This window comes from Mycobacterium sp. UM_CSW, assembly GCF_000455205.1.
Lineage (GTDB): Bacteria > Actinomycetota > Actinomycetes > Mycobacteriales > Mycobacteriaceae > Mycobacterium.
This window is the reverse complement of record NZ_AUWQ01000059.1, coordinates 1-54929: the sequence shown is the minus strand read 5'-3', so window position 1 is coordinate 54929 and position 54929 is coordinate 1. Positions and strand designations below refer to the sequence as shown.

Genomic DNA, 54929 nt, shown 5'->3' with positions numbered 1-54929 from the left:
CGAGAGGATCAGTTCTGATGGCACTGGGCATTTCGCCGGGCGAACTGCGCGAGCTCACCGACGAAGAGCTCACCGATCGCCTGCGCGAATCCAAGGAGGAGCTGTTCAACCTGCGCTTCCAGATGGCGACCGGACAGCTCAACAACAACCGCCGGCTCCGCACGGTGCGTCAGGAAATCGCGCGCGTCTACACCGTGCTGCGCGAACGGGAACTGGGCCTGGCCAGCGGACCCGACGGCACCGACGGAACTAAGGATTCGTGATGGCAGAAGCTAAGAAGGCGCCCGCAAAGGCTGCCCCCAAGAAGGCCGCTCCCACCGACGCCGCGGCGAAGGACAAGGGCCCCAAGCACACTCCGGCCAACCCGAAGGCGCGCGGCCGGCGCAAGGTGCGCATCGGCTACGTGGTCAGCGACAAGATGCAGAAGACCATCGTGGTCGAGCTGGAAGACCGCATGCGTCACCCGTTGTACGGCAAGATCATCCGGACCACCAAGAAGGTCAAGGCGCACGACGAGAACAGCACCGCCGGCATCGGCGACCGCGTCTCGCTGATGGAGACGCGCCCGATGTCCGCCACTAAGCGCTGGCGGCTCGTCGAGATCCTCGAGAAGGCCAAGTAGCCGGTCTTAACTCGCGGCCCTGACCGCGATGCCGTCGAGCAGCTGTCCTAACCCGGACCGGAACTCGGCGCGGTAGTCAGCGTCCGCGTCGTCGAAGGCCCCGGCGTCCAGCGCGGCCGACAGCGCGGGGAATCGGTCGGCGTCGATCACCCGGCGTAGCAGGGCTGGGTAGGCGGGGCCGTCGACGGGCGCGGCCTCGATCGCCAGCGCCGCGGCGCCGCGAACGAAATGCAGCACGGCCATGACCGCGGCCAGCTTGTCGCGCTCGGCCAACTTCGTGGCATCGAGCGTCGCGAGCCCGGCGTCCAGCCATGCCAACTGCCCCGGATCGGCGGGCGGCCCGGCCGCGGCCGCCTGCAACACCCACGGGTGGCGGTGGTACACGTCCCACAGCCCCGTGGCCCAATCGCCAAGAGCGCCACGCCAATCCGCCGGATCCGACGGCGCGGGGGGCGGTCCCGGCGCCGTCGACAGCATGAACGTCAGAAGTTCGTCCTTGTTGGCGACGTGGCGGTACAGCGACATCGTCCCGCAGCCCAGCCGCTCGGCCAGCCGGGCCATCGACAGGGCGGCCAACCCGTCGGCGTCGGCCAGCTCGACCGCCGCGGCGACGATGCGCTCCCGGTTCAGGCCCCCCGTCCGCCGGTCGCGGGCGGGCTCCCGCCAGAGCAGCTTCAGGGCGCGGGGCAGATCCTCGTCAGACATCACCGCCATCGTATAGAGATGCGTGCCTGATGCGTATAGCGTACGCTCCGGCGTATGTCATACGCAAAGTCCGCGACGGGCCTGGCCGTGGTCGTCGTCGCCTTCCTCGCCTACTCCCTGCCGCCCTACTTCACCGGTGCGACGCGCGTCCCGGCCACGTTCGCGCTGCACTACCCGCTGCTCGTTGGCCACGTGATGTTCGCCGCCGCCGCGATGGTGGCCGCCGTTGTGCAGATCTGGCCGGGGCTGCGGGCACGCCGGCCCGCGCTGCACCGGCGCATGGGGCGGATTTATGTCGCGGCCGCGATCCCGGCCGCCGTATGCGCGATGGCCATCGGGGCGGCGACGCCGTTCGGCCCTTTCCTGGCGGCCAGCAACATCTTCCTGGCGTCGCTGTGGCTTTGGTACACGATGAACGGCTACCAGGCGGCGCGGCAACGCAGGTTCGCCGACCACCGTCGCCACATGGTCAGCAGCGCGACGCTCGCGCTGTCGGTCATCACCAACCGGATCTGGACGCCGATACTGTTCATCACCCTGCTGCCGTTGCGCGACAGCGTCTTTGGTGGCAACGCGCAGCACTACCTGTGGTTCGTTGCGGGCCTCGGCGCGTGGCTGGGTTGGACGATACCGTTCTTGTGCGTGCGACGGTGGCTGCGTCGCACTCCGCTCACGCCGTCGACGATTCCTCAGCCAACTCATACATCGCGGGTGTAATCTCCGGGCGACCTTCAATCGAGCGCTATCCGGGGCGAGGCTGGAATGACAACGGAATCGATGGATTTCAAAGGCAAGATCGAGCTGGATATCCGCGACTCGGAGCCGGATTGGGGGCCGTACGCGGCACCGACGGCGCCGGAGAACTCGCCGAACATCCTCTACCTCGTCTGGGATGACACCGGGATCGCCACCTGGGACTGCTTCGGCGGCCTGGTCGAGATGCCCGCAATGACGCGGATCGCCGAGCGCGGCGTGCGGTTGTCGCAGTTCCACACCACCGCGCTGTGCTCGCCGACGCGAGCGTCCCTGCTGACCGGGCGCAACGCGACCACCGTCGGCATGGCCACCATCGAGGAGTTCACCGACGGGTTTCCCAACTGCAACGGACGGATCCCCGCCGACACCGCGCTGATCTCCGAGGTGCTCGCCGAGCGCGGCTACAACACCTACTGCGTCGGGAAGTGGCACCTCACGCCGCTGGAAGAGTCGAACCTGGCTTCGACGAAACGGCATTGGCCCACCTCGCGCGGATTCGAGCGGTTCTACGGGTTCATGGGCGGCGAGACCGATCAGTGGTATCCGGACCTGGTGTACGACAACCACCCGGTCAACCCGCCGGCCACCCCGGAAGACGGCTATCACCTGTCGAAGGACATCGCGGACAAGACCATCGAGTTCATCCGCGACGCCAAGGTGATCGCCCCCGACAAGCCGTGGTTCAGCTATGTGTGCCCCGGCGCGGGCCACGCCCCGCACCACGTCTTCAAGGAGTGGGCGGATCGCTACGCGAGCCGGTTCGACATGGGCTACGAGCGCTACCGCGAGATCGTGCTGGAAAACCAGAAGTCGATGGGCATCGTGCCGCAGGACACCGAACTGTCGCCGGTGAACCCGTACGCCGACGTGAAGGGGCCCAACGGCGAGCCGTGGCCGCTGCAGGACACCGTGCGGCCCTGGGATTCGCTGGGCGAAGAAGAAAAGAAGCTGTTCTGCCGCATGGCCGAGGTGTTCGCCGGCTTCCTCAGCTACACCGACGCCCAGATCGGCCGCATCCTGGACTACCTCGAGGAGTCCGGCCAGCTGGACGACACCATCATCGTGGTGATCTCCGACAACGGCGCCAGCGGCGAGGGCGGCCCCAACGGCTCGGTGAACGAGGGCAAGTTCTTCAACGGCTACATCGACACCGTCGAGGAGAGCATGAAGCTCTTCGACCACCTGGGCGGCCCGGAGACCTACAACCATTACCCGATCGGGTGGGCGATGGCTTTCAACACGCCGTACAAGCTGTACAAGCGCTACGCCTCGCACGAGGGCGGCATCGCCGACACGGCAATCGTCTCGTGGCCCAACGGAATTGCCGCGCACGGCGAGGTCCGCGACAACTACGTCAATGTCTGCGACATCACCCCGACCGTCTACGACCTGCTGGGCATGACGCCGCCCGAGCAGGTCAAGGGCATCATGCAGAAACCTCTGGACGGCGTGAGTTTCAAAGTGGCCCTTGCGGATCCGGGTGCCGACACCGGCAAACGGACCCAGTTCTACACCATGCTGGGCACCCGCGGGATCTGGCACGAGGGCTGGTTCGCCAACACCGTCCATGCCGCCACACCGGCCGGTTGGTCGCATTTCGACGCCGACCGCTGGGAGCTGTTCCACATCGAGGCCGACCGCAGCCAGTGCCACGACCTGGCCGGCGAGCAACCCGAGAAGCTGGAAGAGCTCAAGGCGCTGTGGTACTCCGAGGCCGCCAAGTACAACGGCCTGCCGCTGTCGGATCTGAACATCATCGAGACGATGATGCGCTCGCGGCCCTACCTGGTCGGCGAACGGTCCAGCTACACCTACTATCCCGACTGCGCCGACGTCGGCATCGGCGCCGCCGCCGAGATCCGCGGGCGCTCGTTCGCCGTGCTGGCCGAGGTGACCGTGGATACCACCGGTGCCGAAGGCGTGCTGTTCAAGCAGGGCGGCGCGCACGGCGGCCACGTGCTGTTCGTCCAGGACGGGCGGCTGCACTACGTCTACAACTTCCTCGGCGAGCGCCAGCAGCTGGTGTCGTCGTCCGGCCCGGTGCCGCTGGGCCGGCACCTGCTGGGGGTTCGTTACGCGCGGACCGGAGCGGTGGAGAACAGCCACACCCCGCTCGGTGACCTGACCCTGTTCGTCGACGCCGAGGTGGTCGGCACCCTGGCGGACGTGGTGACCCATCCGGGAACGTTCGGACTGGCGGGGGCCGGGATCACCGTCGGGCGCAACGGCGGCTCGCGGGTGTCGAGCCGCTATAAGGCGCCGTTCACGTTCACCGGCGGCACCATCGCCGAGGTCACCGTCGACTTCTCGGGCAGGCCGTACGCGGACGTGGAAAGGGAACTGGCGCTCGCGTTTTCGCGCGACTGAGCCGGCGGCCGGGCCGCCGGCGCGTCCGGTTTCGACGCGGCGAAATCCACGATGATGCAACAATTTGCGGTCGTCATCCCCTGAAAAAGAGCGGTTTCAGGGCCGGCGGGCGGTAGCATCTGGCCCCGTGATGCCCCAATGACCACCGAAGCACCCCCGTCTCCGGCGCCACCCCAGTCGCGTGGACCGCGCTTTGCGATCGCGTTCGGGATCATCGTCGCCCTCATCGTCATCTACGTCCTGTCCCTGATCGCGGTGCACCTGCTGGCGAAATCGACGCCCCCGCTGCCCGCGGCGGACCTGAGCAAGGTCGAGGCCGAGGATAGCGTCGTGCAGGTGCGCCTCGAGAAACTCGATACCGTCGCCAACCGCTTGACGGTGAATGTCCTTGTCTACCCGAAGGATTCGCTCTACGACAAGAACTTCGGCGTGCTCACCACCGACGCGGCCGTGCGCCTGTATCCGGAGAACGACCTCGGCGACTTGCAATACCCGGTCGGAAAAGCGCCGGCACAGGTCAGCACCACCATTGAGGCGCACGGCGATCCCGGTAACTGGCCCTTCGACACCTACAAGACGGAGGTCATCGCGGCCGACGTGTTCACCGGTTCCGGTCAGAACCGCGAGAAGGCGCCCGCGCGCGTCGAGGTATCCGGAAAGCTCGATGGTTGGGACGCCACCGTCACGCGTGTCCATGACCCGGCGGACTCCAACCCGGACATCCAGGACGACGTGACCATCACCCTGCAGCGTGCCAAGGGCCCGCTGATCTTCGACCTCGGAATCTGCCTCGTCCTTATCGCCCTGCCCGTGTTGGCACTGTGGGTGGCCATTCCGGTGGCGTTGGGCAAAACCTCGTTCTTGCCGCCGATGGTGACGTGGTACGGCGCGATGCTGTTCGCCATCGTCCCGTTGCGCAGCATCCTGCCGGGGAGCCCGCCGTACGGTTCATGGATCGATCAGGCCGTCGTGCTTTGGGTGCTGATCGGACTGGTCAGCGCGATGGCACTGTTTCTGTCCGGTTGGTGGCAGCAACGGGACCGAAGGTCACCGAAGAAGGGCTGAACGCCTACTCCGCAACCGCCGCTCCGGCCCAGCTGATCGCGTCGACGGCGCTCGAGACCCGGGCTTGGAAGTCGGGCGGCAGCGGGATGTAGCCGTTCCTGGCCAGCTCGACCTGGCCGGGCCCGATCGCCGCCTGCAGGAACGCCTTGACCGCCTTGGCGTCGTCGGCGTTGGGGTATTTCGAGCAGACGACCTCGTAGGTGGCCAGGACAATCGGGTAGACGTCCGGCTGGGCCGGGTTGTAGAACGACGAAATGTCGAGCACGAGATTGTTTCCGGCGCCGGTGATCTTGGCGCCCAGGATCGTCTTGCCGACCGTGTCGGTGCCGATGCGCACCGGGCGCAGCGAGCGGCGGCTCGCGGGGGTCTTGATCTCGGCCGCGTAAAGGCCTTGCTGCAGCGCGAATGACAGCTCGTTGTAGCTGATCGCACCCTCGGTCGTCTTCACGAGCTCCGAGGTGCCCTTGTTGCCGGACGCACCGACGCCGACCCCGCCCTTGAACGCCTTGCCGGTGCCCTGTTTCCACGCCCCGCCGGACGCGGACTGCAGGTAGTTCTGGAAGTTGTCGGTGGTGCCCGAATCGTCGCTGCGGTAGATGACTTTGATGTCCTCGGCCGGCATGGAGGTGTTGAACGCGGTAAGCGCCGGGTCGTCCCAGCGGGTGATGGTGCCGTTGAAGATCTTCGCCAGTGTGGGCGCGTCGAGCACCAGGGAGTCGACGGCGCCGAGGTTGTAGGTGATAGCGAGCGGGCCGAACACCACGGGCAGGTTCCACGCGTCGGCGCCGCCGCAACGCTGTTTGGCGGCGGCGTATTGATCATCGGCGAGCGGTATGTCCGATCCGCCGAAATCTGTCTTGCCGGCCAGGAATTCTTTGATCCCGGCGCCCGACCCGTTGGCGGTGTAGTTGAGGTTCTGGCCCGGGCAGGCCCGGTGGTACGCCTCGACGAACTTCGTCATCGCATTCGCCTGCGCGGTCGACCCGCTGGCCACCAGGGTCTGTTTGCCGCCGCAGTCGACCTTGGCGCCCGCGGCATACGCCAGGGTCGCGTGGGAGTTGCTGCATGCCGAGCCCACCATGGCAACCGCCGCCAGCAAGCTGATGGCGGCGGCCGGTCGCGTGTGCCTCACGGTGATTGCCTCCAGGCGAGGGGGGCGCCCGGCGTCGACGGCGAGCTGTTGTGTCCGGATACACCTCGACTTCTACAGCCACCGAATTAACAGGCAAACCAACAACGGATGAACGGGTCGGCAATTGGGCCGACCGCCGGGTTTCGCTGAGTAGCGAGCAACCGTTGCGCGGGTTGACGGAAATTACCTGATTGATGAAGTAAATTATGACTCCTCGCGCGGACGCGACCGGTTCGCTACGATCTAATCCGCGCATGGCCCGCCGAGTTTGCTGCCACCCAACGGAGGTGCTGACCGATGACCCATCAAGCCCCACCGGCTCCGCCGCCTCCAACGCCACCGGAGCAACCCGCCGCGGCGCCCCCGGAGGCGCCCCCCGCCCGCAGGCGAAGCCGCACCCTGTTGGTGATCGGGATCCTGGTCGCGTTCCTCATCGTCTACGGCCTGTCGCTGTTCGGGGTCCATTTGCTGGCCAAATCGGCGGCGCCGATCAAGCCGCCGGACTTGAACGCGACCAACGACACGGTCGTGCTGGTGCGTCTGGAAAAGCTGGAAACCATCGCGAATCGCCTCACGGTCAAGGTGCTCGTGATTCCCGAGGATTCCATGTTCGACAAGCGTCTTGATGTGCTGAAGACCGACACCGCGGTGCGGATGGACCCGCCGAATGACCTGGGCGACCTGCAGTATCCGGCGGGGAAGTCGCCGGCGCAGGTCGCCACCACGATCGAGGCCCACGGCGATCCCAACAACTGGCCGTTCGACTCCTACAGCACCGACACCCTGTCGGCGGAGGTGCTCGTCGGGCAAGGCGATGCCCGCCAGTACATACCCGCCCGGGTCGAGGTCACCGGGGCGCTGGACGGCTGGGACGTCAGTGTCCAGCGGGTGGGTGAGGCAAGCCAGGAGGCGGATCGCCCGGACAACGTGATCATCACGCTGCACCGCGCCAAGGGGCCGCTGATCTTCGACTTGGGCATCTGCCTGGTGCTGTTCGCCCTGCCCACCCTGGCGTTCGCCGTGGCCATCCAAATCGCCCTGGGCAGGCGGAAATTCGTGCCGCCGTTTGTGACGTGGTTCGCCGCCATGCTGTTCGCCGTGATCCCGATCCGCAATTTCCTGCCCGGGTCTCCGCCACCGGGCGCGTGGATCGACCAGGTCCTGGTGATCTGGGTGCTGATGGCGCTCGTCGCCGCGATGGCCCTGTACATGTTCACCTGGTACCGACAATCGGACTGAGGCCCCGGCGCACGGTCGTCCTAACCTGAAGGGGTGCTCACAGAGCTGGTCGACCTGCCCGGCGGATCGTTCCGCATGGGCTCGACGAGCTTCTACCCCGAAGAGGCGCCGATCCACACCGTGACCGTGGGGCCGTTCGCGGTCGAGCGGCACCCGGTGACCAACGCGCAGTTCGCCGAATTCGTCGCCGCCACAGGCTATGTCACAGTGGCCGAGCAACCGATCGACCCGGCGCTTTACCCGGGGGCGGACCCGAAGGACCTGGTGCCCGGCGCCATGGTCTTCCGCCCGACGCCGGGGCCGGTCGACCTGCGTGACTGGCGCCAGTGGTGGGCCTGGGTGCCCGGGGCCAACTGGCGAAATCCGTTCGGACCGAACAGCGATCTCACGGACCGGGCGGATCATCCGGTGGTGCAGGTGGCGTATCCCGACGCCGCGGCGTACGCGCGTTGGGCCGGCCGACGGCTGCCCACCGAAGCCGAGTGGGAGTATGCGGCCCGCGGCGGAAATGCGTGGACCTACTCCTGGGGGGAGGAAGCGAACCCCGATGGTCGGCTGATGGCCAACACGTGGCAGGGAAAGTTCCCGTACCGCAACGACGGCGCGCTCGGCTGGGTGGGAACCTCCCCGGTGGGGACCTTCCCGCCCAACGGATTTGGGCTGCTCGACATGATCGGCAACGTGTGGGAGTGGACGGCCACCGAGTTTTCCGCGCATCACCGGCTCGATCAGCCACCGAAGGCCTGTTGCGCGCCGTCGGGGCCGGCGGACCCGAGCGTCAGCCAGACGCTGAAGGGCGGGTCGCACCTGTGCGCGCCGGAATACTGCCACCGCTACCGGCCGGCCGCACGGTCGCCGCAGTCGCAGGACACCGCGACGACGCACATCGGGTTTCGCTGCGTCGCGAAGCACGCGTCGGGATAGGCGGCCCGGCGCCGGCCGTGCAGCAAACCGGGACCGGCTCTGCGCCGCACCTCAGCCAGCAAATGCGACCAAGGGGTTACCGTCGGGTGGACGGCGAGTGACGGACCTTCCGTCATCGCGCGCGGCCGCCGCGAATTCGCTAGCATCGCCACGTGTCGGCCGTAGACGAGCCAGATGTCATCGACGGGGTTGCAGCGACCACCGAGGCCCCTACGACACAGGCCCCGCCGCCACCTCCGGACACACCGCCGACGCCCCCGCCGCCGGCGCGCAAGCCACGGTCGCGACCGCGCATCGCGATCGGCATCGCGATCCTCGTGGTTGTCGTCTCCACCTATGCCCTGTCGCTGTTCGGCGTGCACCAATTGCAGGAAGCGGAGGCCCCGCTTCCGCCATTGGACCTGAGCCAGGGTGGCGGCGATGCCACCATCGTGCAGCTGCGCCTCGAGGAGCTCAAGACGGTGGCGAATCGCCTGACCGTGAATGTTCTTGTCTATCCAGGGATTTCGGCCTACGACAATCGACTCGACGTGCTGGGTACCGACGTCGGCGTGCGCCTGTACCCGACGAGCGAGTTGGGGGACCTGCATTACCCGAAGGGGAAGGCCCCGGGGCAGCTCACGACGGCCGTCCAGGCGCACGGCGATCCGGGTAACTGGCCCTTCGACTCCTACAGCACCGAGCCGATCTCGGCGGATGCGTTCGTCGGGTCGGGCGACAACGTCAAGAAGGTGCCCGCCCGCGTGGAAGTGACCGGGGAGCTTGACGGGTGGGACGCCACGGTCACCCGCCTTCACGACCCCGCCGCCCTGCCAACCCAGCGCGGTTCGGACAACGGGAACGTGGTCATCACCTTGAAGCGGGCCAAGGGGCCGCTGATTTTCGACCTCGGCATCTGCCTGGTGCTCATCAGCCTGCCCACCCTGGCGCTGTTGGTCGCCATCCCGATGGCGCTGGGCCGGCGTAAGTTCTTGCCGCCCTTCGCAACCTGGTACGCCGCGAACCTGTTCGCCATCGTCCCGTTGCGCAACATCCTTCCCGGTGCGCCACCGCCCGGTTCCTGGATCGACCAGGCCATCGTCCAGTGGGTGCTGATCGCTCTGGTGACGGCGATGAGCCTGTACATCTTCGCCTGGGTGCGGCAAGGGGACTGACGTTCCGGCGCGCCGGTTAACGGCGTTGTGTTAAAGCTGGTAGCGCCGCGTGTTAAGAACTCGTAGCGAGGCTCGCTTCAGGGTGCCAGCAAACGGCGCCGTTGCTAGTCTGCGTCGGTGTCGGTTCAACGGGACGTCGTCGTAGCGCTGCCCTCGAACGGCCACGGCGCTGCCCCGACGGCGCCGCCCGCACCGGCCGCGCCGGAGGCGCCGGAGCGTAAGCCGCGACGACGGCACCTCGTCCTCGACATCTCGATCATCGTGGGCGTCGCCGTCGTGTACGTCCTGTCACTGCTCGGCTATCACTGGCTGGCCACCGCGCCGGGCCCGCTTCCCGACCCGGAACTGAACACCGCCGACGGCACGGTGGTCTTGATGCGTTTCGAGCAGCTGCACACCGTGGCCAATCGCCTCGACGTGAAGGTCTTGGTGATGCCCGACGATTCGATGATCAACAAGCGCCTCAACGTCCTGAACACCGACACCTCCGTGCGCATCTTTCCGCAGAACGACCTGGGAGACCTGCAGTACCCGGTGGGAAAGCTGCCGGCCCAGGTGGCCACCACCATCGAGGCGCACGGTGACCCCAGCGACTGGCCGTTCGACTCGTACAAGACCGACACCATCCAGGCCGACGTCCTCGTCGGGTCCGGCGAAAACCGCGTATTGAAACCCGGCCGGGTCGAGGTGACCGGAAAGCTCGACGGCTGGGACGTCTCCGCCACCCGGGTCGCGCGTAACCCGAGCGACCCCGACCGCCCGGACAACGTCATCATCATGCTGCACCGGGCGAAGGGTCCGCTGGTGTTCGACCTCGGGATCTGCCTGGTCCTCATCACGCTGCCGACGCTGGCGCTGTTCGTGGCCATTCAGATGCTGACCGGCCGGCGGCAGTTCCTGCCGCCGTTTTCCACCTGGTACGCCGCGATGCTGTTCGCCGTCGTGCCGCTGCGCAACATCCTGCCCGGGACCCCTCCCGCGGGTTCATGGATCGACCAGGCCGTGGTGATCTGGGTCCTGATCGCGCTGGCGACGGCGCTGGTCCTCTATATCGTCGCCTGGTACCGACATTCGAGCTGAGGCTCTTGTCGGCCCGCACTGCCACCGCCCGTTTCTTTGACCTCGGCCGGCTCCGGGGTTCGAGCACCGCGGCCGGCAGACGTGTCACCACCACGACCACCGGAACTGTCACCGATCTCCTGACACCGACCTCTTGTCGCCGGGCGCGGCTATACTCGAACACATGTTCGAACGACGGGTGGTGTCGGCGGAGGCGGTGGCTCGTCTCGATGAGATGATCGAGCGGCATCACCCGTCGACGACGCGCGAGTCGGCGGCGCTGATCGACGAGATCAGCGCGGCGGCGCGGGCCGAGAACCAGCAGGCGGCCGCGCAGCTGGATGCCATCGGGCGGTTGTTCCGCTATCGGCTCTCGCGCTGTTCGGAGGCCGAGGATTGGGCGATCGACACGATGGAGGCCGTCGCCGCTGAGGTGGGGGCGGCGTTGCGGATCGGCCAGGGGCTGGCGGCCAGCCGGCTGCACTATGCCCGCGCCATGCGCGAACGCCTCCCCGACGTGGGAGAGGTCTTTAAGGCCGGTGACATCGATTTTCGGTTGTTTCAGACGATCGTGTATCGCACCGATTTGATCGAGGACCCCTCGGTGTTGGCGAGCGTGGATGCGCAGTTGGCGGCCAATGTGGCGCGCTGGCCGTCGATGAGCCGGGGCCGGTTGGCCGGTCAGGTGGATCGGATCGTGGCCCGCGCCGATGTGGATGCGGTGCGCCGGCGAAAGGAGCAGCAGGTCGACCGTGAGGTGTGGATCGATGATCGGCTGCAAATCGGCATCTCTGAGATTCGTGGGACGCTGTTCACCCCGGATGCGCACGCGTTGGACAAGCGCCTGGATGCGTTGGCGGCCACGGTGTGCCCGCACGATCCGCGCACCCGTGAGCAGCGCCGCGCCGACGCCTTAGGGGCACTGGCCGCGGGGGCGGATCGGCTGGGCTGCCGCTGCGGGAGAACCGACTGCACGGCCGCCAAACGCCCCGCGGCCTCACCGGTGGTGATGCATGTGATCGCCGAGCAGGCCACCCTGGACGGGCGCGGCGCCGCCCCGGGCTCCGAGGTGGGTGCCGATGGGCTGATCACCCCCGAACTCCTGCAGGAACTCGCCAAGTCGGCCAAGTTGGTGCCGTTGGTGCACCCCGGCGACGCGCCGCCGGAGGACGGCTACACCCCGTCGAAGGCGCTGGCCGATTTCGTGCGGTGTCGGGATTTGACGTGTCGCTGGCCCGGCTGTGATGCCCCGGCCATCGGCTGCGATTTGGATCATACGATCCCCTACGCCCAGGGCGGGCCCACGCATGCGGCCAACCTCAAGTGTTATTGCCGCACGCATCATTTGATCAAAACGTTTTGGGGCTGGACGGAAAAACAACTGGCCGACGGCACCCTGATCTTGACCTCCCCGGCCGGGCACACCTACGTGACCACCCCGGGCAGCGCGCTGCTATTCCCCAGCCTGTGTTACGCCGTCGGCGGCATGCCCACGCCCGAGGCCGACCCACCCATCGAGTACTGCGACCAACGCACCGCGATGATGCCCAAACGCCGCCGCACCCGCACCCAAGGCCGCGCCTACCGGGTGGCCACCGAACGCCGCCACAACCGCGACGCCCGCCTAGCCCGAAAAGCCGAGACCCGCGACTACTTCGCCCTGCCCCCGCCCACCGGCGACGAAGAACCGCCACCCTTCTAGGCGAATTTGGCTCTGAGCTGGTCGTCCCCTAGACTCTAGGGGTTGCCTTGGGCAGACCTCGGCCGGTAAGCGAAAGCACTATCGGCCCCGCGTGCCCTTAGGTGACAAAGACCGCGCACGTCAGGTTTTTGGTGAGCACTGCTCATTGAGACGTTTTCTCCTGCCGTGCACATATGAAACCAGGTCAGGAGATCGAGTGATTCAGCAGGAATCGCGGCTGAAGGTTGCCGACAACACCGGCGCCAAGGAGATCTTGTGCATCCGGGTGCTCGGCGGTTCGTCGCGACGCTACGCCGGCATTGGTGACGTCATCGTCGCCACGGTCAAGGACGCCATCCCCGGCGGCAACGTCAAGCGCGGGGACGTCGTCAAGGCCGTCGTGGTGCGCACGGTCAAGGAGCGCCGGCGTCCCGACGGCAGCTACATCAAGTTCGACGAGAACGCCGCGGTGATCATCAAGCCCGACAACGACCCGCGCGGGACGCGCATCTTCGGGCCCGTCGGGCGCGAACTGCGCGAGAAGCGATTCATGAAGATCATCTCGCTGGCCCCGGAGGTGTTGTAGATGAAGGTCCACAAGGGCGACACCGTCCTCGTCATCGCGGGCAAGGACAAGGGTGCCAAGGGCAAGGTGCTGCAGGCGTACCCGGAACGCAACCGCGTGCTGGTGGAGGGCGTCAACCGGATCAAGAAGCACACCGCGGTTTCGACCAACCAGCGTGGCGCCCGCTCGGGCGGCATCGTCACGCAGGAAGCCCCGATCCACGTGTCCAACGTGATGGTGGTCGACTCGGACGGCAAGCCCACCCGCATCGGCTACCGGCTGGACGAGGAAACCGGCAAGCGCGTCCGCGTCTCCAAGCGCAACGGCAAGGACATCTAATGACCACAGCAGAGAAGGTTCAGCCGCGCCTCAAAGAGCGCTACCGCAACGAGATTCGCGATGCGTTGCACAAGCAGTTCGGCTACGGCAACGTCATGCAGATCCCGACCATCACCAAGGTCGTCGTGAACATGGGCGTCGGCGAGGCGGCTCGCGACGCCAAACTGATCAACGGTGCGGTCAACGATCTGGCGCTGATCACCGGCCAGAAGCCGGAGATCCGCAAGGCGCGAAAGTCCATCGCGCAGTTCAAGTTGCGCGAGGGCATGCCGATCGGCGTGCGGGTGACGCTGCGCGGGGACCGCATGTGGGAGTTCCTCGACCGGCTCACCTCGATCGCGCTGCCGCGTATCCGTGACTTCCGCGGGCTTTCGCCCAAGCAGTTCGACGGCGTTGGCAACTACACGTTCGGACTGGCCGAGCAGTCGGTGTTCCACGAGATCGACGTGGACAAGATCGACCGGGTCCGCGGCATGGACATCAACGTCGTCACCTCGGCGACGACCGACGACGAAGGACGAGCCCTGTTGCGGGCCCTCGGATTTCCGTTCAAGGAGAACTGACTAGATGGCTAAGAAGGCACTGGTTAACAAGGCCGCGCGCAAGCCCAAGTTCGCGGTGCGCGGCTACACCCGCTGCAGCAAGTGCGGACGTCCGCGCGCGGTCTTCCGCAAGTTCGGGCTGTGCAGAATCTGCCTGCGCGAGATGGCGCACGCGGGCGAGCTGCCCGGCGTGCAGAAGAGCAGCTGGTGACGGGACATAGGACGCAACTATGACGATGACCGATCCGATCGCCGACTTCCTGACCCGTCTGCGCAACGCCAACTCGGCGTATCACGACGAGGTGACGTTGCCGCACTCCAAGATCAAGGCCAACATCGCCCAGATCCTCAAGAACGAGGGCTACATCAACGACTTCCACACCGAAGACGCTCGGGTCGGCAAGTCGCTGGTCGTCCAGCTCAAGTACGGGCCGAGCCGGGAGCGCAGCATCGCCGGCCTGCGCCGCGTGTCCAAGCCCGGGTTGCGGGTGTACGCGAAATCCACCAACCTGCCGCGCGTGCTCGGCGGACTGGGCGTGGCGATCATCTCGACCTCGTCGGGTCTGCTCACCGACCGTCAGGCAGCCAGACAGGGCGTGGGCGGCGAAGTCCTCGCGTACGTGTGGTGAGGGGTTAAAACATGTCACGTATTGGTAAGCAGCCGGTTCCGGTCCCCTCCGGAGTCGACGTAACGATCGACGGCCAGAACGTCTCGGTGAAGGGCCCCAAGGGCAGCCTGAACCTGACCGTCGCCGAACCGATCACGGTGGCGCGCAACGACGACGGCGCGATCGTGGTCACCCGCCCCAACGACGAGCGGCGCAACCGCTCGCTGCACGGGCTGTCGCGCACCCTGGTGTCCAACCTGGTCACCGGCGTGACGGAGGGCTACACAGTCAAGATGGAGATCTTCGGTGTCGGCTACCGCGTGCAGCTCAAGGGCTCCAACCTCGAGTTCGCGCTGGGCTACAGCCACCCCGTCGTGATCGAGGCGCCCGAGGGCATCACGTTCGCGGTCCAGTCACCGACGAAGTTCACGGTCACCGGGATCGACAAGCAGAAGGTCGGTCAGATCTCGGCGAACATCCGCCGCCTGCGCCGTCCCGACCCGTACAAGGGCAAGGGCGTGCGCTACGAGGGCGAGCAGATCCGCCGCAAGGTCGGAAAGACAGGTAAGTAGTCATGGCGCAAACGAAGACGGCCGTCCCGGCCGGAAAGCCGGTGGGGCAGAACGTATCCGAGACGCGGCGGGTCTCCCGGCTGCGCAGGCACGCGCGGCTGCGCAAGAAGCTGGCGGGCACCCCGGAGCGCCCGCGGCTGGTGGTGCACCGCTCCGCGCGGCACATCCACGTGCAACTGGTCAACGACGAGAACGGCACCACGGTGGCCGCGGCGTCGTCGATCGAGGCCGACGTGCGTGGCCTGGACGGCGACAAGAAGGCGCGCAGCGTGCGGGTCGGTCAGTTGATCGCCGAGCGCGCCAAGGCCGCCGGCATCGACACCGTGGTCTTCGACCGCGGCGGGTACACCTACGGCGGACGGATCGCCGCGCTGGCGGATGCCGCGCGCGAGAACGGATTGACTTTCTGATGAACAACCTCAGCCTGATGACAACTGGAAGGACCGCATAATGGCGGAACAGTCGGCCGGCGGGCAGAGCCCGGACAGCCGCGACAGCCGCGACTCGCGCGGTGACGGCCGCGACAGCCGCGGCCGGCGCGACGGTGGTGGCCGCGGCGGTCGTGACCGCGACGGCGAGAAGAGCAACTACCTGGAGCGGGTCGTCGCGATCAACCGCGTCTCCAAGGTGGTCAAGGGTGGACGGCGATTCAGCTTCACCGCTCTGGTCATCGTCGGCGACGGCAACGGCATGGTCGGCGTCGGCTACGGAAAGGCCAAGGAGGTGCCGGCCGCGATCGCCAAGGGTGTCGAGGAGGCGCGCAAGGGCTTCTTCCGGGTCCCGTTGATCGGCGGCACCATCACGCACCCGGTGCAGGGTGAGGCGGCCGCGGGCGTGGTGCTGCTGCGCCCCGCCAGCCCGGGTACCGGCGTCATCGCCGGCGGCGCGGCCCGCGCCGTCCTGGAATGTGCTGGGGTGCACGACATTCTGGCCAAGTCGTTGGGCAGTGACAACGCGATCAACGTGGTGCACGCGACCGTGGCCGCGCTCAAGCTCCTGCAGCGTCCCGAGGAGGTGGCCGCTCGCCGCGGACTGCCGATCGAGGACGTCGCCCCGGCCGGCATGTTGAAGGCGCGCCGGGAAAGCGACGCACTGGCCAGTGCGGCGGCGGCGCGTGAGGCTCAGATTTCAGGAGCGCAACCATGAGTCAGCTCAAGATCACCCAGGTGCGCAGCACCATCGGTGCTCGCTGGAAGCAGCGCGAGAGCCTGCGGACCCTGGGCCTGCGGCGGATCCGCCATTCGGTGGTCCGTGAGGACAACGCACAGACCCGCGGCCTGATCGCGGTCGTGCGCCACCTCGTCGAGGTGGAGGAGGCCAAGTGACCATCAAATTGCACGACCTGAAACCCGCACCCGGGTCGAAGAAAGCGCGCACCCGTGTCGGTCGCGGCGAGGGCTCCAAGGGCAAGTCGGCCGGGCGCGGCACCAAGGGCACCAAGGCCCGCAAGAACGTGCCGGCGACCTTCGAGGGTGGCCAGATGCCGATTCACATGCGGCTGCCCAAGCTCAAGGGATTCCGGAATCGCTTCCGCACCGAGTACGAGATCGTCAACGTCGGCGACATCAACCGGCTGTTCCCGCAGGGCGGTTCGGTCGGCCTGGACGAGCTGGTGGCCAAGGGCGCGGTTCGCAAGAACTCGTTGGTCAAGGTCCTCGGCGACGGCAAGCTGACCGTCAAGGTTGACCTGTCCGCGCACAAGTTCAGCGGCAGCGCGCGCGAGAAGATCACCGCGGCGGGCGGCTCGGTCACCGAGCTGTAGTCAGCTCAGCTGCGGAATGACCTCCGCGGCAAGGCGTTCCATCTGTTCGCGGTTCTCTCCTACGTCGGCGCCGACGGGGTTGAGTAGCAGGTACTCGGCCCCCGCGTCGATCACCTCGCGCAGCCCGCGCACCACGTCATCGGGCGTGCCCGACACGGGAACCGCGTCGACGCCGGGCATTTCGCCATAGATGCGGCGCAGCCCCGCGAGCACCCGCTCTCGGGCCCGCGCCGCGTCGTCGTCGACCGTCAGGTAGACCCGCTTGCCGATGGTGAAGTGCGCCGGGTCCTTTCGTTCCTCGGCGAGTTCGCGGCGCACCACGGCGACAGCCCCGGCGAACGCCTCGGTGGTCGACGAGCCCGCGCCCAGAAACGAATCACCGTGGCGCACCGCCCTGGCCAGCGCCTTGGGGGCCAGCCCGCCGAACCAGATCGGCGGATGCGGCCGCTGCACCGGCTTGGGTTGAATGGGCAGGTCGTCGACGTCGCGGAACCGCCCGTGAAACGTCACCCGGGGCTCGTCGGACCAGGCCGCCTTCATCAGCTCCAGACCCTCGGTGAAATACGAGATGTAGGTTGCCTTTTCGACGCCGAAGGCGTCGAATCGGCGAAAGCCGCCGCCGGCCCCCACCCCGATGTCCAGCCGCCCGTGGCTGAGCCGGTCGACGGCGGTCGCGGACGAGGCCAGCTGCAGGGGGTCGTGCAGCGACGTCACCAAGACGGCGACCCCGAGGCGTAGCCGCTCGGTGCAGGCGGCGCAATACGCCAGCAGCTCCAGTGGCGCCAGCAGCGGCGCCTCGCCGATGATCTGCTCGAGCACCCAGCCGCCCTCGAACCCGAGCTCCTCGGCGCGGGCAAGGTAGGCGCGCAGGCCGGGCGCGTCGAAACGGTCGTAGTCGAATTGGGGGATCGCGATGGAAAACCTCACCCGACCACCGTACGGCGCCCGATCGGTAGGCTGCGAACATGTTCGGTTTCCTGCCCTCGGTCCCAAGCCTCGACGACGTCCGCGCCCTCGCCGGCCGCGTCGACACGGCGCGCCACCACGGCGTGCCCAACGGCTGCGTCCTCGAGTTCGACCTGCGCTCGGCACCGCCGGAGAGCACCGGCTTCGACCCGGTGGCGATGATCACCGGGGGCAACCGGCCGATGTCGCTGCGCGACACCGTCGCGGCGATCCACCGCGCCGCCGAGGACCCGCGGGTCGCCGGGTTGATCGCGCGCGTGCAGCTCGCGGCGGCGCCGCCGGCCGCGGTCCAGGAACTGAGGGAGGCGATCGCGGCGTTCGCCGCCGTCAAGCCGTCGCTGGCCTGGGCCGAGACCTACCCGGGCACGCTGTCCTACTACCTGGCCTCGGCGTTCGGCGAGGTCTGGTTGCAGCCCTCGGGCAGCGTCGGGCTGATCGGCTTCGCGAGCAACGCCATGTTCTTGCGCGACGCGCTCGACAAGGCGGGGATCGAAGCCCAGATCATCGCGACGGGCGAATACAAGTCGGCGGCAAACCTTTTGACCGAGGGCGGCTTCACCGAGGCCCACCGCGAGGCCGTCACGCGGATGCTCGAGAGCCTGCAAGAGCAGGTGTGGGCAGCGATCGCCGAGTCGCGCAAGGTCGAGCCGGAGGCGCTCGACGAGTTTGCCGACCGGGGCCCGCTGCTGCGCGACGACGCGGTGGCCTCGGGCCTCGTCGACCGGATCGGATTCCGCGACGAGGCCTACGCGCGGATCACGGAACTGGTTGGCGTGCAGGATGTTTCGGACGAAAACGCTCAGCCCCGGCTCTACCTGACGCGCTACGCCGGCGCGGCCCGGCCGCGACTGAGTCCGCCCGTGCCGTCCGTCCCGGGCCGCCGGCCCAAGCCGACGCTGGCCGTGGTCACCGTCGACGGCACGATCGTCACCGGGCGCGGTGGCCCGCAGTTCCTGCCGCTGGGCACGTCGACCGCCGGCGCCGACACCATCGCGGCGGCGCTGCGGGAGGCCGCCGCCGACGATGCGGTGTCCGCGATCGTGCTGCGGGTGGACAGCCCCGGGGGCGCGGTCATCGCGTCGGAAACCATCTGGCGCGAGGTGGCAAGGACCCGCGAGCACGGTAAGCCGGTGGTGGCGTCGATGGGTGCCGTCGCCGCGTCCGGCGGTTACTACGTCGCAATGGGCGCCGACGCGATCCTGGCCAATCCCGGCACGATCACCGGCTCGATCGGCGTGATCACCGGCAAGCTCGTGGTGCGCGATCTGAAGGATCGGCTCGGAGTCGCGTCGGATACGGTGCGCACCAACGCGAATGCCGACGCCTGGTCGGCCGACGCGCCGTTCACGCCGGAACAGCGCCGGCATCGCGAGGCCGAGGCCGAGCTGCTGTACAGGGACTTCGTCGAACGGGTCGCCGAGGGTCGCAACTTGACCGCCGAAGCCGTGGAACTCGTTGCGCGGGGCCGGGTTTGGACCGGAGCCGACGCCCTCGAACGCGGCCTGGTCGACGAGCTCGGCGGCTTCCGGGTCGCGGTGCGCCGGGCCAAGGTCCTGGCCGGCCTGGACGAGGACGCCGAGGTGCGAGTCGTCAGTTATCCGGGGTCGTCGCTGCTGGATCTGGTGCGGCCGCGGGCCTCGTCGCAACCGGCCGCCGCTTCGCTGCCGGATGCGCTGGGCGTGCTGCTGGGCCGCTCGATCGCCGGGATCCTCAGCAATGTCGAGCAGACGCTGGGCGGCGTCAGCGCGCTGTGGCTGGGAAACCCGCGTCTCTAGTTCAGCGTGCCGCTGATGAAGATGATCTCGCCGAGCGGATCGTCCTGCTCCGGGGGCGGCACCTCGATGTCGTTGCGCCGGAACAGTTCAGTTCGCTCGACACCCTCGGCGTTCCACCCCTTGGACCGCAGGTAGTCGACGACGTGGTTGCGTTCCCCGGTGTAGACCAGTGACGCCATGTCGACGTCGACGCCGTGCTCGCGGAATACGCCGGCCATGTCCTGCACCCGGCTGGGGTCGAAATCGATGATGCCGGGGACGAATTCGGTGGCCACGGTGCTGCCGGGCGCGCTGAGCGCGGTGATGTTGTCGAACAGCCGGTCCTGGGCCTCCGGCGGCAAATAGATCAGCAGGCCCTCGGCCAACCACGCGGTCGGCGCCGTCGTGTCCAGCCCGGCCTCCCGCAGCGCGGCCGGCCAGTCTTGCCGCAGATCAATTGCGACGGTGCGCCGGGTGGCGGTGGGTTCGGCGCCGATGCCGGCCAGCGTGATCGTCTTGAACTCGATCACCTGCGGCTGGTCGATCTCGTAGACCACCGTGCCGTCCGGCCACGGTAGCCGGTAGGCGCGCGAGTCCAGGCCGGATGCCAGGATGACCGCCTGGCGCACCCCGGCGCCGACCGCGTCGATGAAGTAATCGTCGAAATACTTGGTGCGCACTGCCATTCCGTCGGCCATTGCCTGCATGCGCGCCGGCGACGCGTTCTCGAACGCGTCGAGGTCGAGCTCGCCGTCCAGCATCTTGGTGAACAGATCCACCCCGACCGCGCGCACCAATGGCTCGGCGAACGGGTCGTTGATCAGGCCGCGGGGGTCCCTCGTGGCCATGGCGCGGCCGGCCGCGACCATCGTCGCGGTGACGCCCACGCTGGAGGCCAGATCCCAGTTGTCGTCATGAGCGCGTGGCATAGGCGAAACCCTACTTGAAGGTCGCGGCCACGTAACTCAAGTCGCCGAAGGCGGCCGCCATCGCGTCCTCGGGGAATTCAAATCCGTTGCTGGCGTACAACTCCCGGGCCGGGTAGGCCGTCACCTGCCAGCCGTGGGTCTTCAGGTAGTCGACGACGACGTTGCGCTCACCGCGGTAGAACAGGTCGGCCGCGTTGAGGTTGAATCCGAAGCGCTGCCAGCGCTCGGAGATGCGCTGCAACCGCTCGTCGGTGAACGCGTTCGGGTCCGGGACGTGTTCGGTGGCCAGCCGGCTGTCCGGAGCGCTGAGCGCCGTGATGTGGTCGAACAGCCGGTCCTGGGCGTCGGGCGGCAGGTAGGGCAGCAGGCCCTCGGCGCTCCACGCGGTCGGTTGGGTGACGTCAAATCCGCCGTGGGCCAACGCGGCCGGCCAGTCGTCGCGCAGGTCGACGGCGATCGTGCGGTGCTCGGCGGTGGGGGTGGCGCCGAGGTTGGCCAGCGTGCCGGTCTTGAACGCGATGACCTGGGGCTGGTCGATCTCGTAGACCACCGTGCCGGCCGGCCACGGCAACCGGTAGGCCCTGGTGTCCAGGCCGGACGCCAGGATCACCGCCTGCCGCACACCGTCCGCGGTGGCGCCGGTGAAGAAGTCGTCGAAGAACCTGGTGCGCACCGTGATCTGTTCGCGCCGGGTCTTCCGGTTGAACAGGGCGTCGTCCTCGAAATCGATCTCGCCGTCGATGATGCGGATGAACGGATCCAGCCCGACGGCGCGGACCAGAGGATCGGCGAACGGGTCGTCGAGCAGCGCATCGGGTCCCTGTGACGCCACCGCGCGGGAGGCCGCGACCATGGTGGCCGTCGCGCCCACACTGGACGCCGGTCCCCAGCTGTCACCCTCGGTGCGGCCCTCACTCATGGGTGCCGCTCACGTAGAGCACGTCGCCCATCCGGGTGTCGTCTCCCTCCAGGGGCGGAAGGTCGTTGGCCGCGAACAGCTCTCGGATGCTGATGCCTTCCAGCGCCCAACCACGGTCCCTCAGGTAGGAAGCCGCCTCGTTGCGCTCCCCGAAGTAGACCAGCCCCGCCATGTCCAGCTCGAACCCGTGCGCACGCCAGCGTTCGGAGATCCGCTGCATGCGCTCCTTCAGCTTCTCCTCGTCCCCGGGCTCGGGGCTGGGCGCGCTTTCGGTCGCCAGCCTGCTGCCCGGAGCGCTGAGTTCGGTGATCGTGTCCAGCAGGCGGTCCTGCGCCTCCGGGGGCAGATAGCCCAGCAGGCCCTCGGCGCTCCACGCGGTCGGCCGCGTCGGGTCGAATCCGGCGGCGCGCAGCGCGGCGGGCCAGTCGTCGCGCAGGTCGACGGCCACCACCCGCCGGTAAGCGGTCGGCGCGGCGCCGAGCTCGGCCAGCGTGCGGGACTTGAACTCGATGACCTGCGGCTGGTCGACCTCGTAGACCACGGTCCCGGCCGGCCAGTCCAACCGGTACGCGCGGGAGTCCAGGCCCGAGGCCAGGATCACGACCTGCTTGACGCCCGCCTGCGTCGCACTCAGGAAGAACTCGTCGAAAAACTTGGTGCGCACCGCCATGTTGTCGGCCATCCGGGACATCGCCCCGGTCGACCCGTTCGCGCCGTCGTGCACGTCGTTCAGGTCGCTCGGATCCACCTCGCCGGTCGCCAGCCGGGTGAGCAGGTCGACGCCGACGGCCCGGACCAGCGGCTCGGCGAACGGATCGTCGATGAGCGGACGATCGGCACGGCTCGCCACGGCGCGGGCGGCCGCGACCATCGTCGCGGTCACCCCGACGCTGGATGCCAGGTCCCAGGTGTCGCCCTCATACCTGGTGGAAGTCATGGTCTGCCCCTATTCGGACGTAGTTAATCTAATATTTAGCCAATATAACAAGCTTCCCCCACTGTACGCTTCCCGCGATTCGCGGCAACCTTGACGGATGGCGAACGCAGATCCCTTCGAGGCGGCGGGTAAGCGGGTGCTGATCACGGGTGCCTCGTCGGGACTGGGCGCGGCCCTGGCCCGGCGGTTGGCGGGGCAAGGGGCGGTGGTGGGGCTGATCGCCCGCCGCCGGGATCGCCTGGCCGAGGTGCTGGCGGAGTGCCGGCGGACCTCGCCGGAATCGGCGATGTGGGTGGCCGACCTGGCGGACAGCTCGGCGCTGCGGGAGCTGGCGCTGCGGGCGTGGGACGAGCTCGGCGGCGTCGACGTACTGATCAACAACGCCGCGATCCCGAAACGGCGCCCGGTCGCGGCCCTGGATCCCGACGAGGTCGAGAACGTCATGCGGATCAACTTCTTCGCCCCGATGCGCCTCACGCTGGCCCTGCTGCCGCGGATGCTGGAGCGCGGGTCCGGTCTGATCGTCAACGTGTCCAGCGTCGGCGGCCGGCTCGGCATCATCCACGAAACCGCTTATTGTGCAAGCAAATTCGCGCTGTGCGGCTGGAGCGAGGCGATGGCGGTCGACCTGCACGGCAGCGGGGTTGCGGTGAAGCTGATCGAGCCGGGGCCCGTCGACACCGAGATCTGGGATCACCCGGGCAGCGAGGAGCCGCTCTACCAGGGGCCGAAGGTGCCCGCCGACGAGGTGGCCGAGGGCATCATCGAGGCGCTGGCCGGCGACACGTTCGAGCATTACGTTCCGGATATGAAAGCGGTCGTGGACGCGAAGAACGCCGACCTCGACGCGTTCATCGCCGGTGTCGCAGGAATGGCTCCGCGATGAGGGCGCTGGTCTACGGCGTCCCGCCGGAGCCGTCGCCCGGACCCGACGACGCACTGACCCACAGCCCGGTCGCACTGCGGGAGGTCGCGGATCCTCAACTGCCGCACAAGGATTGGGTGCTCACCCGGCCGCGGCTGACCGGCATCTGCGGGTCGGACTCCAAGCAGATCCTGATGGACTTCGGCGAGGGCGACGCCGACAACGCCATGTCCGCCTTCTGTTCCTTCCCGCAGGTCATGGGCCACGAAGTGGTCGCCGACGTGGTGGCGATGGGACCCAAGGCCCGGGGGCTGGAGGTGGGCCAGCGCGTGGTGCTCAACCCGTGGCTGTCCTGCGGCCCGCGCGGCATCGAGCCGCCTTGTCCCGCATGCGAAAGCGGCGACTACAGCCTGTGCTGGAGCTTTACCGACGGCGGCATCAAGCCCGGCATCCACACCGGGGTGTCGGCCGACGTCACGGGTGGCTACGCCGAACTGATGCCCGCCCACGACAGCATGCTCTTTGCGGTTCCCGATTCCGTGCCCGACGAGCTCGCGGTGTTCGCCGACCCGTTCTCGGTGTCCCTGCACGCGATCACCCGCCATCCGCCGCCGCCCTCGGGCCGGGCACTGGTGTACGGGGCCGGCTCGCTGGGGTTGTGCGCGCTCGCGATCCTGCGGGCGCTCTACCCCGACGTGGCCGTCGCGGTGGTGGCGCGGTTCGAGGCCCAGAAGGAACTGGCCCGCCGGTTCGGCGCGGCGCTGGTGGTGAACCACGAACCGCGCCTGGCCGTCATCGAGGAACTGGTCGTGTGGGGCGGTGGCCGGCTGCGCCAGCCGCTGCTCGGCCTGCCGATGGCCTATCCGGGGGCGCTCGACGTCGTCTACGACACCGTCGGCAAGCCCGAGACGTTCGAGGTCGGGGTGCGGGTGCTGCGGGCCCGCGGCACGCTGGTGAAGGCCGGCGTGCACGCGCCCGGGCGGTGGGAGTGGAGTCCCTTGTATTTCAAGGAGATCAGCTGGGTGGGGTCGAACGCCTTCGGCGTCGAGGAGGTCGAGGGCGAGCGCCGCCACGCCATCGCCCACTACCTGGACCTGGCCGCCGCCGGCCGGGTGGACCTGCGCCCCATGCTGACCCACACCTTCGGCCTCGAGCAGTGGCGCGAGGCCTTCCTGGCGATCGCCAACCAGGCCGACAGCGGCGCCGTCAAGGTCGCATTCGACCAGCGCTAGGCGGGGTGCGTGGCGCGGTAGTAGTTCAACCGCCCGAGGACGCGGTGCGGCGTCGACGCAACCTCTGCGCAGTCGAATCCCGCCGCGTTCAGCAGTCGGGGAATCGCGTCGCCGAGGTTGCCGGCCGCGTGGGGGTTGCGCCTGATGAGTCGCGTCAACAGGCCGTGCTCGGCGGTAATCTCGCCGCCGATGTCGACGAGGTGCAGCCTGCCGCCGGGACGCAGGACGCGGAAGATCTCTTCCGCGGCGGCGGGTTTCGCGTCTTCGTTGATGTGGTGCAGCATCATCGAGGACAGCACCCGGTCGAATTCACCGTCGGGGTAGGGCAGCCGCTCGGCGTAGCCCTGTTCGAAGCGGATGTCTTTGAGCCCAATGCCCTTGCGCCGCGCCCGCTCCAGTGCCCGGGGATCGGGGTCGGATCCCGTGACGTCAACCGTGGGGTGGGCACGTTTGACACGGGTGGTGAGATTGCCCGTGCCGCAGCCGATTTCCAGAACCCTCTGGCCGTCGGCGAGTTCAGCCTGCGCGATCAGCGTGTCGTAGACCTTCGGCATGCCCAGCAGGCGGGCGAACAGGTCGTAGCACGGGAGCAGAGCGTCGTGACCGGCGGCGGGCAGATAGTCATGTGGATGATGCTTTGTCATAGACTTCATGATTAACCCCTATCCTGCTTCAGAATTGGTCGATCTTCGATGAAACTAGGATTATCTTTCGCACCATGACCCAGCCAGCTCGGATGGTCCGGCATCGCCGCGGCGTGCCTATTTACGCATATCGGACCGATCCGGACACCCCGCCGGTGTCGGTGCTGCGGGCCAGTCGCGAAGACCTGCCGGAGCACGGCCGACACATCCACGACTTTCCGGCGCTCTGGTACAGCCCCGGTCCGGGCTGCGTGTATGTACTGGCGGCGGGTGAGGTGATCGACCCGGCCCAGGTCGTGGGTCGTATCGATGTCGGGGTCGGGGTCTTCTTCGATCCCGCGGCGCTGGGGGAGGACGGGCGATCGCCATGGCCGACGTGGCGGGCGCATCCGCTGCTGTTCCCGTTCCTGCACGGCCGATCCGGGGGACTACTGCGGCTGGAGGTGCCCGCGCACCGGCGGTCGGCGTGGGAGGGTGCCATCGCGTCGATCGAAACCGAATTGACCGCGCGCCAAGAGGGTTACCAGCAGGCGTCGCTGGCGCATCTCACCCTGCTGCTGATCGACCTCGCGCGGCTGGCGGTCGACGTGGTCGGCGACCTGCGGCGCAGCGGCGAGCCACTGCTGGCCGAGGTGTTCGAGGTGATCGACCGTCGCCACGCCGAGCCGTTGTCGCTGCGCGACGTGGCCGGCGAACTCGGCATCACGCCGGGACACCTGACCACCGTGGTGCGGCGCCGCACCGGGCGCACCGTGCAGGAGTGGATCGTCGAGCGCCGGATGGCCGAGGCCCGGACGTTGCTCACCGAAACGGATCTGCCGATCGCGGAGGTCGCCGGCCGCGTCGGGATCGACGACCCGGGCTATTTCAGCAGGCTCTTCCGCCGCACGCACGGCACCTCACCCCGCGCGTGGCGCGGTTCAAACCGCTAGTGCCCCATGTGATCCCATGATGGGCAGGTCGATCGGGGTGATGACGCCCGGCGGCGCCTCGCACAGGAACGGTATGGCGTTGACCGCCGCAACGGCGGTGCTGTCCATCAACACGGTCATCACGTCCTGGCCGGGCTCGCCGAATCGGATCGTCGCGTCGACGCGTGGTTGGCCCTCGATCACCACGCTGAAACCCTTGGGGTCGGTCCATTTCGGGTCGAGCGCGTCGTCGCTCATGGTCCAGCAGATGGCCAGCTCGACCACCGGACGGCCGCCGCGAAAGCCGCGATAGGTGCGGCGCTGGCCCCCGGCGGTGCCGGCGGCATAGTCCACCCAGCCCAGATTCAGATCCCGGGTCAGCACCGCGGGCTCGACGAATGCGTCCTTGGAGTCGAGCTCGGTGCCCAGCATGGTGGCGATCATGTCCAGCGTCTCGAAGTAGCCCAGGCCATATCGTTGCGTCGCGGGGTCGAGGTGCGTCACCGGCTCCCGGGGTGTTTTCCCGAATCCGAGCACCTTCCACACGTCCTGGACGGGATAGGTTGTGCAGTCCAGCGTTTCGACGAGCTTGACGCTGCGGACCGTTCGGCAGGCGCCGGTGAGAAATCCGGCGACGACGTTGATGAAGCCCGGCTCGAACCCCGTTCCCAGGAAGGTCGCACCGCCCTGTCGCGCCGCCTGCTGCAGCGCGGGGAGCTCGGTCGGGTGATGGGTGCCGGTCACGAAATCCCCCGTGGTGACGACGTTGATGCCGGCGCGCAGCAGCCCGATCACCAGGTCGTAGTCGATGGCGCGGGGCATGTAGTTCACGCAATCCGGTTTTAGCGCGATCAACGCGTCGACGTCGTCGGTCGCGGCGACACCGACCGGGGCCTGGCCCGCCAGCTCGCCGGCGTCGCGGCCCACCTTGTCCGAGCCGAAGGCGTGGACACCCACCACCTCGAAGTCGTCACGATCCAGCAGGACGCCGAGGGCGCGAGTGCCGATGTTGCCGGTCGACCATTGGACTACGCGGTACGCCATGGCTCACACCGTATCGATGTCCAGCCAGTCCTCGACGTCGAACCGGTCGGCGACCGCGCGCAGCGTGGCGCCGCCGCGGCCCGGGTAGTGCGCGGGTATCACCGCGGCCTTGGCGCCGACGGCCTCGGTGAAGATTCGGCGGCGGGTCACCGCGGCCGCCGGCGCGTCGACGTCGAAGGCGCAGGCGTCGGCGGGCCGGCGCAGTTGCAAGGGGCTGTGGGTTAGGTCGCCGACGAAGATCGCGGGCCGGCCCGCGTCGAGCCACAGCACCGAGGAGCCCGGTGTGTGCCCGGGGGCGGGACGCAGGCGCAGCGACGGGCTGATCTGGCAGTCGTCCGACCACAGGACGAGCTGGCCCGCCTCGGCGATGGGCGCGACGCTGTCCGCGAACACCAGCCGGTCACCGGGCTGCCCGCCCGCCGGCCCGTCGGGGGAGAAGTGGCGGTAGTCGGCGGCCGGCACCAGGTATCGGGCGTTGGGGAACGTCGGCACCCAGGCACCGTCCTCGAGCATCGTGTTCCACCCGACGTGATCGGAGTGAATGTGCGTGTTGATCACGACGTCGACGGCATTGCGGTCCACGGCCGCGGCCGCCAGCGCCGCCAGGAACCCGGTGTCGAGGTGGTCCAGCGGTGGCATGTGCGGGCGCTCGCGATCGTTGCCGACACCGGTGTCCACGACGACGGTCAGCCCGTCGACCTCGATGACCCAGCTCTGGACCGCGATGTGCCACTTGTCGGTCGCGGGGTCGAAGAAGTCGGGCACCAGCAGGTCGGCGTTGTCCCGCCATCCCGACGGCGGCGTCTGCGGGAAACAGTGGGCGCCCAGGTCGAATTGCAGTTCCAGCACGCGCGTCACGCTCGCCTGGCCGAACCGGACCCGGCGCATCTAGGCGTTGGCGCGCAGGTAGCCGTATACGCCGGCGAAGTTGCGGTTCACCTCGTCGGGGATCGGCACGGGACCGCCGAGAGCTCTTGCCCCCCAGACGATTTGGGCGGTCCGCTCGACCAGGGCGGTGATGTGCAGGGCCTTGTCGGGCCGTGGCGCCACGGCCACCAGGCCGTGGTTGGCGATCAAGGCGGCGCCGCGGCCCTCGAGCGCCTTGACCGCGTTGGTGCCGACCTCGGGCGTGCCGGACGCGGCGTAGTCGGCGCAGCGCACCTCCCCGCCGCAGTAGACGGCGAACTCGTCGATGCACGCCGGAATCGGCTGGTGCGCAATGGCGAACATGGTCGCCCACACCGGATGGCTGTGGATGACGCTGCCGATGTCGTCGAACGCCTGGTAGCACGCCAGGTGCAGCTTCGCCTCCGACGACGGGAAGCGGCCCTCGGCGGCGCGCAGCACCTCGCCGTCCGGGTCGATCAGCACCAGGTCGTCCAGCTGCATGTCGCGGTAGTCGACGGACGACGGCGTGATGACGATGTTGCCGTCCGAGCGGCGCGCCGAGATGTTGCCTGCGGTGCCCTCGACCAGGCCGCGGCGCAGCATGTCCTTGGCCGCGTCCAGCACGGCGTCCTCGGGGTTGGTGACGGATTTCATGGGCCCAGCACCTCCGGGTTGACGATATGGGTGGGCGTCTCGCCGCTCAGCAGGGCTTCCAGGTCGTCGGCCACCATCAGCGCCTGCCGGGCCTCAGTGTTCCATGTGGCGCCCCCGATGTGGGGCGTCAGCACGACATTGGGCATTGCAGTCAACGGATGATCGGCCGGCAGCCATTCGCCGACGAAGTGGTCCAGGGCCGCGGCGGCCACCTTGCCGCCGCGCAGCGCGTCGACGAGCGCGTCGGTGTCGTGCAGCTGCGCCCGGGCGGTGTTGAGGAAGACGACGCCGTCGCGCATGGCCGCGAACTGCTGCGCGCCGATCATGCCGGCGGTGTCGTCGGTGACGGGCGCGTGCAGGGACACCACGTCGGCCTCGGCGAGCAGTTCGTCCAGGCCGTGACGGGCCTCGTCGTTGTACGGGTCGTGCGCGATCACCCGCATGCCCAGCCCGGCCAGCCGCCACTGGGTGGCCCGGCCAACGGCGCCGAGGCCCACCAGCCCGGCGGTGCGCCCGGCGATCTCCCAGCCGCGGAACCGCTGATACGGAATGCTGCCGTCGCGAAAGATGTTGCCGCCGCGGACATCCGCGTCGGCGGTCAGCAGGTGCCGGGTCACGGCCAGCAGCAGCGCCACCGCCATCTCGGCGACGGCGTCGGCGTTGCGGGCCGGGGTGTTCAGCACCGGGATGCCGGCCGCGGTGGCCCCGTCGATGTCGACGTTGTTCGGGTCACCCCGGGTGGAGGCGATCGCGCGCAGGCCCTGCTCGAAAACCGGCCCGCGTACCGAGTCGCCTTCCACCACAACGACATCGGCGGACTCGGCCGCGATCCGCTCGGCCAGTTGCTCGGGGCTGTAGATCCGCAGCGGGGTCTGCTCTATCCAGGGGTCGTACACCACGTCGGCCAGTTGCCGGAGCTTGTCCAACCCCGGCCCCCGCAGCGGCGCGGTCACCAGGGCACGCGGTCTCGATGTCACAGACGCCAATGCTGGCGTACGGTGACGCCCGTGTCACGTGATGGCGTCACAATCGGCATCGACGTCGGCAGCACCGCCGTCAAGGCGGTGGCCGCCGACGGGGACGGCCGGGTGACGGCGCGGGTGCGCATTCCGCACGAGTTGCGGGTGCCGGCGCCCGACCGGCTCGAGCACGACGCCGACGAGGCGTGGCGCCGGGGGCCGCTGGCGGCGCTGGAGCGCCTTGCCCCCGGACCTGAGGTCCGCGCGGTCGCCGTGTCGGCGATGGTGCCCTCGCTGACCGCCGTCGACGCCGCCGGCGCGCCGCTGACCCCCGGGCTGTTGTACGGCGACGGCAGGGGCCGGGTGCCCGGCTCGGACGACAAGCCGCTTCCGGCGCTGGGCGAGGCCGCCGAGTTCCTGCGCTGGACGTCGGCGCAGGCGCCCGGCGCGGCGGGGTACTGGCCCGCGCCCGCGGTGGCCAACCACGCGCTGGCGGGCGAGGCGGTGATGGACGTCGCCACCGCCGCCACCAGCTACCCCCTGTTCGACGGGACCGGCTGGGACCCGGCGGCCTGCGCCGACTGCGGCGCGAGCGTCGAGCAGATGCCGCGGGTGGAGACGATCGGCACGGCCGCGGGACAGCTCCCCGGAACGGGCGCCGTGCTGGCGATCGGGGCCATCGACGCCCTGTGCGAACAGATCGTGGCCGGCGCCGACCGCGACGGCGACGTGCTGGTGCTGTGTGGCACCACGCTGATCGTGTGGAACACGATCGCCGAGGCGCGGCAGGTGCCCGGCCTGTGGACCATTCCGCATACCAGTCCGGGCAAGAGCCAGATCGGCGGCGCCAGCAACGCCGGCGGCCTGTTCCTCGGCTGGGTGGACCGCCTGCTCGGACCGGGTGACCCGGCGACGGCCGATCCGCGGCGTGTGCCGGTGTGGTCGCCCTACATCCGCGGCGAGCGCACGCCGTTTCACGACCCGGATCGCCGGGCCGTGCTCGACGCCCTCGACCTCACCCACGACCCGGCCGCCGTGCGCCGGGCCGCCTACGAGGCGGCGGGCTTCGTCGTGCGTCAGCTCATCGAGCTGGGCGGCGCGCCGGTGGCGCGCATCGTCGCCTGCGGTGGCGGCACCCGGGTCGGGTCGTGGATGCAGGCCATCGCCGACGCCACCGGCCGGCCGGTGGAGGTGTCCGCGGTGGCCGAGGGCGCGGCGCTCGGGGCGGCCTTCCTGGGCCGGATGGCGGTCGGCCTGGAGACGTCGATCACCGACGCGGGCCGGTGGGCCCGCACCGAGCGCGTCGTCGAGCCCGATCCCGCTTGGGCGGAGCCGACCGCCGAGCGCTACCAACGATTCCTGGAACTGTCTAGGCTGTGGCAATGACTGACCAGGACCGCAAAGCCGCCCGCCGCGAGATCGCCGACGCCCTGTTGAAAGCCCTCGAACACCGGCATGAAATCGCCGACGTCGTGGTGGAGTCCGAGGACAAGGCCGCGGCGGTGGAGGCGATCGTCCGCCTGCTCGACACGTCCCACCTGGCCGCCGAGGCGGTGATGGGCATGTCCTTCGCCCAACTGACCATCGACTCGCGCCGCAAGATCCTGGCCGAGCTGGAGGACCTCAACAAGCAGCTGAGCTTCACGCTCGGCGAGCGTCCCGCCAGCTCGGGGGAGACCCTCGAGCTTCGCCCGTTTTCCGCCGACGCCGACCGCGACATCTTCGCCGCCCGCACCGAGGACGTCGGCGCCGCCGGCGACGGGTCCGGCGGGCCGGCGGGCAACCTCGACGACGAGATCCGCGCGGCGCTGGGGCGCGTCGGCGACGAGGAGGCCGCGTGGTTCGTGGCGGTGGACTCCGGCGAGAAGGTCGGCATGGTGTTCGGCGAGCTGGTCGGCGGCGAGGTGAACGTGCGGATCTGGATCCACCCGGAGCACCGCAAGAAGGGTTACGGCACCGCCGCGCTGCGCAAGTCGCGCACCGAGATGGCGTGGTGCTTCCCCGCCGTGCCGCTGGTGGTCCGGACGCCGCCGGCCCGGCCCAGCTAGGCCGAGCTCAAGCCAGCGTGGCGGTGACGGAGATGATGTTGCGCAGCTGCGACTCCTCGTCCTCGGGGAAGACGCGGCCGTAGTCGGCGAAGAACTCCCGCCGTGGCCGGGTGCTCACCTGCCAGCCCTTGCCGGCCAGGTAGTCGACGACGTTGCTGCGCTCGCCGTCGAAGAACAGCCCGGATAGGTCGATGTCGCAGCCCAGGTTGGCCCACCGCTGGTTGAATTGCTGCGCGCGTTGGGTCATCGTGCGGCCGGAGTCGCCGTGGTATTCGGTGGCCAGCTTGCTGCCGGGCGCGCTGAGCTCGGTGATGTTGTCGAAGAGCCGGTCCTGGGCGTCGGGCGGAAGGTACATCAGCAAGCCTTCGGCGCTCCACGACGTCGGTTGTGACGCGTCAAATCCGCTGCGGCGCAACGCTTCCGGCCAGTCGTCGCGCAGGTCGACGGCGACGGTGCGCCGGTCCGCGGTCGGGGCGGCGCCCAGGTTGTCCATGGCGGCGGTCTTGAACTCGACGACCTTGGGCTGGTCGACCTCGTAGACCACGCTGCCGGGCGGCCAGGCCAGCCGGTAGGCGCGCACGTCCAGGCCCGCGGCCAGGATCACCGATTGGCGAATGCCGTCGCGGGCGGCGTTGAGGAAGAAATCGTCGAAGAAGCGGGTGCGCACCGCGATCGAGTCGGTCTCGAGCTGCAGGTCCCGTTCCCCGCCGTCGTCGGGGCCCGGCGCCACCTCGCCGTCGATCAGGCGGACGAAGAAGTCCAGGCCGACCGCGCGCACCAGCGGCGCCGCGAACGGGTCGTCGATGATCGCGTCGGTCTCGGTGGTGGCCAGCGCGCGGGCGGCGGCGACCATCGTTGCCGTCGCGCCGACGCTGGAGGCCAGGTCCCAGGTGTCCTGATCGGTTCGCGTCACGGTGCTCCCACTTATTTAGCAAATGCAACGAGCCAAGCGATTCGAACTCTACGCCTCGAAGGGTGTTGGCAGGACCCGCCCCGAACAGCTGTTAGTCTCGTACACGGTTTGACGCGCGGCGCCGTACGTCCTGGCCTGCGGGTGTTAGGCGCGAGACGCAGGACGCAGGAGGAAGAGTGCTTTCGGCTTTCATCTCATCGCTGCGGACAGTCGACCTGAGACGGAAGATCCTCTTCACGCTTGGCATCGTCCTTCTCTATCGGGTCGGCGCCGCATTGCCCTCTCCGGGGGTGAACTACCCGAACGTGCAGCAGTGCATCAAGGAGGCCAGCGGCGGCGAGGCCGGGCAGATCTATTCGCTGATCAACCTGTTCTCCGGTGGCGCGCTGCTCAAGCTCACGGTGTTCGCCGTCGGTGTAATGCCCTACATCACGGCGAGCATCATCGTGCAGCTGCTGACCGTGGTCATCCCTCGCTTCGAGGAATTGCGCAAAGAGGGCCAGTCCGGCCAGGCGAAGATGACCCAGTACACCCGGTACCTGGCGATCGCGCTGGCCATCCTGCAGGCCACCAGCATCGTGGCGCTGGCCGCCAACGGCGGCCTGCTGCAGGGCTGCTCGCTGGACATCATCGCCGACCAGAAAATCTTCACGCTCGTCGTCATCGTGCTGGTGATGACGGCCGGTGCGGCCCTGGTCATGTGGATGGGCGAGCTGGTCACCGAGCGCGGCATCGGCAACGGCATGTCGCTGCTGATCTTCGTCGGCATCGCGGCGCGCATCCCGGCCGAGGGCAAGTCCATCCTGGACAGCCGCGGCGGGGTCATCTTCGCCGCCGTCTGCGGCGCCGCGCTGCTCATCATCGTCGGCGTGGTCTTCGTCGAGCAGGGCCAGCGCCGCATCCCGGTGCAATACGCCAAGCGCATGGTGGGCCGGCGCATGTACGGCGGAACGTCGACGTATTTGCCGCTGAAGGTCAACCAGGCCGGCGTTATTCCGGTCATCTTCGCGTCGTCGCTGATCTACATTCCGCACCTGATCACCCAGCTGATCCGCAGCGGCAGCGGCGGCGTGGGCAACAGTTGGTGGGACAAGTTCGTCGGCAGCTACCTGTCGGACCCGAGCGATCCGGTCTACATCAGCATCTACTTCGGCCTCATCATCTTCTTCACGTACTTCTACGTGTCGATCACGTTCAACCCCGACGAGCGCGCCGACGAGATGAAAAAGTTCGGCGGCTTCATTCCGGGCATCCGGCCGGGCAAGCCGACGGCGGATTATCTGCGTTACGTGCTGAGCAGGATCACCCTTCCGGGCTCGATTTACCTGGGCGCCATTTCCGTGCTGCCCAATCTGTTCCTGCAGATCGGCAATGGCGGAGCGGTCCAGAATTTGCCGTTTGGCGGCACTGCGGTTTTGATCATGATTGGTGTCGGTTTGGATACGGTCAAACAAATCGAGAGCCAACTCATGCAGCGCAACTACGAAGGGTTCCTCAAGTGAGAGTGGTTTTGCTGGGACCGCCCGGGGCGGGCAAGGGTACGCAGGCCGAAAAGCTCGCCGAAAAGCTTGGCATCCCGCAAATCTCGACCGGGGAGCTCTTCCGCAACAACATCGAAAACGGCACCAAACTCGGCCTGGAGGCCAAGCGCTACCTCGACGCCGGCGACCTGGTGCCTTCCGAGCTGACCAACCAACTCGTCGACGACCGGCTCGACGACCCGGACGCGGCCAACGGTTTCATCCTGGACGGCTACCCGCGCTCCCTCGAGCAGGCCAAGGCTCTGCACGAGATGCTCGAACGGCGGGGCACCGACATCGACGCCGTGGTCGAATTCCGCGTCTCGCAGGACGAACTGCTGCACCGGCTCAAGGGGCGCGGCCGGGCCGATGACACCGACGACGTCATCCTCAACCGGATGAAGGTCTACCGCGACGAGACGGCGCCGCTGCTGGAGTACTACAGCAGCGAATTGAAGACGGTCGACGCGGTCGGCACGGTGGACGAGGTGTTCGCCCGCGCGCTGCGGGCGCTGGGCAAGTAATCATGAGCGCGCTGGCGCGGCTGCGGAGTCGCAGGGTCGTGCCGCAGCGCAGCCCCGGTGAGCTCGACGCGATGGCGGCGGCCGGCGCCGTGGTCGCCGCCGCGCTGCAGGCGGTCCACGCGGCCGCGGTCGAGGGTGCGTCCACCCTCAGCCTCGACGAGATCGCCGAGTCGGTGATCCGCGAGGCCGGGGCGGTCCCGTCGTTCCTGGGTTATCACGGCTACCCGGCGTCGATCTGCGCCTCCGTCAACGACCGCGTCGTGCACGGCATCCCGTCCGCCGCCGAAGTACTGGCGCCCGGCGACCTGGTGTCCATCGACTGCGGCGCGGTGCTGGACGGCTGGCACGGCGACGCCGCCATCACCTTCGGGGTCGGGAGGCTGGATGAGGCCGACGAAGCGCTGTGCGACGCGACCAGGGAGTCGCTGCAGGCCGGCATCGCGGCGATGGTCGTCGGCAACCGGCTGACCGACGTGGCGCACGCCATTGAAATGGGCACCCGCGCCGCCGCGGCCCGCTACGGGCTCGCGTTCGGGATCGTCGAGGGCTACGGCGGTCACGGCATCGGCCGGCAAATGCACATGGACCCTTTCCTGCCCAACGAGGGCTCGCCCGGGCGGGGGCCCCTGCTGGCCCCGGGCTCGGTGCTCGCGATCGAACCCATGCTGACGCTGGGAACCAGCAAAACAAGGGTGCTCGACGACGAATGGACCGTCACGACCGCCGACGGGTCGCGCGCGGCGCATTGGGAGCACACCGTCGCGGTGACCGATTCCGGGCCGCGCATCCTGACGGTCGGCTGAACTAAACGCCTGCTCCACTCGTTTCTGAGGGCAGGAGGTGATCGAGTGGCTCGTGTGGCCGGCACTCGGGGGGCGTCCGGGGCTGCTGCCGAGGCCGCTCTGATGAAGGCGCTCTACGACGAACACGCCGCGGTCTTGTGGCGCTATGCGCTCCGGTTGACGGGGGACGCCAGCCAGGCCGAGGACGTCGTCCAGGAGACGCTGTTGCGGGCCTGGCAACATCCGGAGGTCATCGGCGACACCGAGAGGTCGGCGCGGGCGTGGTTGTTCACCGTGGCGCGCAACATGATCATCGACGACCGACGCAGCGCCAGGTACCGCAACGTCGTCGGTTCGCTGGACGAATCGGGGGCGCCCGAGCAATCGACGCCGGACGAGGTGAACGCGGCGCTGGACCGGCTGCTGATAGCCGAGGCCATGACGCAGTTGTCCGCCGAGCACCGGGCGGTGATCGAGCGGTCCTACTACCGCGGCTGGACAACCGCGCAGATTGCTACCGACCTCGAGATCGCTGAAGGAACCGTGAAGTCGCGACTACACTATGCCGTGCGGGCGTTGCGGCTCACTCTGCAGGAACTTGGAGTCACGCGATGACCATCCAGACGGTCGTCGGCTCCGAATGCTTGATGGGTGACAGGAGATGGACGAGATGAGGACGCCGCTACGGGGCATCGGCCCGCCGGGTGACAACCCGTTTGACAAAGAGGTGTTGACCGTGGAAGACGATCACCGCTACGCGATGTGGGATGCCGCATACGTGTTGGGGTCGCTGTCGGCTTCCGACCGCCGCGAGTTCGAGGCGCACATGGCCGGCTGCCCGGCATGCCGGGAGGCCGTCGCCGATCTGAGTGGCGTGCCGGCCCTGCTGTCCCAGCTCGACGCCGAACAGGTGGCCGCGATGAATGAGTCCGGCCGCACCGCAACGGTGGCGCCGGAGATCTCGCCGGAGTTGTTGCCCTCGTTGCTCGCAACGGTGCGCTGGCGTCGGCGCCGCGCCCGGGTGGCGACGTGGGTGGCATCGTCGGCCGCGGCCGCGGTGCTGGGGATTGGCGTGCTGGTCGGGGTGCAGGGGAACTCGGCGCCCGCGCAGCAGGTGGCCGGTTCCTCGCAGCCGATGGCGCAGATCGGCACCACCCTGTTGGCCTCCACGGTGCAGCTGTCCAGCCAACATTGGGGGACGTCGATCAACCTGAAGTGTGTCTGCCTGGCTCCGCTGAACGCACACCACGACACGCTGGCGATGGTCGTCGTGGGTCGCGACGGCAGCCAAACCCGGTTGGCGACGTGGGTGGCCGAACCCGGTCACACCGCCACGCCCGCGGGCAGCATCTCGACGCCGGTCGACCAGATCGCTGCCGTGCAAGTGGTTTCCGCTGACAGCGGGCAGGTTCTGCTGCAGCGTTCGCTGTAACCCGTCTGTAAAAACCGACGCGCGGTGAACTCAAGTTCGCCGCGCGTCGTGTTACAGGCATGCCCAGGAAGCAGCGAGTGGTCGACCACATCGTCGAGCGGCTCGCCTCGGTCGGCGTCGACCACATCTTCGGTGTCGACGGCGCCAACATCGAGGACCTCTACGACGCCGCGCACTTCCGCAGCGACATCACCGCCGTGCTGGCCAAGCACGAATTCTCCGCCGCGGCCATGGCCGACGGCTACAGCCGCAGCGGGGCCGGGCTGGGCTCCGGGCTGGGCGTGGTCGCGGCGACATCGGGCGGCGGGGCACTGAATCTTGTTGCCGCCCTTGGGGAGTCGCTGACGAGCCGCGTCCCGGTGCTGGCGCTTGTCGGTCAAGCCCCGACCGCCCTGGACGGCCGCGGCAGCTTTCAGGACACCAGCGGCGAGAACGGCTCGCTGAACGCGCTGGCGTTGTTTTCCGCGGTGTCGGTGTCGTGCGAGCGGGTGCTGCGCCCCGCCGACGCCGCACCGGCCTTGACGCGGGCGATCGCCGCTGCGCGTACCGGCGGCCCCGCGGTGCTGTTGTTGCCCAAGGACATTCAGCAGGGCAGCGTGGTTTGCGGGCAGAACGGGTGGCCCTCTGAGGAGCTGCGCCCCATCGGCAACCCGCATCCGATCGTCGGGCTGCTGCGCGACGCGAACGGCCCGGTCACCATCATCGTCGGCGAGCAGGTCGCCCGCGACAACGCCCGCGCCGAGCTGGAGGCCCTGCGCGCGGTGCTGCGGGCGCGGGTGGCGACCGTGCCCGATGCCAAGGACGTCGCCGGCACACCGGGTCTCGGGTCGTCGTCCGCGCTGGGGGTGACCGGTGTCATGGGCCACCCCGGTGTGGTTGAAGCGGTGGCCGGCAGCGCCGTGTGCCTGGTGGTCGGCACGCGCCTGTCGGTCACCGCGCGCACCGGGCTCGACGACGCCCTCGCGGCGGTGCGGACGGTCTCGATCGGCTCGGCGCCGCCGTATGTTCCGTGCACGCACGTCCACACCGACGACCTGCGCGGCTCGCTGCGCATGCTGACCCAGGCGCTGTCCGGGGCGGGACGGCCGCCGAGGGTGCGGGTGCCCGACGCGGTGCGCCACACCGAATTGTCCCCGCCGCCGTGCGCCGGGCCCGGGGTGCGCTACCGGGATGCGATGACGGTGCTGGATCGCTGCCTGCCCGACGGCGCGGACATCGTCGTGGATGCCGGCAACACCGGCGCGGCGGCGATCCACTATCTGCCGGCCCGCCGGGACGGCAGGTTCGCGGTCGCGCTGGGCATGGGCGGCATGGGCTACAGTTTCGGCGCCGGCATCGGCATGGCGTTCGGCCGCGCGAACAGCGGGCGGCCCCCCGGGCGCACCGTGGTGGTGGCCGGGGACGGGGCATTCTTCATGCACGGCATGGAGGTGCACACCGCGTTGCAGTACCGGCTGCCGGTGACGTTCGTGGTCTTCAACAACAACGCCCACGCCATGTGCGTGACCCGCGAGCAGCTCTTCTACGACGACCTCTACAGCTACAACCGATTTCGGTCCAGCCGGCTGGGCGCCGGGCTGGCGGCGATGTTCCCGGGGCTGACGGCCGTCGACGTCGACGACCTCGATCATCTGGCTGCCTGGATGCGCGCGGTGCTGGCCACCGACGGGCCCGCCGTCGTCAGCGTCGAATGCGCGGCCGACGAGATGCCGCCGTTCGCACCGTTCTTGACGTCAATCGCAAAGGAGAACCGGACCGATGTCGCTGCCAGCGCTCGATGACATCCCCACGCCCCTCGACGGTGTGACCCGCATCGAAACCAGCCCCCGGGAAAAGGCCACCCCGATCATCATGGACATGATGCGCTCGGTCTACCCGCACGACCAGGTCTTCGGGGAGTACTGCACCGTCAACGATTACGTCGACTGCCCGCCGGACGAGTTGTTCGAGTACATGTCCGACACCCGCAGCCTCGAGGAGTGGACCTACAGCCTGCGCGGTTTCACCCCCACCGACGAACCCGGCCTGTGGCTGGCCTACGACCGGCTCGGCTCGGAGACCAAGATCTACACGCGGACCGTCGCCAACGAACAGGCCCGCACCGTCGACTACCACTGCGCGTGGGACCAGGGCAAGCACCTGTGGATGATCTACCTGATGCGGGTCGTCGACGCGCAGACGGTCCTGGACAAGCCGGGTTCCGTTGTGCTGTGGACGAATTGCCATCACCCGTTCTACGACGAAAACCCGTACCCGGAGACCGCGCCGCCGCAGCGCCCGGTGTGGGTGGGCGATTTCTGGGACATGTTCGGCGCCGGCCACCTGCTGGAGCTGAAGAACCTCAAGGCCATCGCCGAGTACCGGCACCGCAACGGGTTACCGGTGACCCCGAAGTGGATGAGGTGAACCATGACCAAGCCGAGCGTCAGCCTGATCGACCTCTCGACCTATCTGCCCGGTGAGCCGATCGGCGCCGAGTATTACGCGCAATTCGCCGAATCCGACGACCTGCGCGACAATCTCATGTTCCGCGCCCCGAAGTTTCGCCATCACGTCGCGCCGGGGGAAAGCTCGATCGACATGATCGAGCAGGCGGTGCAGGGCCTGATCGAGCGGCATGGCCCCGACGTCGTCGAGGGCGCCGACGTGCTGATCACCCACACCCAGGTGCCGGACATGGCGTTCTACGGGCAGGGGGGCGGCATCGCGCACCGGTTGGGCATGCGACCGTCCTGGGTGCTCGACCTGAACAACGGCGGCTGCGCGGCATTCGTGTTGGCGCTCAACGTGGCCCGCAAGCTGCTGTCGTCGGGCGAGGGGCACACCGCGCTGATCGCGATCGCGCAAAACGCCGCCGGGCAGTTCTTCGACCAGCCGACGATCCGCCGCAAGGCACAGTCGGCGGTGCCCGGGGACGGGGCGGCGGCCGCCCTGGTCACCGTGGGCGACCAGTCGCCGATCCTCGACGTCGAGTGCCGCACCTACGGCGAATACGCCGGCGAGATGACGCTGTCCTTCGACCCGCCCCGCAAGTGGTGGCAGGCCGGCCCCGGCGAGGGCTCGATCGGCTTCACCGAGAGCAAGATCACCAAGGTGCTGGCCCGCGGCAACCGGCAGGTGCCCGAGGTGGCGCTGGCGGTCTGTGATCGAATCGGCCTGTCCACCAAGGACATCGACCTGCTGGTCACCAACCAGCCCAACCGGGCGTTCCTGCGCAACTGGCGCGAGGCCCTCGAGCTGCCGCCCGAACGCCACCGCGACACCTTCGATCAGTGCGGCAACCTGTTCGGCGCCGGCATCCCGGTCAACCTCGACCACGCGATATCCGACGGTCAGCTCGAGGCGGGCGACGTGGTGCTGATGGCTGCCTTCGCCCACGCCGGTGACTTCGCCGGCGCGGCGGCGGTGCGCTGGGGCGGACGGGGCTGATGCAACCCGTCCGCAGCCCCTTCGCCGACGACATCGATGAGGCGTTCCCCACCGCGATCGACCCGCTTGCGTTGTCGCTCAACGAGAATCCGTTTCCGCCGTTGCCGGCGGTGCGCTCGGCGTTGATCCGTTCGATCTACGCGGTCAACCGGTATCCGGAGTTCCTGCCCGAGCGGCTGCGCGGGCTGATCGCGGGCCACGCCGGCCTGCCCGCCGAGCAGGTGGTGCTCGGCGCCGGCGCGACGGGCGTGGCGTTGCAGGCCCTGCACGCGCTGACCGCCCCGGGTGACAAGGTCGCGATGGCGTCGCCGACCTTCGACGGTTATCCGATCATCGCCCGGATGGCCCGGTTGCACCCGCTGCTCGTCCCCCTCGACGCGGACGGCCACAACGACCTCGACGGGCTGGCCGACGCCGCCGGGGATGCCCGGGTGGTGGTGCTGTGCCGCCCGCACAACCCGACCGGCACGCTGGAGAGCGCAGACGAGGTGGCGCGGTTTTTGCGCCGGGTGCCGCGTGACACCGTCGTGCTGCTCGACGAGGCCTACATCGAGTTCGCCGCGCCCGAGCACCGCATCGACGTCGCGGCGCTGCTCGCGCGTTTTCCCAACGTCCTGGTGGTCCGGACGTTCTCCAAGGCCTACGGGCTGGCCGGGCTGCGCATCGGCTACGGCCTCGCGTCACCCGAGCTGGCCGCCACCCTGTGGTCCCAGCAGTTGCCGTTCGGCATCGCGCTCACCAGCCTGCTTGCGGTCGCGGCGTCGTACGACGCCGAAGACCAACTGCTGCAACGGATCCAGTCGATCAACGCCGAACGCCGCTACCTGCGGATGCGGCTGAGCGCGTTGGACATCTACACCACGGACGCCCACGCGAACTTCATGTACCTGCCATCGAGGGGTAGGCAGTGGCATGAGGTGTTCGCGGACAGCGGGCTGCGTGTCCGCCACTACCCGGACGGCGGCGCGCGGATCACCGTGGGTAACCGCGCGTCGACCCTGGCGGTGCTGTCGGCAATAGGAAAGGTCCCGATTCGGTCCCAGATGCGGTAAGAAAGGGCGTGGCCGCATCGAGCCCGAAACGCGATCCGATCGCCGCGGCGCGGGCCAACTGGGAGCGCGCCGGGTGGGGCGACGTGTCGGAGGGCATGGTCGCCGTCACCTCGGTGATGCGCGCGCACCAGATCCTGCTGGCCCGCGTCGAGACCGCGCTGCGCCCCTATGACCTGAGTTTCTCCCGCTACGAGTTGCTGCGGCTGCTGGCGTTCAGCCGGACCGGGGCGCTGCCGATCACCAAGGCGTCCGATCGCCTGCAGGTGCACGTGACCAGCGTGACCCACGCCATCCGCCGGCTGGAGGCCGACGGGCTGGTGCAGCGGGTGCCGCACCCCACCGACGGGCGCACGACGCTGGTGGCCATCACCGATCTTGGCCGCTCCACCGTCGAGGACGCCACCGTCACGCTCAACGAGCAGGTGTTCGCCGACATCGGAATGGATGCCGCCGAGTCGGCGGCGCTGGTGTCATCCATCGAAACGTTGCGCCGCAATGCGGGCGACTTCTGAACAACGGGAGAAAGGCAGGACCGTGGACCCACTAGTTGCTCACCAGCGCGCACAGGAGGCGTTCGCCGGCGTCCTCGCCCACGTCAGCCCCGATCGGTACCGCGGCCGAACACCCTGCTCGGAGTGGACGATTCGTGACCTCATCGAGCACGTCATCGGCGGCAACGAGCGCGTCGCGATATTGGCGGGCCGCGCCGATAAGCCGCCCGCACGTCCCGACGACATCGCGGCGGCGCACCGGGCGTCCGCCGCTGCCGCGCAGGAGGTCTTCGCGGCCCCGGACGGGATGACCACCACGTTCAAGCTGCCGTTCGGGCAGGTCCCAGGGCAGATGTATATCGGGATGCGCACCAGCGACGTGCTGACCCACGCCTGGGATCTGGCGACCGCCACCGGCCAGTCCACCGATCTCGATCCCGAGCTGGCAGCCGAGGAACTCGAAGCGGTGCGCGCTTTCGTGGGCCCGCAATTCCGCGGGCCGGACAAGCCGTTCGCCGCTGAGCGGCCGTGCCCGCACGGCCGCGCGCCGGCCGACCAGCTGGCCGCGTTCCTCGGGCGAAACGTGCAGTGACGCAGGGCTTCCCGCCCAGCCTCGAATTAACTCGAGCGCAGCATCTCGATGACGGCGCTGAAGTCCTTGTCCGCGTGGGAGGCCGCGAACTTGGCGTAGATCTCCGCGGCGTGCGTGCCCAGCGGCGCGGCCGAGCCGGTGGACGTGACGGCGTCCATCGCCAGGCCCAGGTCCTTGTTCATCAGCGCGGTCGCGAAACCGGGCTTGAAGTCGTTGTTGGCCGGCGAGGTCGGGACCGGGCCTGGCACCGGGCAGTTGGTGTGCACCGCCCAGCAGTTGCCCGTCGCGCCGGTGATCACGTCGAACAGCGACTGGGCGGACAGCCCGAGCTTCTCGGCCAGCACGAACGCCTCGCCGACGGCGATCTGCTGCACCGCCAGCACCATGTTGTTGCACACCTTGGCGGCCTGGCCCGCGCCGGCCGCGCCGCAGTGAATGACCTTGCCCGCCATGGGTTCCAGCACCGGGCGGGCGCGCTGCACCGCGGCGTCGTCGCCGCCCACCATGAACGCCAGCGTCCCGGCGACGGCGCCCTTCACCCCGCCGGAGACCGGCGCGTCCAGCTGCGCAATCCCGTGCCCCTCGGCCAGCGCGTGCACCTCGCGGGCGTCGCTGACCGAAATCGTGGAGCTGTCGATGAACAGCGCGCCCGCCCGCGCGGCGGGCAGGATGTCGGCGTAGCAGCGCTTCACGATGTCGCCGTTGGGCAGCATGGTGATCACCACGTCCGCGTCGGCCACCGCGTCGGCGGCGCTGTCGAACGCCTCGACGCCCGTGGCGACCGCGGCCTCCACCGCCGCCGGCACGGGATCGAATCCGCGCACGGTGTGACCGGCGGTGACGAGGTTCGCCGACATCGGGCCGCCCATGTGGCCCAATCCCAGGAACGCAATCCGGGTCATCTGTGAGCCTTTCTACGCGCTTGCCCTGAATCGGGCGGCCTCGGCGCGGCCGATGACCACCCGCATGATCTCGTTGGTGCCTTCCAGGATGCGATGCACCCGCAGGTCGCGGACGATCTTCTCCAGACCGTACTCGCGCAGATAGCCGTAGCCGCCGTGCAGTTGCAGGGCCTTGTCGGCGACCTCGAAGCAGGTGTCGGTGACGTAGCGCTTGGCCATCGCGCACAGCTCGACCTTGTCCGGGTCGTCGTCGTCCAACGCGCTTGCGGCCCGCCACAACATCATTCGCGAGGTCTCCAGCCCGGTGGCCATGTCGGCCAGGGTGAACCGGACGGTCGGCTCGTCGAGCAGAGAGTTGCCGAACGCGTGGCGCTCCCGCACGTACGCGCCGGCCTTGTCGAAGGCGGCCTGCGCGCCGCCCAGGGAGCAGGCTGCGATGTTGAGCCGACCGCCGTTGAGGCCGTTCATCGCGATGCCGAAGCCGGCGCCCTCGCCGTCCGCGCCGCCCAGCATCGCATCGGCGGGCACCCGCACGCCCTCCAGAATCACCTGCGCGGTGGGCTGCGCGTGCCAGCCCATCTTCTCCTCGAGCGCGCCGAAACTCAGCCCGGGAGCGCCCTTTTCGACGATGAAGGCGGAGATGCCGCGCGGTCCCTCGCCGCCGGTCCTGGCCATCACCACATACACGTCCGAGGCCCCCGCGCCGGAGATGAACTGCTTGACGCCGTCGAGCACGTAGTCGCCGCCCTGTTTGACCGCGCGGGTGCTCAGCGCGCTGGCGTCGGATCCGGCGCCCGGCTCCGTGAGGCAGTAGCTGGCGATGACGTCCATCGGCGCCAGCCGCGGGATCCATTCCTTGCGTTGCTCGTCGGTGCCGAAGCTGTCGATCATCCAGGCGCACATGTTGTGAATCGACAAAAACGCGGCGACGGTCGGACATGCGATCGCCAGCTGCTCGAAGATGCGGACCCCGTCGAGCCGGCGCAGCCCGCTGCCCCCGACGTCCTCGCGGCAGTAGATGGCCGCCATGCCCAGTTCGGCGGCCTCGCGCAGCACGTCGGTCGGGAAGTGCTTGGTGGCATCCCATTCCAGCACGTGCGGGGCGATTCGTTTGGCGGCGAACGCGGCCGCCGTCTCGGTAATGACCCGCTCGTCGTCGTTCAGGGTGAACATGTCGCGGGTCTAATTCATTGTCGGGATGACGAATTCGGCGCCATCCTTGATGCCGGACGGCCAGCGGGACGTGACGGTCTTGACCTTGGTGTAGAACTGGATCGAGGCCGGCCCGTGCTGGTTCAGGTCGCCGAAGCCGGAGCGCTTCCAGCCGCCGAAGGTGTGGTAGGCCACCGGGACGGGGATCGGCACGTTGACGCCGACCATGCCCACCTGCACCCGGGACACGAAGTCGCGGGCGGTGTCGCCGTCGCGGGTGAAGACCGCCACGCCGTTGCCGTACTCGTGCTCCGAGGGCAGCCGCAGGGCCTCTTCATAGTCATGCGCACGAACGATGCACAGCACCGGCCCGAAGATCTCGTCGGTGTAGATCGACATGTCGGGGGTGACGTGGTCGAAAAGGGTTGGGCCGATGAAGAATCCGCCCTCGAGGTTGGCGTCGCCGAACGTCAGGTCGTCGCTGGTCCGCTCGCGCCCGTCGATCACCAGCTCGGCGCCGGCGGCCACGCCCTGGCCGATGTAGTCGCGCACCCGCGCCAGCGCGGCCTCGGTGACCAGCGGGCCGTAGTCGGCCTTGGGGTCCAGGCTGTGGCCCACGCGCAGGTTGTTGATCCGCTCGATCAGCCTGGCGCGCAACCGATCCGCGGTCTGCTCGCCGACCGGCACGGCGACGCTGATCGCCATGCAGCGTTCGCCGGCGCTGCCGTACCCCGCGCCGATCAACGCGTCGACGGCCTGGTCGAGGTCGGCGTCGGGCATCACGATCATGTGGTTCTTGGCGCCGCCGAAGCACTGCGACCGCTTGTCGTTGGCCGCGGCCGTCGAGTAGATGTAGTGCGCGATGTCGGAGCTGCCGACGAAACCGACGGCCTTGATGTCGGGGTGGTGCAGGATCGCGTCGACGGCCTCCTTGTCGCCGTGCACCACCTGGAACACGCCCGGCGGCAGGCCCGCCTCCAAGAACAGCTCGGCCAGGCGCACCGGGACCGACGGGTCACGCTCACTGGGCTTGAGCACGAACGCGTTTCCGCACGCCAACGCCGGCCCGGCCTTCCACAGCGGGATCATCGCCGGGAAGTTGAACGGCGTGATGCCGGCGACCACGCCCAACGGCTGGCGCAACGAGTAGACGTCGATGCCCGGGCCGGCGCCCTCGCTGTACTCACCCTTGAGCAGGTGTGGGATCCCGATGCAGAACTCGATGACCTCGATGCCGCGCTGGATGTCGCCCTTGGAATCGGCGACTGTCTTGCCGTGCTCCAGGGACAGCAGCTCGGCGAGCTCGTCGCTGTTGGAGTTGACCAGCTCGATGAAGCGCATCATCACCCGCGCGCGTCGCTGCGGATTCCATGCCGCCCAATCCTTTTGGGCCTCGACGGCCGAGGCCACCGCCGCGTCGACGTCGGCCTTGCCGGCCATCGGAACCTTCGCCTGCACCTGGCCGGTGCTGGGGTTGAAGACGTCGGCGGTGCGGTCGGACTGGCCGGCGGTGCGCTTCCCGTCGATGAAGTGCGGGATCTGTGTGGTCATGGTGCCCTCGAGTCGTCGTTACGCAGCGAATACTTGCATATCCTAGTAACTTGGCTCGTGCGTTGGCAAGGCGCGCCTCACACCGGGTAGTTTCCGGCCTCCAGATCCTCGAGCAGGCTCGGATGCGTGGGCCGCCAGCCGAATGTCTCCTGGGTCAACGCGCTCGAGGCCGGCTGGTCCAGGGCGAATATGGCGCCGAGGGGTCCGAAATGCTCGGCGGGTACCGACGCCGCGGGAAGGCCGAGCTGGCGCCCGATGGCCTCGGCGAGCGCGCGCATCGGGTCGCCCTCGTCGCCGACGGCGTGCGCCACCGTCCCGGGATCGGCCTGTTCGAGGACAAGGCGGAAGAGCAGCGCGGCGTCGACGACGTGCACGGCCGGCCAGCGTTGGGTGCCGTCGCCGACGTAGCCGGACACACCGGTCCCTCGGGCGGCCGCGACGAGCAGGGAGGCGAACCCGCAGGGGCCGCCCGCCCGATGGACGGAGCGGGGAAGGCGGACCACCGCCGACCGGACATCGTTGCCGGCCAGCTCCAGGGCGGCCTGGGCGTTCCGGCCGCGCCCGCCGACGAGTCCGTCGGTCGGCACCGAGTCGCGCTCGGTGGCGACGCGGCCGGCGACGGGCGGCGTGCCCGAGGCCATGACGAACGGCTTGCCGCTCCCGGCGAGTGCGGCGCCGAACGTCTCGACCGCAGCCGCCTCCTGGGCGACCGCCCTCTCGAAGTCGTCGAAGTGCAGGAAGGCGAGGTGGACGACCCCGTCGGACTCCTTGGCGCCGACGCGCAGGCTCTCGGGGTCGTCGAGGTCGCCGCGCAGCACGTCGGCCCCCATCGCGGTGGCGGCCCGGGCCGACGCGTCGGAGCGGGCCAGCGCCAGGACCTCGTGGCCGGCTCCGATGAGTTCGGGAACGACGGCCGAGCCGACTCCGCCGGTGGCACCCGTGACGAATACGCGCATGAGACACTCCTCAAGTGATGGGACCGATGTCTCATCACGCTACCACGGTGATGGGACAAAGGTCTCATCGCTTACCATGGCGGCATGCCCCGATGGGAACCCGATGCGCGTGCGCGCCTGGTCGAGGCCGCGCTGCACCTTTTCTCCGAGCAGGGCTACGACCGAACCACCGTCGCCGAGATCGCCGATCGGGCCGGCCTGACCAAGAGCACCTTCTTCCGGTATTTCCCCGACAAGCGGGAGGTGCTGGCGGCCGGCCAGGAGGCGTTGTCGCAACTGCTGACCGAGGGCATCGCCTCGGCGCCCGCGGACGCCACGCCGCTTACCGCGGTCGCCGCCGGGCTGGAGCGTGCTGCCGGGGCGATGACCCCGCGCAACCGCGAGCTTGCTCCCCGGGTGAAGGCCGTCATCGCGTCCAGCGCCGAACTGCAGGAGCGCGATGCGCTCAAACAGGTCGGCCTCGCCGCGGCCATGGCGAACGCGCTGCGAGCGCGCGGCGTGCCGGATCGCGCTGCCGCCCTGGCCGCCGAGCTGGGTGGGCTCGCGTTCAAAGAGGCGTTTGCCGAATGGATTACGTCAGACGGTGACCGGAGCTTGGGCGAATTGGCCCGCGCGGCCCTGGACGACCTGCGCACCGCGGCGGCCGAAATCCGCTGAAGCGACCCCGGGCCGATTAGCCTTTAGCCCGTATGCGCACCATCGAGGCCGACTACCTGGTAGTCGGCGCGGGCGCCATGGGGATGGCGTTCATCGACACGCTGGTCACCGAAACCGAGGCACGCGTGGTGCTGGTGGACCGCCACCATCAGCCCGGCGGGCACTGGACCATGGCCTACCCATTCGTGCGGCTGCATCAGCCGTCGGCGTTCTACGGCGTCAACTCGCTAGCCCTGGGCAGCGACGCGATCGACCAAGTCGGCTGGAACCAAGGGCTTTACGAGTTGGCGACCGCGGGTGAGGTGTGCGCCTACTACGACCACGTCATGCGCCAGCGGTTCCTGCCCACCGGGCGCGTGGCCTACTTCCCGATGAGCGAATACTCCGGTGGCGGCCGGTTCAGGACGCTGGCCGGGACCGAGTACGCCGTCGACGTGACGCGCCGCATCGTGGACGCCACCTACATGCGCGTCATGGTGCCCTCGATGCGCCCGCCGCCCTACCGGGTGGCGCCGGGCATCGACTGCGTCGCGCCCAACGAGCTGCCCCGGCTGGCCGCCCGCCCCCGTTACGTCATCGTGGGGGCCGGCAAGACCGGCATCGACGCGTGCCTGTGGCTGCTGGGCCAGGACATAGCGCCGGATCGACTGACGTGGGTCGTGCCGCGCGACTCGTGGTTGCTCGATCGCGCGACGCTGCAGCCGGGATCGCTGTTCGCCGACAAGATCAAGACCGCCGTCACCGCGCAGCTGCGGGCGATCCGGGACGCGGCGTCGATCGACGACCTGTTCGTCCGCCTCGAGGAAGCCGGCGCGCTGTTGCGGATCGACCCGGCGATCCGCCCGACCATGTACCGCTGCGCAACCGTCACCCACGCCGAGTTGGAGCAGCTGCGGCGCATCACCGACGTGGTGCGCATGGGCCACCTGCTGCGCGCCGACGCCGGCGAGGCGGTCCTGGAGGGTGGCGCCGTGCCCGTCAACCCCTCGGCGTTGTACGTCGACTGCACCGCCGACGGCGCCGAGACACGGCCCGCCACACCGATTTTCGATGGCGCCGGCATCACGCTGCAGAGCGTGCGCGGATGCCAGCAGGTGTTCAGCGCCGCGCTCGTCGCCCACGTCGAGGCCGCCTACCCCGACGACGCGGTGAAGAACGAGCTGTGCGACCCACTGCCGCATCCCGACACCGACCTCGACTGGCTGCGCATCACGCGGGCCTACTACCGCAATCAGCTGCGCTGGCTCGAGGACCCGGAATTGACCGCCTGGCTGGCCGCGGCGCGCCTGGACGTCTTCGGGCGTCTGGTGGGCGACTCACTGGCGCCCGCGTCGGCGAAGCCGCGGGTGCGGGAGAGGGTCTTGGGCATGGCCAAGTCGGCCCTGGCGGCCGCCGCCGCGAAACTGGACGAGCTGATGGCCTCGGCAGCCGACGTGCCCGCGTGTAACCCGGTCCGATATTGAATCGGTGAAGGAGGACCGTGGCGGCGCAAAACGACCCCCAGAAACCGCTAGTCTCGCGACCGCTGCGCGCGGTGCCCGACAGTGGTTATGAAAGCTATCCCGACTGGGAAGCGGTGTACTCCGACAACGCGTCCTGGGTGTACCGCACGCTGTTCGCGCGGGTGGGTAACCGCGCCGACGCCGAGGACCTCACCGCTGAGGTCTTTCTGGCGGCGCTGCGGCCACTGCGCCTGACCGCGACCGTCGGCGAGGTGCGCGCCTACCTGCGGGCCACCGCCAGGACGGTGCTGGCCGCACACTGGCGGGAGACCATGGGCCGGGAGATAACCTCGATCGACGACATCGAACAACCACCCGAGAGCGAGGAAGCGATCAGCACCGCGCCCCAGCGCGTCGCGCGGGTTCTCGACGGACTGCCGGACCGGTATCGCCAGATTCTCGAAATCCGTTTCCTGCAAGGAAATTCGATCAAGGAGTCCGCGGCCGAGCTTGGGATCAGCGTCGCCAACGCCAAGGTGCTGCAGCACCGCGCCCTGCGGCTGGCGGCACAGGTCAACGATGGAGGGCAACGATGAACGCGCGAGGGCTGCGGCGCTATGTCGATGACCTGTTGCGGGGTCGCCGGCCGAAGCCGTTTGCGCCCGACGACTTCGAGGCCGCGCAGATCCGCACGGCGATCGACCTGCGGGCGGCGGGGACCGCGGATGCCGAGCCGCGCCAGGAGTTCCTCGCCGACCTGCACCGGCGCCTCGCGGAGCAGATGGACGGCGCGCCGGCGCCGGCGGCGCCCAAGCAGAGCGCGACGCGCCGACAGGTCATCGTGGGCACGTCGGCAGCCGCGGTCGCCGCGGCCGCCGCGGTTTCCATCGATCGCGCCCTGATCGGCAGCCCCACGCAGGGCCCGGCGGTCGCGGGTGAGCTTACGCCCAACGACGGGACGTGGCAGCGCGTCGCGTCGAGCGCGGACGTGCCCGACGGCGTCATGCATCCGTTCGACCTCGGTTCGGTCGCCGGGTTCGTCCACCGCGTCGACGGCAAACCCCAGGCGATCTCCGGCGTCTGCACCCATCAGGGGTGCAAGCTGTGGTTCGACGCACAGAACGACGCGCTGCAATGCCCCTGCCACACCACGTCGTTCTCGCCCACCGGGCAGGTGCGCACCCACCAGCTGCCGATCGCTCCAAAGCCCTTGCCCGCGCTGCAGGTTCGCGAGGTCGACGGCGCAATCGAGGTGTTCGCCCCGCCGCGCCGCGACGTGTAACCCGCCGCCATATCTCTTGGCATGAACATCGCCAAGCTTCGAAAACATGTGGTCGCGGCGTCGGCCGTCGGTGTGTTGCTGGCCGGCTGCTCGTCGTCGCCGCCCGCCGCGCAGCCGCCGTCGGTGACCTTCGGATCGAATGCCAGCGGCACGCCCGGGATGCCGGGCATGAGCGGGATGCCCTCGGCGCCGGGTCCGCAGCCGGGCGCCGCGTCCGCGACGGGGTCGCCGGCCGCGGCCACGGGCGATGCGGTCACCATCGACAACTTCGCCTTCGCGCCGGCCACGCTGACCGTCAAGGCCGGCAGCACCGTCACCTGGACCAACAAGGACGAGGAACCGCACACGGTCGCCGCCGCCGACGGGTCGTTCAAGTCGCCCGGAATGGGCACGGGCGCAACCTTTTCGCACACCTTTCCCACCGCGGGGAAGTTCGACTACGTCTGCTCGATCCACCCGATGATGCACGGCACCGTGGTGGTGACGGGATGAACGATCCGAACACGATGACCCGCCGGCAGCTGATCCGGCACTCGGCGTGGTTCGGCGCGGCGGTCGGCTTCGCCGTCGTCGGTGGCGAGGTCATCTCGCACGTCGCCGGGACGGCGTCGGCCTCGCACACCAGCGCCCGGCCCACGCTGCGCTTCGCCCAGGTGAGCGACAGCCACATCGGCTTTTCGGGCCCGCCCAACCCGGACGTCGCCGGCACCTTCGGCCACGCGATCGACCAGATCAACGGCCTCGGCTACGCACCGGACTTCGTCATCCACACCGGCGACCTCACCCACCTGTCGACCCCCGAGCAGTTCGACCAGGTCAAGCAGATGCTCACCAAAGTGCAGACGCCGCACGTGTTCACGGTGCCCGGCGAGCACGATTCTGTCGACGACGCGGGACAGAAGTACCGCAGCGTCTTCGGCGCCGGGACGCGCGGCGACGGTTGGTACAGCTTCGACATCGCGGGTGTCCACGTGATCGCGTTGGTGAACACCTTGAACCTCAAGAAGCTCGGGCACTTGGGTGTCGACCAGCTGGAGTTCGTCGAGAAGGACGTCGCGGGCTTGTCCAGCGATACACCCATCATCGTGTTCAGCCACATTCCGCTGTTCGCGATGTACCCGGACTGGGGCTGGGGCACCGACGACGCCACCCAGGCCCTGAGCTACCTGAGCCGGTTCTCGTCGGTGACATGCCTCAACGGCCATGTGCACCAACTGTTTTCCAAGACGGAAGGCAACGTGACGTTCTACAGCGGGACGACGACCGCCTACCCGCTGCCTCATCCCGGTGACGGGCCGGCGCCCAAGCCGATCACGCTGCCGGCGGGCAAGCTGCACGACGCCCTGGGGATCCGCGAGGTCAACTACACCAAGGGCCAGGCCGCCCTCGCATTGAAAGAGACCAAGCTGCAATGAAAATCTTCCTCCGGCTCGCGCTGGCCGCCTCCCTGGCCGTCAGCGCCTTCAGCCACGCCTACCTGTACGTCCATGGCTATCAGCACATTCCGATGATCGGCACCAGCTTCCTGACCCAGGCCAGCGTTTCGTTCTCGCTGGCCCTGCTGGTCGCGGCCGGTGGCCCCTGGTGGCTGGAATGGTCGGCCGCCGGGTTGGCCGGCGGCTCACTGGTCGCCTTCGCGCTGTCGAGAACCGTTGGGCTCTTTGGCTTTACCGAGCACGGCTGGGACCCGGCGCCGCACGCGGCACTCAGCGTGGGGTCCGAGGTGCTGTGCGTGGTGTTGTGGGCGGCCGCCCTGGTCGTGTCGGTGCGGTCAAAGCGCAACGTCGGCGGGCGCATTCCAAAAGTGGAACCGACCACCGCCGCAGCCTGAATTGGACCGGATCAGGACGGCTGATCGAAATAGATGGTCCCTTGACCGGTGGGGTCGTAGGAGAAATAGATCGGCATCTGCTTGAAGATGTAGTTTCCGGTGTTGAAGTTCCCCGGGGGCACAGCGGTCTGGGACACGGTGACCTGCATGGCGTTGGCGCCCAGTATCTCTGTGTACAGCGGTTGGGTGATGCCCTGGATGTTGACCTCAATCTTCGTTCCCTGCGGCAAGTAGTCGCCGGGGTTGTAGCCGGGGACGAAGTTCTGCGGGATGTGGCCGCCGTTGCCGCCGGTGTCGACGATCGCATCGATGAGTGTCTGCGGCTGCGCACCATTGACCGATATTTGCAAGGCGTTGGTGTACGGCGCCCCGGTCACGGAGGCGAACGGGGTGCCCGGGTTTGGACCGAACTGCACATAAGGCCGCGCCGCGCTCTCGTTGAACAGCACACCCTGATCGAGGACGCCCGGCAAATGCTGCGTTGGGCTGGTGACGAAATCCGGGTCGTGCGGCGTATTCGCCCCAACACCGAGCACGGCCTCGTTCGGAATCTGGGCCACTCCGTTGTGGACCTCCGCGGTGATCACACCGACGGTCATCGGCGCGGTGACCATCCCCTTGCCGAAATTCACCTGGGCCTGATAGGTGGTGTAGTAGTCGACGGTTGTGTCTTCGGGCGTGCCAAAGGTGTAGACGCCTTTCGCGCCGGCGGGGCCGAGGGACGCCTGATTGACCATGCTCTGCGGGAAGAGGGTGGCGGTGGAGCCGCTGTCGATCAACGCTTGCACGGTCGGCCCGTCGTCAACGGAGACCGAGATGGTTGGACGACCGGCGTCAACTCCGTTCAGCTGGACGATGGCGGCGCCGCCATTGGCGCCGGCGGTGCCGGCGTGGCCCCACAATCCGATGCTGGAGCCGCTGGGACCGCCGAGACCGGACAAGACGCCGCCGGTTCCACCGTCGCCGCCGTCACCGATCAAGTGCCCCCCGGTTCCGCCGGCGCCGCCGTTGGCAAAGGCCCCACCCATTCCGCCGTGGCCTCCGTTGCCGAGCCACTGCGCGTTGCCGCCGGCGCCGCCCGTGGCGTAGGGTCCGCCGATACCGCCGGCCCCGCCGCCGCCCCACAACAGGCCGCCGGTGCCCCCGGTTCCGCCGGCGCCGCCGATCGTGGTGACGTTGTTGGCGAACGTATAGGTACCGCCTTGACCGCCTACGCCCCCGTGTCCGAAGAACAGCGCGTTGCCGCCGGTACCGCCGATTCCATGTTCCCCGCCGAGACCGCCAACGCCACCGTTGCCCCAGAGCAGCCCGCCGGTGCCCCCGGCTCCGCCGGACGCCCCGAATCCGCCCATTCCGCCGGTGCCGCCGGTGCCGATCAAACCGGCGGGGCCACCGGCGCCGCCCGCTACCCCGTCGGCCGTGCTGGCGCCGCCGTGACCGCCCTCGCCCCAAAGGATTCCGCCCGCGCCGCCCGCCGTTCCCACACCCTGGGCGTTGGTGGTGCCGTCGACGCCGTCGCCGATCAGCGGGCGCCCCAGCACCATGTCGGTAGGCGAATTGATCACTGCCAGAACGCCTTCCTGGAACGCCTGCAGCTGGGCCAGGCTGTGGGCCTCGACGTCCAGGTAGGCCTGGGTGCCCGCGTTGAGGGTTTGCAGCAGCTGGGTGTGGAAAGCCGCGGCCTGACCGCTCAGCGCCTGATATGCCGCGCCGTGCTCAGAGAAGAACGCCGCGATGGTCGCCGACACCTCATCGCCGGCGGCCGCCGCGATCCCGGTCGTGGGCATCGCCGCGGCCGCGTGCGCCGCGTTGATTGTCGAGCCCAGGCTCTCCAAACTTGTTGCCGCGTCGGACATTACTGCGGGCACAGCGAAGACAAACGACATCAAACCCTCCACCAGGGATGCATGGCATTAAGTGGTCGCGGCCCGATGTGCGACATGCGGATAATAGCGACACGATGTCGCGAAATTGCTTATTTTCAAAGCGAATTCAAAGTTAATTCATGCGTCGAAAATCGTTGTCCCGGTACCGCCGGGGCTATAGGACAGGTAGATCGGATCCTGGAGGAACGGCGCGATCCCGGTGTTGAAGGTGCCGCCCAGGAAACTCGACACGACGTTCGTCTGCTGCGCCCCGACCGTTGTCGTGTACAGCAGCGTCCCGCCGGTGGTGTAGACGGAAATGGTGGTCCCTGCGGGCAGATATCCGCCGACGTTGGGCGGGTTGAGAGCGGTGGGGACATCCCCGCCCAAGCCCCCGGAATCGATGTACGCGTTGCTGGTCGTTTGGAGGGCCCCGTTGTCGATGCGCACCTCCAGGGTGGTGACCGGCGCTCCGGTCACCGAGGCATGGGCGGGAAGTGGGTTGGGGCCGAACTCCATTACGCCCGCGGGTTCGTCGATCAGCACGCCCTGACCGAAGGTGCCCGGCAACGCGGTCACGGGGCTGGTGCTCAGGGGTCCGCCGGGGTTGACCCCGACGCCCAGGATGGCGGGCAGCTGCGAGGTCGAATAGGCGACGCCATTGAGGGTTGCGGAGGTGACGACGGCGACGGTGGTCGGCGCGGTGACCATCCC

Annotated in this window: 63 protein-coding genes (1 of these 63 running past the window's edge); 45 read left to right on the top strand and 18 right to left on the bottom strand. The window is 68.7% G+C overall.

Annotation, left to right across the window (positions count from 1 at the left end; all coding sequences use genetic code 11):
- The 3 genes in view from rplP to rpsQ are tightly spaced (each overlapping or abutting the next) and all read left to right on the top strand, a layout consistent with a single transcriptional unit that may run on beyond the window.
- Positions 1-18, top strand: the end of a protein-coding gene (gene rplP / locus N415_RS20180; RefSeq protein ID WP_067012938.1) for a 50S ribosomal protein L16. It extends 399 nt beyond the left edge of the window; 18 of the gene's 417 nt are visible here — the last part of the coding sequence; its start codon lies beyond the left edge, outside the window; the stop codon is at positions 16-18.
- On the top strand, positions 18-263 hold the full coding sequence (gene rpmC, locus N415_RS20175) for a 50S ribosomal protein L29 (protein WP_068185929.1): 246 nt from the start codon (positions 18-20) through the stop codon (positions 261-263). Before rplP ends, rpmC begins: the two co-directional genes overlap by 1 nt.
- Positions 263-622, top strand: a complete 360-nt coding sequence (rpsQ, locus tag N415_RS20170) for a 30S ribosomal protein S17 (RefSeq protein ID WP_068185926.1) — start codon at positions 263-265, stop codon at positions 620-622. The genes rpmC and rpsQ overlap by 1 nt, the downstream gene beginning before the upstream one ends.
- A 6-nt stretch (positions 623-628) precedes the next feature.
- Here the strand turns inward: rpsQ and N415_RS20165 are convergent, their stop codons facing one another.
- Positions 629-1327 carry a helix-turn-helix domain-containing protein gene (locus tag N415_RS20165; RefSeq protein ID WP_068185948.1) on the bottom strand — a complete coding sequence of 233 codons (699 nt, stop codon included), beginning with the start codon at positions 1325-1327 and terminating at the stop codon, positions 629-631.
- Between the two features lie 54 nt (positions 1328-1381).
- Between N415_RS20165 and N415_RS20160 the strand changes: the two genes are divergently transcribed.
- The 3 genes from N415_RS20160 (at position 1382) to N415_RS20150 (ending at position 5515) form a co-directional block, all read left to right on the top strand.
- Positions 1382-2044, top strand: a complete 663-nt coding sequence (locus N415_RS20160) for a DUF2306 domain-containing protein (RefSeq protein WP_068185924.1) — start codon at positions 1382-1384, stop codon at positions 2042-2044.
- Positions 2045-2089: 45 nt separating this feature from the next.
- Positions 2090-4450 carry an arylsulfatase gene (locus N415_RS20155; protein WP_068185921.1) on the top strand — a complete coding sequence of 787 codons (2361 nt, stop codon included), beginning with the start codon at positions 2090-2092 and terminating at the stop codon, positions 4448-4450.
- Between the two features lie 138 nt (positions 4451-4588).
- Entirely contained in the window at positions 4589-5515 is a 927-nt protein-coding gene (locus N415_RS20150) for a DUF4436 domain-containing protein (protein ID WP_068185919.1), read from the top strand.
- Positions 5516-5519: 4 nt separating this feature from the next.
- On the opposite strand, the gene pstS is transcribed toward N415_RS20150, so the two are convergent.
- Positions 5520-6596 (bottom strand): phosphate ABC transporter substrate-binding protein PstS, encoded by a 1077-nt coding sequence (pstS, locus tag N415_RS20145; RefSeq protein ID WP_081665378.1) that lies wholly within the window; start codon positions 6594-6596, stop codon positions 5520-5522.
- Positions 6597-6944: 348 nt separating this feature from the next.
- On the opposite strand from pstS, the gene N415_RS20140 reads away from it, so the two are divergent.
- The 15 genes from N415_RS20140 to rplO all read left to right on the top strand — a co-directional run bounded on the left by N415_RS20140 (position 6945) and on the right by rplO (position 17092).
- Positions 6945-7886 (top strand): DUF4436 domain-containing protein, encoded by a 942-nt coding sequence (locus N415_RS20140; protein ID WP_068185915.1) that lies wholly within the window; start codon positions 6945-6947, stop codon positions 7884-7886.
- Positions 7887-7919: 33 nt separating this feature from the next.
- On the top strand, positions 7920-8810 hold the full coding sequence (locus tag N415_RS20135; protein ID WP_068185912.1) for a formylglycine-generating enzyme family protein: 891 nt from the start codon (positions 7920-7922) through the stop codon (positions 8808-8810).
- A gap of 293 nt (positions 8811-9103) precedes the next feature.
- Complete coding sequence (locus N415_RS20130) at positions 9104-9964, top strand: DUF4436 domain-containing protein (RefSeq protein ID WP_067158790.1); 861 nt, start codon at positions 9104-9106, stop codon at positions 9962-9964.
- Between the two features lie 147 nt (positions 9965-10111).
- Positions 10112-11044, top strand: coding sequence for a DUF4436 domain-containing protein (locus N415_RS20125; RefSeq protein ID WP_068185943.1), 933 nt, complete (start codon positions 10112-10114; stop codon positions 11042-11044).
- Between the two features lie 163 nt (positions 11045-11207).
- On the top strand, positions 11208-12725 hold the full coding sequence (locus N415_RS20120) for an HNH endonuclease signature motif containing protein (protein ID WP_068185909.1): 1518 nt from the start codon (positions 11208-11210) through the stop codon (positions 12723-12725).
- 196 nt (positions 12726-12921) lie between these two features.
- Positions 12922-13290: a 50S ribosomal protein L14 gene (rplN, locus tag N415_RS20115; protein ID WP_003403649.1), complete on the top strand. Its 369-nt coding sequence runs from the start codon at positions 12922-12924 to the stop codon at positions 13288-13290.
- Positions 13291-13608 (top strand): 50S ribosomal protein L24, encoded by a 318-nt coding sequence (gene rplX / locus N415_RS20110; RefSeq protein ID WP_068104465.1) that lies wholly within the window; start codon positions 13291-13293, stop codon positions 13606-13608. It abuts the gene before it with no gap.
- Positions 13608-14171: a 50S ribosomal protein L5 gene (gene rplE / locus N415_RS20105; RefSeq protein WP_067006259.1), complete on the top strand. Its 564-nt coding sequence runs from the start codon at positions 13608-13610 to the stop codon at positions 14169-14171. Before rplX ends, rplE begins: the two co-directional genes overlap by 1 nt.
- Before the next feature lie 4 nt (positions 14172-14175).
- Positions 14176-14361, top strand: coding sequence for a type Z 30S ribosomal protein S14 (locus tag N415_RS20100; RefSeq protein WP_011739072.1), 186 nt, complete (start codon positions 14176-14178; stop codon positions 14359-14361).
- Positions 14362-14380: 19 nt separating this feature from the next.
- Positions 14381-14779: a 30S ribosomal protein S8 gene (gene rpsH, locus N415_RS20095; protein WP_067158795.1), complete on the top strand. Its 399-nt coding sequence runs from the start codon at positions 14381-14383 to the stop codon at positions 14777-14779.
- Positions 14780-14790: 11 nt separating this feature from the next.
- Positions 14791-15330: a 50S ribosomal protein L6 gene (rplF, locus tag N415_RS20090; protein WP_068104467.1), complete on the top strand. Its 540-nt coding sequence runs from the start codon at positions 14791-14793 to the stop codon at positions 15328-15330.
- A 41-nt stretch (positions 15331-15371) separates the two neighbouring features.
- Positions 15372-15740, top strand: coding sequence for a 50S ribosomal protein L18 (gene rplR / locus N415_RS20085; protein WP_081665376.1), 369 nt, complete (start codon positions 15372-15374; stop codon positions 15738-15740).
- 40 nt (positions 15741-15780) lie between these two features.
- On the top strand, positions 15781-16476 hold the full coding sequence (rpsE, locus tag N415_RS20080) for a 30S ribosomal protein S5 (RefSeq protein ID WP_068185903.1): 696 nt from the start codon (positions 15781-15783) through the stop codon (positions 16474-16476).
- Positions 16473-16655, top strand: a complete 183-nt coding sequence (gene rpmD / locus N415_RS20075; protein ID WP_068104474.1) for a 50S ribosomal protein L30 — start codon at positions 16473-16475, stop codon at positions 16653-16655. The genes rpsE and rpmD overlap by 4 nt, the downstream gene beginning before the upstream one ends.
- The gene (rplO, locus tag N415_RS20070; RefSeq protein WP_068185895.1) at positions 16652-17092 is read left to right on the top strand and encodes a 50S ribosomal protein L15; all 441 of its coding nucleotides are present in this window, start codon (positions 16652-16654) and stop codon (positions 17090-17092) included. Before rpmD ends, rplO begins: the two co-directional genes overlap by 4 nt.
- On the opposite strand, the gene N415_RS20065 is transcribed toward rplO, so the two are convergent.
- The gene (locus tag N415_RS20065; protein ID WP_068185890.1) at positions 17093-18019 is read right to left on the bottom strand and encodes an LLM class flavin-dependent oxidoreductase; all 927 of its coding nucleotides are present in this window, start codon (positions 18017-18019) and stop codon (positions 17093-17095) included. It lies immediately after the preceding gene.
- 38 nt (positions 18020-18057) lie between these two features.
- Between N415_RS20065 and sppA the strand changes: the two genes are divergently transcribed.
- Positions 18058-19833, top strand: a complete 1776-nt coding sequence (gene sppA, locus N415_RS20060; protein WP_068185887.1) for a signal peptide peptidase SppA — start codon at positions 18058-18060, stop codon at positions 19831-19833.
- Here sppA and N415_RS20055 read toward each other — a convergent pair.
- From N415_RS20055 to N415_RS20045, 3 genes are read right to left on the bottom strand one after another with little or no spacing between them, the layout of a single operon-like run.
- Positions 19830-20741, bottom strand: coding sequence for a class I SAM-dependent methyltransferase (locus N415_RS20055; protein ID WP_068185885.1), 912 nt, complete (start codon positions 20739-20741; stop codon positions 19830-19832). The two genes, sppA and N415_RS20055, sit on opposite strands and share 4 nt — an antisense overlap.
- A gap of 10 nt (positions 20742-20751) precedes the next feature.
- The gene (locus tag N415_RS20050; protein ID WP_068185880.1) at positions 20752-21660 is read right to left on the bottom strand and encodes a class I SAM-dependent methyltransferase; all 909 of its coding nucleotides are present in this window, start codon (positions 21658-21660) and stop codon (positions 20752-20754) included.
- Positions 21653-22597 carry a class I SAM-dependent methyltransferase gene (locus N415_RS20045; protein ID WP_068185877.1) on the bottom strand — a complete coding sequence of 315 codons (945 nt, stop codon included), beginning with the start codon at positions 22595-22597 and terminating at the stop codon, positions 21653-21655. Before N415_RS20045 ends, N415_RS20050 begins: the two co-directional genes overlap by 8 nt.
- 97 nt (positions 22598-22694) lie before the next feature.
- On the opposite strand from N415_RS20045, the gene N415_RS20040 reads away from it, so the two are divergent.
- Entirely contained in the window at positions 22695-23483 is a 789-nt protein-coding gene (locus tag N415_RS20040; protein ID WP_068185875.1) for an SDR family oxidoreductase, read from the top strand.
- Entirely contained in the window at positions 23480-24694 is a 1215-nt protein-coding gene (locus tag N415_RS20035) for an alcohol dehydrogenase catalytic domain-containing protein (RefSeq protein WP_068185873.1), read from the top strand. The genes N415_RS20040 and N415_RS20035 overlap by 4 nt, the downstream gene beginning before the upstream one ends.
- Here the strand turns inward: N415_RS20035 and N415_RS20030 are convergent.
- Positions 24691-25347 (bottom strand): class I SAM-dependent methyltransferase, encoded by a 657-nt coding sequence (locus N415_RS20030; RefSeq protein ID WP_068185871.1) that lies wholly within the window; start codon positions 25345-25347, stop codon positions 24691-24693. The genes N415_RS20035 and N415_RS20030 overlap by 4 nt on opposite strands.
- A gap of 65 nt (positions 25348-25412) precedes the next feature.
- Between N415_RS20030 and N415_RS20025 the strand changes: the two genes are divergently transcribed.
- Entirely contained in the window at positions 25413-26270 is an 858-nt protein-coding gene (locus tag N415_RS20025) for an AraC family transcriptional regulator (protein ID WP_068185868.1), read from the top strand.
- Here N415_RS20025 and N415_RS20020 read toward each other — a convergent pair.
- From N415_RS20020 to N415_RS20005, 4 genes are read right to left on the bottom strand one after another with little or no spacing between them, the layout of a single operon-like run.
- On the bottom strand, positions 26259-27293 hold the full coding sequence (locus N415_RS20020) for a dihydrodipicolinate reductase (protein ID WP_068185866.1): 1035 nt from the start codon (positions 27291-27293) through the stop codon (positions 26259-26261). The genes N415_RS20025 and N415_RS20020 overlap by 12 nt on opposite strands.
- Before the next feature lie 3 nt (positions 27294-27296).
- Positions 27297-28181 carry an MBL fold metallo-hydrolase gene (locus N415_RS20015; RefSeq protein WP_068185864.1) on the bottom strand — a complete coding sequence of 295 codons (885 nt, stop codon included), beginning with the start codon at positions 28179-28181 and terminating at the stop codon, positions 27297-27299.
- Positions 28182-28835 (bottom strand): L-fuculose-phosphate aldolase, encoded by a 654-nt coding sequence (locus tag N415_RS20010; protein ID WP_068185860.1) that lies wholly within the window; start codon positions 28833-28835, stop codon positions 28182-28184.
- A complete protein-coding gene (locus N415_RS20005; protein WP_068185858.1) occupies positions 28832-29812 on the bottom strand; it encodes an NAD(P)-dependent oxidoreductase in 981 nt (326 codons plus the stop codon). The genes N415_RS20010 and N415_RS20005 overlap by 4 nt, the downstream gene beginning before the upstream one ends.
- 30 nt (positions 29813-29842) lie before the next feature.
- On the opposite strand from N415_RS20005, the gene N415_RS20000 reads away from it, so the two are divergent.
- On the top strand, positions 29843-31180 hold the full coding sequence (locus tag N415_RS20000; protein WP_068185940.1) for an FGGY-family carbohydrate kinase: 1338 nt from the start codon (positions 29843-29845) through the stop codon (positions 31178-31180).
- On the top strand, positions 31177-31842 hold the full coding sequence (locus N415_RS19995; RefSeq protein WP_068185856.1) for a GNAT family N-acetyltransferase: 666 nt from the start codon (positions 31177-31179) through the stop codon (positions 31840-31842). Before N415_RS20000 ends, N415_RS19995 begins: the two co-directional genes overlap by 4 nt.
- A 7-nt stretch (positions 31843-31849) precedes the next feature.
- Here the strand turns inward: N415_RS19995 and N415_RS19990 are convergent, their stop codons facing one another.
- Entirely contained in the window at positions 31850-32755 is a 906-nt protein-coding gene (locus N415_RS19990; protein ID WP_068185847.1) for a class I SAM-dependent methyltransferase, read from the bottom strand.
- Between the two features lie 176 nt (positions 32756-32931).
- Between N415_RS19990 and secY the strand changes: the two genes are divergently transcribed.
- The 11 genes from secY to N415_RS19935 are packed head-to-tail and all read left to right on the top strand — an operon-like array spanning position 32932 to position 42577.
- Positions 32932-34257 (top strand): preprotein translocase subunit SecY, encoded by a 1326-nt coding sequence (gene secY / locus N415_RS19985; protein ID WP_068104521.1) that lies wholly within the window; start codon positions 32932-32934, stop codon positions 34255-34257.
- On the top strand, positions 34254-34799 hold the full coding sequence (locus N415_RS19980) for an adenylate kinase (RefSeq protein ID WP_068185838.1): 546 nt from the start codon (positions 34254-34256) through the stop codon (positions 34797-34799). The genes secY and N415_RS19980 overlap by 4 nt, the downstream gene beginning before the upstream one ends.
- A gap of 2 nt (positions 34800-34801) precedes the next feature.
- Positions 34802-35602, top strand: coding sequence for a type I methionyl aminopeptidase (gene map, locus N415_RS19975; RefSeq protein WP_068185836.1), 801 nt, complete (start codon positions 34802-34804; stop codon positions 35600-35602).
- Positions 35603-35647: 45 nt separating this feature from the next.
- Complete coding sequence (locus tag N415_RS19970) at positions 35648-36196, top strand: sigma-70 family RNA polymerase sigma factor (RefSeq protein WP_081665372.1); 549 nt, start codon at positions 35648-35650, stop codon at positions 36194-36196.
- Between the two features lie 55 nt (positions 36197-36251).
- Positions 36252-37013: a zf-HC2 domain-containing protein gene (locus N415_RS19965; RefSeq protein ID WP_152531491.1), complete on the top strand. Its 762-nt coding sequence runs from the start codon at positions 36252-36254 to the stop codon at positions 37011-37013.
- A 59-nt stretch (positions 37014-37072) separates the two neighbouring features.
- Positions 37073-38794 carry a thiamine pyrophosphate-binding protein gene (locus N415_RS19960; protein ID WP_068185832.1) on the top strand — a complete coding sequence of 574 codons (1722 nt, stop codon included), beginning with the start codon at positions 37073-37075 and terminating at the stop codon, positions 38792-38794.
- A complete protein-coding gene (locus tag N415_RS19955) occupies positions 38772-39419 on the top strand; it encodes a hypothetical protein (protein WP_068104533.1) in 648 nt (215 codons plus the stop codon). Before N415_RS19960 ends, N415_RS19955 begins: the two co-directional genes overlap by 23 nt.
- 3 nt (positions 39420-39422) lie before the next feature.
- Complete coding sequence (locus N415_RS19950) at positions 39423-40442, top strand: 3-oxoacyl-[acyl-carrier-protein] synthase III C-terminal domain-containing protein (RefSeq protein ID WP_068185830.1); 1020 nt, start codon at positions 39423-39425, stop codon at positions 40440-40442.
- On the top strand, positions 40442-41494 hold the full coding sequence (locus N415_RS19945; RefSeq protein WP_068185827.1) for an aminotransferase class I/II-fold pyridoxal phosphate-dependent enzyme: 1053 nt from the start codon (positions 40442-40444) through the stop codon (positions 41492-41494). Before N415_RS19950 ends, N415_RS19945 begins: the two co-directional genes overlap by 1 nt.
- A gap of 8 nt (positions 41495-41502) precedes the next feature.
- Entirely contained in the window at positions 41503-42006 is a 504-nt protein-coding gene (locus N415_RS19940) for a MarR family transcriptional regulator (RefSeq protein ID WP_066931474.1), read from the top strand.
- A gap of 22 nt (positions 42007-42028) precedes the next feature.
- Positions 42029-42577, top strand: coding sequence for a TIGR03086 family metal-binding protein (locus N415_RS19935; protein WP_068185819.1), 549 nt, complete (start codon positions 42029-42031; stop codon positions 42575-42577).
- 26 nt (positions 42578-42603) lie between these two features.
- Here the strand turns inward: N415_RS19935 and mmsB are convergent, their stop codons facing one another.
- From mmsB to N415_RS19915, 4 genes are all read right to left on the bottom strand, one after another.
- On the bottom strand, positions 42604-43479 hold the full coding sequence (gene mmsB, locus N415_RS19930) for a 3-hydroxyisobutyrate dehydrogenase (RefSeq protein ID WP_068185815.1): 876 nt from the start codon (positions 43477-43479) through the stop codon (positions 42604-42606).
- 12 nt (positions 43480-43491) lie between these two features.
- Positions 43492-44652: an isobutyryl-CoA dehydrogenase gene (locus N415_RS19925; RefSeq protein WP_068185812.1), complete on the bottom strand. Its 1161-nt coding sequence runs from the start codon at positions 44650-44652 to the stop codon at positions 43492-43494.
- Positions 44653-44661: 9 nt separating this feature from the next.
- Positions 44662-46182 (bottom strand): CoA-acylating methylmalonate-semialdehyde dehydrogenase, encoded by a 1521-nt coding sequence (locus tag N415_RS19920; protein ID WP_068185809.1) that lies wholly within the window; start codon positions 46180-46182, stop codon positions 44662-44664.
- A gap of 77 nt (positions 46183-46259) precedes the next feature.
- Entirely contained in the window at positions 46260-47138 is an 879-nt protein-coding gene (locus N415_RS19915) for an SDR family oxidoreductase (protein WP_068185806.1), read from the bottom strand.
- An 84-nt stretch (positions 47139-47222) separates the two neighbouring features.
- On the opposite strand from N415_RS19915, the gene N415_RS19910 reads away from it, so the two are divergent.
- Genes N415_RS19910 through N415_RS19880 form a run of 7 tightly spaced genes read left to right on the top strand, consistent with a single transcriptional unit; the run spans position 47223 to position 52350 of the window.
- Positions 47223-47795: a TetR/AcrR family transcriptional regulator gene (locus N415_RS19910; protein WP_068185803.1), complete on the top strand. Its 573-nt coding sequence runs from the start codon at positions 47223-47225 to the stop codon at positions 47793-47795.
- Between the two features lie 32 nt (positions 47796-47827).
- Positions 47828-49258 (top strand): NAD(P)-binding protein, encoded by a 1431-nt coding sequence (locus N415_RS19905; protein WP_068185800.1) that lies wholly within the window; start codon positions 47828-47830, stop codon positions 49256-49258.
- Positions 49259-49275: 17 nt separating this feature from the next.
- The gene (locus N415_RS19900) at positions 49276-49833 is read left to right on the top strand and encodes an RNA polymerase sigma factor (RefSeq protein ID WP_068101076.1); all 558 of its coding nucleotides are present in this window, start codon (positions 49276-49278) and stop codon (positions 49831-49833) included.
- Positions 49830-50519 carry a Rieske (2Fe-2S) protein gene (locus tag N415_RS19895; RefSeq protein WP_068185797.1) on the top strand — a complete coding sequence of 230 codons (690 nt, stop codon included), beginning with the start codon at positions 49830-49832 and terminating at the stop codon, positions 50517-50519. Before N415_RS19900 ends, N415_RS19895 begins: the two co-directional genes overlap by 4 nt.
- Positions 50520-50540: 21 nt before the next feature.
- Positions 50541-51011, top strand: coding sequence for a cupredoxin family copper-binding protein (locus N415_RS19890; RefSeq protein WP_068185793.1), 471 nt, complete (start codon positions 50541-50543; stop codon positions 51009-51011).
- Positions 51008-51934, top strand: coding sequence for a metallophosphoesterase (locus tag N415_RS19885; RefSeq protein ID WP_068185790.1), 927 nt, complete (start codon positions 51008-51010; stop codon positions 51932-51934). The genes N415_RS19890 and N415_RS19885 overlap by 4 nt, the downstream gene beginning before the upstream one ends.
- The gene (locus N415_RS19880; protein ID WP_068185787.1) at positions 51931-52350 is read left to right on the top strand and encodes a hypothetical protein; all 420 of its coding nucleotides are present in this window, start codon (positions 51931-51933) and stop codon (positions 52348-52350) included. Before N415_RS19885 ends, N415_RS19880 begins: the two co-directional genes overlap by 4 nt.
- 11 nt (positions 52351-52361) lie before the next feature.
- On the opposite strand, the gene N415_RS33130 is transcribed toward N415_RS19880, so the two are convergent.
- A complete protein-coding gene (locus N415_RS33130) occupies positions 52362-54236 on the bottom strand; it encodes a PecA family PE domain-processing aspartic protease (RefSeq protein WP_081665375.1) in 1875 nt (624 codons plus the stop codon).
- Positions 54237-54353: 117 nt separating this feature from the next.
- The coding region (locus tag N415_RS19870; RefSeq protein WP_152531488.1) for a PecA family PE domain-processing aspartic protease at positions 54354-54929 on the bottom strand (576 nt) is incomplete at its 5' end.

What these genes read in the sequence shown, in the direction of transcription:
- N415_RS19910 (WP_068185803.1), top strand. Translation starts at nt 47,223, where the DNA reads ATGCCCCGATGGGAACCCGATGCGCGTGCGCGCCTGGTCGAGGCCGCG.
- N415_RS20020 (WP_068185866.1), bottom strand. Translation starts at nt 27,293, where the DNA reads ATGGCGTACCGCGTAGTCCAATGGTCGACCGGCAACATCGGCACTCGC.
- N415_RS20010 (WP_068185860.1), bottom strand. Translation starts at nt 28,835, where the DNA reads ATGAAATCCGTCACCAACCCCGAGGACGCCGTGCTGGACGCGGCCAAG.
- rpsH (WP_067158795.1), top strand. Translation starts at nt 14,381, where the DNA reads ATGACGATGACCGATCCGATCGCCGACTTCCTGACCCGTCTGCGCAAC.
- N415_RS19890 (WP_068185793.1), top strand. Translation starts at nt 50,541, where the DNA reads ATGAACATCGCCAAGCTTCGAAAACATGTGGTCGCGGCGTCGGCCGTC.
- N415_RS19880 (WP_068185787.1), top strand. Translation starts at nt 51,931, where the DNA reads ATGAAAATCTTCCTCCGGCTCGCGCTGGCCGCCTCCCTGGCCGTCAGC.
- N415_RS33130 (WP_081665375.1), bottom strand. Translation starts at nt 54,236, where the DNA reads ATGTCGTTTGTCTTCGCTGTGCCCGCAGTAATGTCCGACGCGGCAACA.
- N415_RS19945 (WP_068185827.1), top strand. Translation starts at nt 40,442, where the DNA reads ATGCAACCCGTCCGCAGCCCCTTCGCCGACGACATCGATGAGGCGTTC.
- N415_RS20045 (WP_068185877.1), bottom strand. Translation starts at nt 22,597, where the DNA reads ATGACTTCCACCAGGTATGAGGGCGACACCTGGGACCTGGCATCCAGC.
- rpsE (WP_068185903.1), top strand. Translation starts at nt 15,781, where the DNA reads ATGGCGGAACAGTCGGCCGGCGGGCAGAGCCCGGACAGCCGCGACAGC.
- N415_RS20100 (WP_011739072.1), top strand. Translation starts at nt 14,176, where the DNA reads ATGGCTAAGAAGGCACTGGTTAACAAGGCCGCGCGCAAGCCCAAGTTC.
- rpmD (WP_068104474.1), top strand. Translation starts at nt 16,473, where the DNA reads ATGAGTCAGCTCAAGATCACCCAGGTGCGCAGCACCATCGGTGCTCGC.
- rpsQ (WP_068185926.1), top strand. Translation starts at nt 263, where the DNA reads ATGGCAGAAGCTAAGAAGGCGCCCGCAAAGGCTGCCCCCAAGAAGGCC.
- rpmC (WP_068185929.1), top strand. Translation starts at nt 18, where the DNA reads ATGGCACTGGGCATTTCGCCGGGCGAACTGCGCGAGCTCACCGACGAA.
- N415_RS20165 (WP_068185948.1), bottom strand. Translation starts at nt 1,327, where the DNA reads ATGTCTGACGAGGATCTGCCCCGCGCCCTGAAGCTGCTCTGGCGGGAG.
- N415_RS19905 (WP_068185800.1), top strand. Translation starts at nt 47,828, where the DNA reads ATGCGCACCATCGAGGCCGACTACCTGGTAGTCGGCGCGGGCGCCATG.
- N415_RS20155 (WP_068185921.1), top strand. Translation starts at nt 2,090, where the DNA reads ATGACAACGGAATCGATGGATTTCAAAGGCAAGATCGAGCTGGATATC.
- N415_RS19950 (WP_068185830.1), top strand. Translation starts at nt 39,423, where the DNA reads ATGACCAAGCCGAGCGTCAGCCTGATCGACCTCTCGACCTATCTGCCC.
- N415_RS20050 (WP_068185880.1), bottom strand. Translation starts at nt 21,660, where the DNA reads ATGAGTGAGGGCCGCACCGAGGGTGACAGCTGGGGACCGGCGTCCAGT.
- N415_RS19920 (WP_068185809.1), bottom strand. Translation starts at nt 46,182, where the DNA reads ATGACCACACAGATCCCGCACTTCATCGACGGGAAGCGCACCGCCGGC.
- N415_RS19995 (WP_068185856.1), top strand. Translation starts at nt 31,177, where the DNA reads ATGACTGACCAGGACCGCAAAGCCGCCCGCCGCGAGATCGCCGACGCC.
- pstS (WP_081665378.1), bottom strand. Translation starts at nt 6,596, where the DNA reads ATGGTGGGCTCGGCATGCAGCAACTCCCACGCGACCCTGGCGTATGCC.
- N415_RS20035 (WP_068185873.1), top strand. Translation starts at nt 23,480, where the DNA reads ATGAGGGCGCTGGTCTACGGCGTCCCGCCGGAGCCGTCGCCCGGACCC.
- N415_RS20055 (WP_068185885.1), bottom strand. Translation starts at nt 20,741, where the DNA reads ATGCCACGCGCTCATGACGACAACTGGGATCTGGCCTCCAGCGTGGGC.
- N415_RS20015 (WP_068185864.1), bottom strand. Translation starts at nt 28,181, where the DNA reads ATGCGCCGGGTCCGGTTCGGCCAGGCGAGCGTGACGCGCGTGCTGGAA.
- N415_RS19895 (WP_068185797.1), top strand. Translation starts at nt 49,830, where the DNA reads ATGAACGCGCGAGGGCTGCGGCGCTATGTCGATGACCTGTTGCGGGGT.
- rplX (WP_068104465.1), top strand. Translation starts at nt 13,291, where the DNA reads ATGAAGGTCCACAAGGGCGACACCGTCCTCGTCATCGCGGGCAAGGAC.
- N415_RS20025 (WP_068185868.1), top strand. Translation starts at nt 25,413, where the DNA reads ATGACCCAGCCAGCTCGGATGGTCCGGCATCGCCGCGGCGTGCCTATT.
- N415_RS20040 (WP_068185875.1), top strand. Translation starts at nt 22,695, where the DNA reads ATGGCGAACGCAGATCCCTTCGAGGCGGCGGGTAAGCGGGTGCTGATC.
- N415_RS19925 (WP_068185812.1), bottom strand. Translation starts at nt 44,652, where the DNA reads ATGTTCACCCTGAACGACGACGAGCGGGTCATTACCGAGACGGCGGCC.
- map (WP_068185836.1), top strand. Translation starts at nt 34,802, where the DNA reads ATGAGCGCGCTGGCGCGGCTGCGGAGTCGCAGGGTCGTGCCGCAGCGC.
- N415_RS19960 (WP_068185832.1), top strand. Translation starts at nt 37,073, where the DNA reads ATGCCCAGGAAGCAGCGAGTGGTCGACCACATCGTCGAGCGGCTCGCC.
- N415_RS20120 (WP_068185909.1), top strand. Translation starts at nt 11,208, where the DNA reads ATGTTCGAACGACGGGTGGTGTCGGCGGAGGCGGTGGCTCGTCTCGAT.
- rplE (WP_067006259.1), top strand. Translation starts at nt 13,608, where the DNA reads ATGACCACAGCAGAGAAGGTTCAGCCGCGCCTCAAAGAGCGCTACCGC.
- N415_RS19915 (WP_068185806.1), bottom strand. Translation starts at nt 47,138, where the DNA reads ATGCGCGTATTCGTCACGGGTGCCACCGGCGGAGTCGGCTCGGCCGTC.
- N415_RS19885 (WP_068185790.1), top strand. Translation starts at nt 51,008, where the DNA reads ATGAACGATCCGAACACGATGACCCGCCGGCAGCTGATCCGGCACTCG.
- sppA (WP_068185887.1), top strand. Translation starts at nt 18,058, where the DNA reads ATGTTCGGTTTCCTGCCCTCGGTCCCAAGCCTCGACGACGTCCGCGCC.
- rplF (WP_068104467.1), top strand. Translation starts at nt 14,791, where the DNA reads ATGTCACGTATTGGTAAGCAGCCGGTTCCGGTCCCCTCCGGAGTCGAC.
- N415_RS20140 (WP_068185915.1), top strand. Translation starts at nt 6,945, where the DNA reads ATGACCCATCAAGCCCCACCGGCTCCGCCGCCTCCAACGCCACCGGAG.
- N415_RS20030 (WP_068185871.1), bottom strand. Translation starts at nt 25,347, where the DNA reads ATGAAGTCTATGACAAAGCATCATCCACATGACTATCTGCCCGCCGCC.
- N415_RS20160 (WP_068185924.1), top strand. Translation starts at nt 1,382, where the DNA reads ATGTCATACGCAAAGTCCGCGACGGGCCTGGCCGTGGTCGTCGTCGCC.
- N415_RS19955 (WP_068104533.1), top strand. Translation starts at nt 38,772, where the DNA reads ATGTCGCTGCCAGCGCTCGATGACATCCCCACGCCCCTCGACGGTGTG.
- N415_RS19965 (WP_152531491.1), top strand. Translation starts at nt 36,252, where the DNA reads ATGAGGACGCCGCTACGGGGCATCGGCCCGCCGGGTGACAACCCGTTT.
- N415_RS20150 (WP_068185919.1), top strand. Translation starts at nt 4,589, where the DNA reads ATGACCACCGAAGCACCCCCGTCTCCGGCGCCACCCCAGTCGCGTGGA.
- mmsB (WP_068185815.1), bottom strand. Translation starts at nt 43,479, where the DNA reads ATGACCCGGATTGCGTTCCTGGGATTGGGCCACATGGGCGGCCCGATG.